A 57,671-nucleotide genomic window follows, 5' to 3' on the forward strand; every position below is an offset into this window, starting at 1 on the left:
TGAGTTCTCAAGAACCGGACGCACCCGCACCACCACCCCACCAGGAGCAGCAGCAACAGGGACAACCTTCCCACCGTAACCCGCGACCACACCACACGACAACCAAACACCGCGTGACCTGAACCACAGACCCGGACCACCAGAACCAGCACCCAGAAGAAGCCCTCAGACCCTCCCGCTGCCCCGTCCCGGCGACATCGAGAACATTACGCGGGCCCCGACGGCCGAGGCAAATCCGTCGGCCGTCGGGCTCGCATCCGCTACTGCCGCAACGGATCAGACCTCGAGCAGCACAGCCCCGAGGGACTTCTTGCCGCGCCGCAGGACCGCGTAGCGGCCGTGCAGCAGGGTCACGTCGGCCAGCGTCGCGTCGGGGTCGGTCACCTTGTCGTTGTTGACGTAGGCCCCGCCCTCCCCCACCGTCCGACGGGCCGCGCTCAGCGACGGAGCCAAGCCCGTGTCCACGAGCAGCTGGGTCACGCGCACCCCGGTGCCGTCCGGACGCGCCGTCGGGAGCTCGGCCACCGCCCCCCGGAGGATGGCTTCGTCGATGCCGGCCAGGTCGGACCCGCCGAAGAGCGCGGAGGAGGCGTCCTGCACGGCCCGGGTGGCCGCGGCCCCGTGCACCAGGGTCGTCACGTCCTCGGCCAGCGCCCGCTGCGCCGCCCGCGCCCGGGGATCCTCCTCGACGGCGCGTCCGAGCTCGGCGATCTCCGCCGGGCTGCGGAAGGAGAACGCCTTGAGGTAGTCCTCGACCTTGGCGTCCTCGGCGTTGAGCCAGAACTGGTAGAAGGCGTACGGCGAGGTGAGCTCCGGGTCCAGCCAGACGGCACCGGACTCGGTCTTGCCGAACTTCGTCCCGTCGGCCTTCGTCAGCAACGGGGTGGCCAGGGCGTGGACGGAGCGGCCCTCCACCCGACGGACCAGTTCCGCGCCCGCGGTGATGTTGCCCCACTGGTCGGACCCGCCCAGCTGCAGCGCGCAGCCGTGCCGACGGTGCAGCTGCAGGTAGTCGTTGCTCTGCAGCAGGACGTAGCTGAACTCGGTGTAGCTGATCCCGGTCGACTCCAAGCGTCGCTTCACCGCGTCGCGGTCGAGCATCCGGTTGACCGGGAAGTGCTTCCCGACGTCGCGGAGGAACTCGATGGCCGACATGCCGGCGGTCCAGTCCAGGTTGTCGACCATCCGGGCCGGGGCCGGACCGGAGAACTCGAGGAACGGCTCGATCTGCCGCTGGAGTTTCCCGACCCATCCGGCGACCGTCTCCGGGGAGTTCATGGTCCGCTCGCTGGTCGGGCGCGGGTCGCCGATCAGGCCCGTCGCCCCCCCGACGAGGATCAGCGGCAGGTGCCCGGCCTGCTGCAGGCGGCGGACGGTCAGGATCTGGACCAGGTGGCCGACGTGCAGGCTCGGGGCGGTCGGGTCGAAGCCCACGTAGTAGGTGAGCGGCCCCGAACTGAGTGCCTCCCGCAACGCGGCCTCGTCGGTGGAGTGCGCCACCAGGCCCCGCCACTTCAGTTCGTCCCAGACGTCGCTCACGTCGGTTGTGCTCCCTCAGGTCGTCGGACCGGGCGACCGTCGCCCGCCGCCACGGTACGCGGACACCGTCGGCGAGTTCAGCTCGTAGACGCGCCAGGGGATGTCGGCGCCGGCGCTCAACCCCACCCGCGGTCCCCACACCCTCGCCGCCGCCGTGACCGGTGCACCCGCGTGCAGGCCCAGCGGGCCCCCGGCGCAGAGGTCGCGGCCGTTCTCGGCGCGGCCGATCCCGAGGGCTCGGGTCAACCGGGCCGGCCCCCTGGCCAGCTCGGCGTCGCGGCGGGCGGCCGGGCGCCGGGACCGGGCGAGCTCCAGACCGGCGACCACCTCCCCGGCCCGCAGCAGGACCGCCGCGGCCGTCCCCTCGGTCCCGCAGACGACGTTGGCGCACCAGTGCATGCCGTAGCTGAAGTACACGTAGGCGAAGCCTGCGGGCCCGAACATCACCGTGGTGCGCGGCGTCGGCCCCCGGTAGGCGTGGGAACCGGGGTCGTCCGCCCCCCGGTAGGCCTCGACCTCGGTCAGCCGCACCGCCACCTCCCCCTCGGCGGTGCGGTGGCGCACGACGCGTCCCACGAGGTCGCCCGCCACCGTCACCGCGTCGCGGGCGTAGAACGACCGGGGCAGCGGTTCCTCGGGGCTCAGCCGCGCACCCAGGCGCGGTGCCCGGCCGCGACGGCCCGGGCGGCCTCGAGCTGCTCGGCGACCCGGACCGGCGCGGTCCCGCCCGCCCCGTCCCGCGACGCGAGCGAGCCCTCCAGGCTGAGCACCGCGCGCACGGCCGGGGTCAGGTGCTCGGAGACGCCCGCGAGGTCGGCGTCGGTGAGGTCCCACAGCTCGACCGAACGGTCCTCGGCCGCGCTGCGCTCCTCGCACCGACGGACGCAGGCGCCGGCGACCTGGTGGGCCACCCGGAACGGCACCCCCTCGCGCACGAGCCATTCGGCGACGTCCGTGGCCAGGGCGAAACCCTGCGGGGCCAGCGAGGCCATGCGATCGGTGTGGAACCGCAGGGTCCCCACCATCCCGGCGACCGCGGGCAGCAGGATCTCCAGGGTGTCGACGGCGTCGAAGACCGGCTCCTTGTCCTCCTGCAGGTCCCGGTTGTAGGCCAGGGGCAGGCCCTTGAGCGTCGCGAGCAACCCGGTCAGGTCACCGATGAGGCGACCCGCCTTGCCACGGGCGAGCTCGGCCACGTCGGGGTTCTTCTTCTGCGGCATGATGCTCGACCCGGTCGACCAGGCGTCGTCGAGGGTGACGAAGGAGAACTCCTTGGTGGCCCAGGCGATGACCTCCTCGGAGATGCGTGAGAGGTTCACCCCGATCATGGCCGCCACGAAGGCGAACTCGGCGGCGACGTCGCGCGAGGCGGTGCCGTCGATGGAGTTCTCGACGCTGCGCCGGAACCCGAGCTCGGTCGCCACGGCGGCCGGGTCGAGCCCCAGGGAGGACCCGGCCAGCGCTCCGGACCCGTAGGGGGACACCGCGGCCCGGGCGTCCCAGTCGCGCAGGCGTTCCACGTCGCGCAGCAGCGGCCAGGCATGGGCGAGCAGGTGGTGGGCGAGCAGGACCGGTTGCGCGTGCTGCAGGTGGGTCCGCCCCGGCATCGCCGCCCCGGGGTGCGCCGCCGCCTGCGCGAACAACGCCTCGACCACGTCGAGCACGAGGTCGGCGACGACGCGGGCGTGCTCGCGCAGGAACATCCGCAGCAGCGTCGCGATCTGGTCGTTGCGGGAACGCCCGGCCCGCAGCCGGCCGCCGACCTCGGGCCCGACCCGGTCCACCAGGGCCCGTTCCAGGGCCGAGTGGACGTCCTCGTCCTCCTCCGCGGGGACGAAGGCCCCGGACACCACGTCGGCCTCCAAGCCGTCGATACCGGCCAGCAGGGCGGCCAGGGTCGCCTCGTCGAGCAGTCCGGCCGTGTGCAGCACCCGGGCGTGGGCTCGCGACCCCGCGAGGTCGTGCCGGGCCAACCGGAAGTCGAAGTGCGTCGACTTCGACAGCGCGGCCATCGCCGCGGCCGGTCCCGAGGCGAACCTCGCGCCCCAGAGACCCTTCTCGCCCTGCGTCTGCGCCATGTGCTCCCGAACTCCTCGTGTCTCGACGGGTGGGTGCCCACCCTCCCCCGACGGACCGGTTCCCGGCCCGCTCACTCCTGCACCGAACCTGGTCACGGTTCCGCCGGCGGTTCCGACGGCGGGGGGACCGGGGTCTCCGGGTCAGGGCCCGCCTCGGTCTCCGGTTCGCGGCGGGCCAGGCCCAAGAACCGGTCGGCGACCGCGGCCCCCCCGTCGGGCTCGCGGCAGATCACCAGCACGGTGTCGTCCCCGGCGATCGTGCCGAGCACCGAGGGCATGATCGAGTGGTCCACCGCCGAGGCCAGGAACTGCGCGGCCCCCGGCGGGGTGCGCAGCACGACCAGGTTGGCCGAACTCTCCGCGGAGACCAGCAGCTCCTCGCACCAGCGCGCGAGCCGGGCGTCCAGGACCTCGCGGTTCAGGCCCACCCGCGGGGTGCGGTCGCCGCCCTCGGCGGGCAGCGCGTACACCAGGCCGCCGGCGTGGTCGCGCACCTTGACCGCCCCGAGCTCGACCAGGTCGCGCGAGAGCGTCGCCTGCGTGACCACGAGACCCTCGGCGGCCAGGTGCATGGCGAGCTCGGTCTGCGAACGCACCGGCTCGGAGACGAGGACGGCGCCGATCCGCGCGTGCCGGTGCGCCTTGGTCCCGGCCCCGGGCCCCGAGGACCCCGGCGTCGCGCCCGACGCCGGCACGGTCACGAGTTCTCCAGCAACCAGATCAGCAGGGCCTTCTGCGCGTGCAGCCGGTTCTCGGCCTCGTCCCACACCACCGACTGCGGACCGTCGATCACCTCGGCGGCGATCTCCTTGCCGCGGTAGGCGGGCAGGCAGTGCAGCACGATCGCGTCCGGACGGGCCCGGGCCAGCAGCCCGGCGGTCAGCGCGAATCGTTCCATCCGGTCGCCCTTGGCCGACTCCCCCATGGAGACCCAGGTGTCGGTCGCGACGACGTCGGCGTCGGCGACGGCCTCGACCGGGTCGTGGGTGACCGTCACCGAGCCGCCGGTACCCGCCGCGACCGCCTGCGCCCGGGCGATCACCGCCGGGTCGGGCAGGTCGGAGGCCGGGGTGCCGATGCGCACGTGCAACCCGGCCGTGGCCCCGCCCAGGGCGTAGGAGTGGGCCATGTTGTTGGCCCCGTCGCCGACGTAGGCCAGGGTCAGCCCCGGCAGGGCGCCCTTGTGCTCGGCCACCGTCTGCAGGTCGGCGAGGATCTGGCAGGGGTGGAAGGCGTCGGTGAGGGAGTTCACCACCGGGACCCCGGCGTGGGCGGCCATCTCCTCGATGTCGGACTGCGCGAAGGTGCGCCAGACGACGGCCGCGGTCTGGCGTCCGAGGACGCGAGCGGTGTCGGCGACCGGTTCGCCGCGACCCAGCTGCGACCCCGCGGCGTCGATGACCAGGGGCGAGCCGCCGAGCTCGGCCACGCCGACCGAGAACGAGACGCGTGTGCGGGTGGAGGGCTTGTCGAACAGCAGCGCGACGGTCCGCGGTCCGGCCAACGGCCGGTGCGCGAAGCGGTCGGCCTTGACGCGGGCGGCGAGGTCGAGGACCTCGGCCTGCTCGGCCGGGGAGAGGTCGTCGTCGGCCAGGAAGTGGCGGACCATCAGGAACCCTTCGTGTGCGTCGCGGCGGCGTCGTCGAGGATGGCGGGCAGGGCGGCGACGAAGAGGTCGGCCTGCTCCTCGGTGAGGATCAGCGGGGGGGCCAGGCGCAGGGCGTCGGGGGCGACCGCGTTGGTGATGAACCCGCGCTGCAGCCCGGCGGCGACGGCGGCCGGGGCCATCGGTCGGACCAGCCCGATCGCGAGCAGCAGCCCGACCCCGCGCACCTCGGCGACCTCCGGGTGCCGCAGCGCGCGGATGCCCTCGACCAGCCGCGTCGAGACCCGCTCCACGTGGGCCAGCAGGCCGTCGCGCTCGATCGCGTGCAGGGTCGCGAGGCCGGCCGCCGAGGCGATCGGGTTGCCCCCGAACGTCGTGCCGTGCTGACCGGCCCCCAGCAGGGCGGCCGAGTGCTCCCCGAGAGCGATCGCCGCCCCCACCGGGATGCCCCCGCCCAGTCCCTTGGCCAGGGTGATGACGTCGGGCCGGACCGCCCGGCCGTCGGCGTCGGCGTGCTCGGGGCGCTGGTGGGCGAACCAGGCCCCGCAGCGGCCGATTCCTGTCTGGACCTCGTCGAGGACCAGCAGGGCCCCGTGCCGGCGCGTGATCTCCCGGGCGGCCTGGAGGTAGCCCGGCGGGGCCGGGCGGACGCCGCCCTCGCCCTGGACGGGTTCGAGCACGACGGCTGCGGTGGCTCCCTCGACGGCCCGGCCGAGCGCCCCCGCGTCGCCGAAGGGGACGTGCTCGACGCCGCCCGGCAGCGGTTCGAACGGGAGCCGGTACTGGGGTTTGTGGGTCAGCGCGAGCGCCCCCATCGTCCGGCCGTGGAAACCGTGCACGGCGGCGACGACCTTGGTCCGACCCGTGCGCCGCGCCATCTTGAACGCGGCCTCGTTGGCCTCGGCTCCGGAGTTGCAGAAGAACACCCGCGACCCCTGCGGGGCGTCGGAGATCTGCAGGAGTTTCTCGGCAAGGGCGATGTTCGGCGCGGTCGCGAAGAAGTTCGAGACGTGCCCGAGCGTGGCCAGCTGGGACGTGACGGCGGCGGTCAGCAACGGGTGGGCGTGACCGAGCACGTTGACCGCGATGCCCGCCAGCAGGTCGAGGTAACGGACGCCGTCGGCGTCCCACACCCAGGGCCCCTCGCCGCGCACCAGGACCCGTTGCGGCACACCGTAGTTGCCCATGACCGCGGCCCCGTGGCGATCCAACCAGTGCTGGGCCCCGCCCTCGGTGACCGGCAGGGCGTCGGTCTTCTCGACCAGTTCCACGTCGTCGCGTCCCTCTCGTCCCGCTCCTGCTCCTGCTCCGTCCTCGGTCCCGGCGGTGCTCACGGCACCACCATGGTGCCGACGCCGGAGGTGGTGAAGACCTCCAGCAGCACCGAGTGCCCCACCCGCCCGTCGATGACGGTGGCCCGGGGCACACCGCCCCGCACCGCTCGCAGGCAGGCCTCCATCTTCGGGACCATCCCCGACTGCAGGCTGGGCAGCAGCGCCTCCAGCTCCCCGGCCCCGATCTCGGAGACCAGAGAGTCCCGGTTCGGCCAGTCGGCGTAGAGCCCGGCGACGTCGGTCATCACCACGAACTTCTGGGCCCCGAGCGCCACCGCGATGGCCGAGGCGGCGGTGTCGGCGTTGACGTTGAGGACGGACCCCTCGATCCGGCGACCCTCGGCGTCGACCTCGGGGGCCACGGTCGAGATGACGGGGATGCGACCGGCGTCGAGCAGATCGTTGACCGCGGCGGGGTCCACCCCGACGACGTCGCCGACGAGGCCGACGTCGACCGGTTCCCCCTCGACGAGCGCCGGACGGCGGACCGCGCGGAGCAGACCCGCGTCCTCGCCGGACAACCCGACCGCGAGCGGACCGTGCGCGTTGAGGAGGCCGACCAGTTCCCGGCTGACCTGCCCCGTGAGCACCATGCGGACCACGTCCATGGCCTCCGGCGTGGTCACCCTCAGCCCCCCGCGGAACTCGCTGGCGATGCCGAGCCGCCCCAGCATGGCGCTGATCTGGGGCCCGCCGCCGTGCACGACGACGGGGCGCAGCCCGGCCGTGCGCAGGAACACCACGTCCTCGGCGAAGGCCCGTTTGAGGTCGTCGTCGACCATGGCGTTGCCGCCGTACTTGATGACGACGAGCGCGCCGTGCCAGCGCTGCAGCCAGGGCAGCGCCTCGACCAGCACCGCGGCCTTGTCGGCGGCGACCTCGGCCGGCACGTCGGCGACGTCGTCGTCCGGGCGGGGGTTCTCGGGCAGGCTCATGAGGAGTAGGCGCTGTTCTCGTGGACGTAGGCGTGGGTGAGGTCGTTGGTCCAGACGGTCGCCGTGTGCGGACCGGCCTTGAGGTCGACGAGGACCCGGACCTCGCGCGGCGCGAGGTCGACGAGGGACGCGTCGTCGCCGGGGGCGCCCGAGCGGCAGACCATGACGCCGTTGAGCGACACGTCCAACCGGTCGGGGTCGAAGCTTGCCGCGGTCGTCCCGACCGCGGCCAGCACCCGACCCCAGTTCGGGTCCTTGCCGAACACCGCCGCCTTGAACAGGTTGTTGCGGGCCACCGAGCGACCCACCGCGACGGCGTCGTCCTCTGAGGCCGCCCCCACGACCTCGACGGCGATGTCGTGGTCGGCCCCCTCGGCGTCGCCGACCAGCATGCGCGCCAGCTCGGCGCACACGGCGGTCAGGGTCTCGGCCAGGGCGCCCGGGGCCGGGCGCACCCCCGAGGCGCCGGAGGCCATGAGGATCACCGTGTCGTTGGTCGACATGCACCCGTCGGAGTCGAGCCGGTCGAAGGTGACGCGGGTCGCGGCCCGCAGCGCGGTGTCGAGCTCGTCGGCCTCGACCACCGCGTCCGTGGTCAGGACCACGAGCATGGTCGCCAGGCCCGGCGCCAGCATGCCCGCCCCCTTGGCCATGCCGGCCAGGGTGAAGCGACCGCCGTCGACCCCCTCGCCGCCGGCCAGCGCCTGCTTGGACACCGTGTCGGTCGTCATGATCGCGGTGGCCGCCGCGGCACCCCCCTCGACGGCCAGCGCGGCGGCGGCGTCCCGCACCCCGGCGCCGATCTTCTCGCGGTCCAGGGGCAGACCGATGAGCCCCGTGGAGCACACCAGGACGTCGGCCGCGCCGCAGCCGAGGAGCTCCCCGACCAGCTCGGCGCTGGCGTGCGTGGTCTGGAACCCCTCGGGCCCGGTGAAGCAGTTCGCGCCGCCGGAGTTGAGCAGCACGGCGCGGGCGTGCCCGTCGGCCGACGCCCGCTCGCTCCACAGCACCGGGTGGGCCTTGCAGCGGTTGGACGTGTAGACGGCGGCGACCGCGTCGAGCGGGCCGTCGTTGACCACGAGGGCGACGTCGGGACGACCGCTGGCCTTGAGGCCGGCGGTCACCCCCGCGGCCCGGAAACCCTGCGGGGCGGTGACGGTCATGGCGACACTCCTGTGACGGTGAGTCCGGTGGTCTCGGGCAGCCCGAGGGCGATGTTGACGCTCTGCACGGCACCACCCGCGGTGCCCTTCACGAGGTTGTCCTCGGCGGCGACGACCACGACCCGACCGGCGTGCTCGTCGACCGCCAGCTGCAGGGCGACGGTGTTCGAGCCGAGCACCGAGGCCGTGCTGGGCCAGCGGCCCTCCGGCAGCACCCGGACGAACGGCTCGTCGGCGTAGGCCCCCTCCCAGGCGGCGCGGACCGTCGCCGGGTCCACACCGGGGACCAACCGCGCGGTGGCCGTGGCCAGGATGCCGCGGGCCATGGGCGCCAGGGTCGGCGTGAACGACACGTGGGGTGCGTGCGCTCCGGCCAGGGCCAGGTTCTGCTCGATCTCCGGGGTGTGCCGGTGCCCGCCGCCGACGCCGTAGGGGCTCATCGACCCCATGACCTCCGAGCCGAGCAGGTGGGGCTTGAGGCTCTTGCCGGCCCCCGAGGTCCCGGAGGCGGCGACCACCACCACGTCGGTCGGCTCGAGCAGCCCGGCCACGAAGCCCGGGGCGAGCGCGAGGCTCACGGCGGTCGGGTAGCAGCCGGGGACGGCGATGCGCCGCACCCCGCGCAACCGGTCGCGCTGGCGTCCGCCGTCGGCCAGGGGCAGCTCCGGCAGGCCGTAGGGCCAGGTCCCGGCGTGCGGGTTGCCGTAGAACCGTTCCCACACCGCGGGGTCGACCAGCCGGTGGTCGGCCCCGCAGTCGACGACGAGCACGTCGGGTCCCAGCGCGGCGGCCACCTCGCCGGAGGCGCCGTGCGGCAGGGCCAGGAAGACGACGTCGTGGCCCGCGAGCTCCTCGGGCGTGGTCGGGGCGAGCACCCGCTCGGCCAGCGGGAAGAGGTGGGGTTGCAGCTCCCCCAGCGCGGTCCCGGCGTTGGACGCGCCGGTGAGGGCACCGATCTCGACGTCGGGATGCTGCAGCAGGATCCGCAGCAGCTCACCTCCGGCGTACCCGCTGGCGCCGGCGACGGCGACACGCACCTGTGACATGCGCATGACCATACACCCGAACGATTGACCATGCAGAGGTCGGGGTGACCGGTCCCGCCGGGAGGTGGGCGTCGGTCAGGCCATCGGGTCGTCGGGTCCCCACGGCAGGACGTCCAGCGTCCGGGCCCGTCCGCGCACGGGTGCGGCCGCGAGGGAGGCCGGCGTGTCCTGCCCCACCCGCAGGTAACGGCCGGAGAACGCGTCGAGCTCCCCGCGCCCGATCGCCACCACCATCGCGACCACGTCGGCGGGGTCGGTCCACGCGGTGCGTTCGGCGTGCTGGGCCATCGCGGTGGACATCGGGGTGCGGACCACCCCGGGGGACATCTCGAAGACCCGGATCCCGACCTCGGCGCCCGCCGCGGCCACCGCCCCGCCGAGGCGGAACAGCGCGGCCTTGGAGGCGGCGTAGGCGGCGTAGGTGGGTCCGTCCTTGTGCGCCGACCCCGAGGACAGGTCGACCAACCGACCCCCGCCGCGGACGACCATCCCGGGCACCACGGCGCGCACGAGGTGCAACTGACCGAGGACGTTCACCCGCAGCACCGCGGCGAACTCCTCGGGGTCGGCCAACCACGGCACGACCTCCTCGCCTTCCAACCGCCCGGCGCAGTTGACCAGCAGGTCGGTGGGTCCGAGCTCGTCCTCCAGCGCGGCGACGGCCCGCAGCACGGCTGCGGCGTCGGTGACGTCCGCGGCCGTCCCGACGGCGCGACCACCGGCGTCGCGGACGTCCTCGACCACGTCGTCGACCGCGGCCGCATCCCGGCCCAGCACGCCGACCGCCCAGCCCGCGGCGGCCAGGCCCAGGGCCAGATGGCGTCCGACACCCCCGGTGGCCCCGGCGACGAGGGCCACCGGGAGCACCTCGACGGCGAGCCCGGCCGGGGCGAGCGGATCAGGCACGCTGGACCGCCCCCGTCCGGCGGGCGGCCTCGGCGACGGCGGTGTCGCGCGCCGCGCTCGCCTCCTCCGCGGTCAGCGTCCGGTCCGGGGCCCGGAAGCGCAGGGCGAAGGCGAGGGAGCTGCGGCCCTCGCCGACCTGGCTGCCGCGGTAGAGGTCGAAGAGGCGGACGTCCTCGAGCAGCGACCCGGCCCCGGCCCGCAGCGCGGCCTCGACCTCGGCGGCGGCCACGGTGTCCGGGACCACCAGGGCCACGTCCTGCGTCGCGGCCGGGTAGGTGGACAGCGGGGCGACGCGCACGGGCGGACCGAGCTCGGCCAGCAGGACGTCGAGGTCCAGCTCGAAGGCGGCCGTGCGGGCCGGCAGACCCAGGGTCGCGAGCACCGAGGGGTGCAGCTCCCCCGCGTGGCCGACCAGCGTCCCGCCCGCGGTGCGGACCTCGGCGCACCGGCCCGGGTGCCAGGGCGCCCGGTCGCCCGCGCGCACCTCGATGCCCACCCCGACGGAGCGGGCGACGGTCCGCGCCGCCTCGACGGCGTCGACCCAGAGCACGGCCTCGGACGTGGCCGCGAAGCCGTCGGACGTCACCCCCGGCCCCCGCCGCCGACCGGCGAGGATCCCGGCGACGTGCAGCGGCTGCTCGGGCAACCCCGCCGCCACGGCCGCGAGCTCGGCCTCGCCCGGTCGGTCCTGCACGCCGAGGACGGGGACCGGCGCCCCGCCCACCGAACGCGTCACGCTGCCGAACTCGACGAGGGCGACGTCACGAGAACCGCGGGACACGTTGCGGCGCAACGTCTCCACCAACGAGTCGAGGATCGAGGTCCGCATCAGGGGGGCCTCGGCCGACAGCGGGTTGACGAGCCGCACGGTGCGCCGGCGCGGGTCGTCGGCGGGCAGGCGGAACGCGTCGTGCACGCTCGCGGCGACGAACGGGTAGGACAGGACCTCGACGAACCCGTCCTCGACGAGCCCACGGGCCGCGGACCGGCGGGCCCGCTGGCCGGCGGTCAGACCCCGGCCGGCCGGGGCCGGTGGCAGGACCGAGGGGACCCGGTCGTACCCGTTCAGGCGGGCGACCTCCTCGACCAGGTCGACCTTCTGCCGAAGGTCGGGCCGCCAGCTCGGGACGGTCACCGTCAGGGCGGCGCCGTCGGCCCCCTCGACCGCGCACCCGATCTCGGTCAGGGCCTCGCGGATCTCGGCCGCGGAGTAGGCCACCCCGACGACCCGTTCGCAGAACCCGGCGGGCAGCTCGATCACGGTGGCGGGGGCGAGGGCGGACTCGTCGGTCCACGCCGCGTCCGCCCGCCCGCCGCCGAGCTCGACCAGCAACCGGGTCGCGAGCTCCGCCGCCCGCGGGCACAGCTGCGGGTCGGTGCCGCGCTCGAACCGCTTGGCCGCCTCGGAGGGCAACCGGTGCCGGCGCGCGGTGCGGGCGACCGAGACCGGCGAGAAGTGCGCCGCCTCCAGCAGCACGTCGGTGGTGCCGGCCGACACCTCGGTGTCGGCCCCACCCATCACCCCGGCGAGGCCGAGGACGCGGGTCGACCCGGCGCGGCCCCCCTCGTCGGTGACCAGCAGGTCCTCGGCGTGCAGGTCGCGCACGACGCCGTCGAGGGTCGTGAGCTTCTCCCCCGCCCGGGCCCGGCGGACCACGAGCGCCTCACCGAGCAGACCCAGGTCGTAGGCGTGCATCGGCTGACCGGTGGCCAGCATCACGTAGTTGGTGACGTCGACGACCAACGACACCGGTCGCATCCCGACCTGGCGCAGCCGTTCGGTCATCCAGGCCGGGGAGGCCGCCGCCGGGTCGACCCCGCGGACCGCCCGGGCGACGAACCGGTCGCACCCGACCTGCCCCCGCAGCGGCGGGTCGGCCTCGAGCCGGACCGCCGGCCCCGGCCCGACCGGGGCGGCCACCTCGGCGGGGGCCGGGTCGCGGAACACCTCGGCGACCGGTCGGCGGACGCCGTGGGCGTACTCGCGGGCCAGGCCACGGACGCTGAAGCAGTAGCCCCGGTCCGGGGTGACGTTGACCTCGACGGTCTCCTCGTCCAGACCGAGCAGGGCCAGTGCGTCCTGACCGGGGACGGTCGCCACGCCGGGCCGGGCCTGGGCCAGCACGAGGATGCCGTCGTGGTCGTCGCCCAGTCCCAGCTCCCGGCTGGAGCAGATCATGCCGTCGGAGACGTGGCCGTAGGTCTTGCGGGCGGCGATGGCGAACCCCCCGGGGAGCACCGCCCCGGGGAGGGCCACGACGACGTGGTCGCCGACGACGAAGTTGTGCGCACCGCAGACGATCCCGCGCGAGCCCTGCGCGTGGTCGAGATCGGCCTCGTTGTGCTCCGGGCCGACGTCGACCCGGCACCAGTTGATGGTCTTGCCGTTCTTCTGGGGTTCCTTCACCAGCTCGAGGACCTCGCCCACCACCAGCGGGCCGGTCACGTCCCCGGTGTGGATCCCCTCCTCCTCCAGACCGACCCGGACCAGGGCGGCGGCCACCTCGGCCCCGCGGGAGCCCGGTTCCAGGTCGACGTGCTCGGCGAGCCAGCGCAACGGGACGCGCATCAGATCTTCTCCTCGTTCACGGCGACGTCGGCGGCGGCGGCAGCGGCGGCGGCCAGGACCGACGCCACCCCGGAGGACGACAGGTCCTCGACACCGAAGGCCCGGCTGAACCGGACGTCGCCCTCCACCATGTCGCGCATGTCGGTGACCCCGCTGCGGAACATCAGGGTCCGTTCGATCCCCATCCCGAACGCGAAACCCTGGTACCGCTCGGGGTCGATCCCGCACGCCCGCAGCACGTTCGGGTTCACCATGCCGCAGCCACCCCACTCGATCCAGCCGCGTCCGGGACCCTTCGCGGAGTTCTGCGCGTCGAGCGAGAACCGCAGGTCCAGCTCGGCGCTGGGTTCGGTGAACGGGAAGTACGAGGGCCGCCACCGGGTCTGCACGCTCTCGCCGAACATGGCCCGGGCGAAGTGGTCGAGGGTGCCCTTGAGGTGGGCCATCGTGAGGCCCTCGTCGATGGCGATGCCCTCGAGCTGGTGGAACACCGGGGTGTGCGTGGCGTCCAGCTCGTCGGTGCGGAACACCTTGCCCGGGCAGACCACGTACAGCGGGACCCCGCGCCCCAGCAGCGAGCGCGCCTGCACCGGGGAGGTGTGGGTGCGCAGGACGAGACCGGAGCCCTCGGGCGACCCGTCGGCGCCGGCGACGTAGAACGTGTCCTGCATCTGCCGGGCCGGGTGGTCCTCGTCGAAGTTCAGCGCGTCGAAGTTGAACCACTCGGCCTCGACCTCGGGGCCCTCGGCGATCTCCCAGCCCATGGCGGTGAAGACGTCGGACACGCGCTCCACGAGCAGCGGCAGCGGATGCCGCGCCCCGGGCTCGGTACGGCGGGCGGGGAGCGTGACGTCCACGGACTCGGTGGTGAGGACCCGTTCCTCGTGCTCGGCCTGCAGCACCTCGGTCCGGGCGGCCAGCGCCTGGGCGAAGCGGCCGCGCGCCGCCCCCACGCGCTTGCCGGCCGCGGCCTTCTGCGGGCCGGGCAGCGCCCCGATCGCGCGGTTGGCCAGGGCCAACCGGCTGCGGTCGCCGCCGTGGGCGAGCCGGACCGCCTTGAGCTCCTCGAGGTCGGCCGCGGCCTGCACCGCGGCGAGGGCCTCGGTGAGGGCGGCCGCCACGGCCGCCTCCTCCACGAGAGCGGCGTCGGGCGAGTCGGGAGCGTCGGACGCGTCGCTGGGCACGGATGATCCTCACGGTGATGACGGTGGGGCGATGTCGCTGGGGCGATCCTCCCAGACGGGCCCCACCGGTCTCGACGGAGTTCCCCGTCGCCGCCCGCGCCGCCCCGTCGGTGCCCGCGCCGCCCGGTCGGTGACGGACGTCAGCCCCGGACCGCCGCGGCCGGTTCCCCCACGGGCAGCCGGACCTCGAACCGGGCACCCCCGGCGGGGGAACGGCCCACCTCGATCGAGCCGTCGTGGGCCTCGAGCAGGCCACGCACGACGTAGAGGCCCAACCCGGTGCCGCTGCGGGCCCCGCCGTGCCAGAACTTGCTGAACACGTAGGGCCGGTTCTCCTCCTCGATGCCCTCGCCCTCGTCGTCGACGGTGAGGACGAGGTCGTGGGCCGCGCGGTCGTGGGCGATGTCGATCGTGACGGTGCCGGCCCCGTGCCGGACCGCGTTCTCCACCAGGTTCGTGACCACCTGCGCCATCCGGTCGGGGTCGGCCCACACCTCGGGCAGGTCGGGCCCCAGCCGCAGCTGGAAACGGTCGTCGTCGTAGCCGGCCAGCACGAGCCGTTCGACGTGGGAGCGGACCAGCTCGGGCAGGTCGAAGGGACGCCGGTGCACGCGCAGCCGACCGTTGTCGACCCCGGAGACGTCGAGCAGGTCACCCACGAGACGGGTGACGCGGTCGGCGTCGGCCTCGACCGTGGAGAGCATCAACCGCTTCTGGTCGTCGCTGAACCGGTCCCAGCGGCGCAGGAGCGTCGCGGTGAACTGCTTGACCGAGGTCAGCGGCGAGCGCAGCTCGTGCGCGACGGTGGCGATCAGGCCCGCCGCGTCGGTCTCGGCGCGCTGGCGCTCCTCGGTCCCGCGCAGGCAGACCAGGACGGTGCCGGTCGGTCCGCCCGGGCCGCTGCGGCCGCGACCCACCGTGACCAGGACCTCGGTCCCCCCCGGCAGGAGCAGCAGGCGTTCCCGCCTCGTCGCCTCGACCGACGGCTCCGTGGTCCGCCCGTCGGGGGGCAGCAGGTCCCACCAGCGTCGACCGGAGGTGTCCTGGAACGGCAGGGCCCGCCGCACCGGGGCCCCGACCAGGGCCGCCCGGTCCCGCCCGAGCAGGGTGACCGCGGCCTGGTTCACGGCGAGCACGCGACCGTCGCCGCCCACCACCACGACACCGTCGGGCAGGTCCTCGAGACCGACCCGGTCCCACCCGTCCCGCGCACGGCTTCCCGGGTCGGGCGCACTGCCGGGGGCCTCGGGCACGGGGTGAACCTAGGGCATCGCGGCCACACCGCCCCCCGACGCGAGGGCGCGGAACGGGAATGACCCCCTAAGGGGGGTCAGGATCGGCCCCGGGGGGGTCGCGTCGGGGCCTTGCGTCGGAGGGCTCGCGTCACCCGCGCCGCTGGGCGCGGGCCGAGGCGTAGAGGCAGACGACGGCGGCGGTGGCCAGGTTCAGGCTCTCGGCCCGCCCGTGCAGCGGGACCCGGACCACCGCGTCGGCCGCGGCGCGACCGGCGTCGTCGAGACCGGCCGCCTCGTTGCCGAACACCCACGCCGTCGGCGTGCGCAGGTCCGGCGTCGATCGTGCGGAGCCCGCCCCGCCGGAGGCCACCGGGCGGGCCAGGGCGCGCGCGGCGTCGTCGGCGAGGTCGTCGAGGTCGTGCTCCCCGGTGCCGTCGGCGGCCAGCACGGCCAGGCCGCCCCGCCGCAGCCCCGCGACGACCTCGCCCAGCGACGGGCCGGTCACGACCGGGAGGTGGAACAGGCTGCCCGCGGTGGAGCGCACGCACTTGGGGTTGAGCGGGTCGACGCTGTCGCGGGTGAGCACGACCGCATCGGCGCCGGCGGCGTCGGCGGCCCGCAGCACCGTGCCGGCGTTGCCCGGGTCGCGGACCCGGTCGAGGACGGCGACCAACCGGGGGCGGGCGGCGACGACGTCGTCGAGGGAGACCCCGACGGCGGTGGTCGGGCAGACGGCCAGCAGGCCCTGCGGGGTGACGGTGCCGGTCATGGCAGCGAGGACGTCCTCGGTGACCGGGACCGGGTCGAGCCCCCCTCCCCGGGCCTGCTCCAGGATCTCCGGATGGCGCTGGGCCGCGTTCTCTGTGACGTAGAGGTCCAGCACGACGGGTCCTGCCCCCCGGGCCACGGCGGCGGCGTGGGCGGCGACCGCCTCGCGCACCGACTGCGGGCCCTCGGCGACGAACCGGCCACGGCGGGAACGCACGGAGCGCCCGGCCAGCGCCCGCACCCCACGGACCCGCTCCGACCGGGGGTTGGTCAGTTCGGGGGTGGGCACGGGGCTGATCGGGCGCTCGGGTCGTGCGGGGGCGGGACTCAGGCCGCGGAGCCCTGGGCGGCCGGCGCGCTGGTGTCGGCCGGCAGGGCCGCCTTGGCGGTGGCCACGAGGGCCGAGAACGCGGCGGCGTCGGAGACGGCGAGCTCGGCGAGCATGCGACGGTCGACCTCGACGCCGGCGGCCTTGAGGCCCTGCACGAAGCGGTTGTAGGTCAGACCCTCGGCGCGGGCCGCAGCGTTGATGCGCTGGATCCAGAGACGCCGGAAGTCGCCCTTGCGCGCCTTGCGGTCGCGGTAGGCGTAGACGAGGGAGTGGGTGACCTGCTCCTTCGCCTTGCGGTACAGCCGCGAGCGCTGGCCGCGGTAGCCGCTGGCCTGCTCGAGGACGGTACGACGCTTCTTCTGGGCGTTGACTGCGCGCTTGACGCGTGCCACGGGGAACTCCTAGGTGATCGGGCGCGAGCGGGGACCTCGTCCGGTGGACCGGCGGGCCCGCTCAGCGGGGTGTGGTCGGGAAGCGGCGGCTCAGCGGCCGAGCAGCTTCTTGAGCTTCTTGACGTCGGCCGGGGCGACGACGGCGTCCTGGGACAGCCGACGGGTCCGCTTGCTGGACTTGACCTCGAGCAGGTGGCGCTTGTTGGTGCGCTCGCGCATGAGCTTGCCGGAGCCGGTCACGCGGATGCGCTTCTTGGTCCCGGAGTGGGTCTTGTTCTTGGGCACGTCGTTCTCCTGGTCTGTGGTTCGATCCGGGCCGACCCGCCGTGACGGGTCGGACCAGGGGTGCGGTTCAGGGGGCCGGGGTGGCCGTCTGCTCCGGGGCGGGGCTCGCGTCCGTGGCGGCCGGAACCTCGGCGGTGCTCGCCTGCGCCTGGCTCTGGGCCTGGGCGTCGGCGTCCTTGCGGCGGCGTTCCTCGGCCTTGGCCTCGGCCTTCTTCTTGTGCGGCCCGATGACCATGACCATGTTGCGGCCGTCCTGGCGCGGGGAGCTCTCCACGCTGCCGAGGTCGGCCACGTCCTCCGCGAGGCGCTGCAGGAGACGGAAACCCATCTCCGGACGCGACTGCTCGCGACCACGGAACATGATCATCACCTTGACCTTGTCCCCCGCCGAGAGGAACCGGACGACGTGGCCCTTCTTGGTGGCGTAGTCGTGCGGGTCGATCTTCAGACGGAAGCGGATCTCCTTGAGGATCGTGTTCGTCTGGTTCTTGCGGGCTTCGCGGGCCTTCATGTCGGCTTCGTACTTGTACTTGCCGAAGTCCATGAGCTTGCAGACCGGGGGCCGCGCCTGCGGGGCCACCTCGACCAGGTCGAGACCGGCCTCGTCGGCGAGCCGCAGCGCGTCCTCGACGCGCACGATCCCGACCTGTTCCCCGTTGGGGCCCACGAGCCGCACCTCGGGAACACGGATGCGGTCGTTGATGCGGGGCTCGCTGATGTGGTGCTCCTTCGTCGTCGGGTCTTCCGCCGGACATGGAGAAGGCCCCCACGCACGGACGTGCACGGAGGCCAGCCTGATCCGGCGGGACCACGACCGACGAGGCGTCGGACGACGGCACCGCTGACCCGCCCGCGGGGCGGGCGAGGGACCGGGGACCCGACGATGCTCAGGGCACCGCGGGTGGGAGGAGGCCTCCGCTTCACGTTCCGACCCTCGACGGCGGTCCCGGTCACCGACCACGGCCCTGGCCTCGGTCCTGGTGAACAGGCACGATGCTCGGGCGGGGCGTGCGACGGGCCGACGAGAAGAGCCGGTCGGTCGGATGCCAGGGTAGCAGCATGACGTCCGAGAGCTCGTCCGAGCGCGACACGCCCCTTCCCCCGCCCGCCGCCGACCCCGCTGCCGCGGCCACCCGCGACATCGCCGAGGTGCCGGCGGTCGAGCTGGTCACGACCGCCGCCGTGCACCTGATGAGCGCGGCCGCCGTCAAGTGCGGGCTGGCCGAGGACGCCGAGGCCGAGGGGCACCTCGACCTGGCCGAGGCGCGCATCCTCATCACCGCGCTGGCGGGATTGATCACGGCGTCGGCCCCGGACGTCGGCGGTCAGCACGCCCGCTCGCTGCGCGACGGTCTGCGCTCGTTGCAGCTCGCGTTCCGGGAGGCGTCGCCGGTACCCGACGCCCCGGGGCAGGGACCCGGGGAGCGCCTGACGGGCTCGGTGGTCTGACCCGACGCCGGGACGGCCCGGTCGCGGGATCCTCTCCCTCGACGGGTCGCCCGGACCGGATCGGCCGGGCCGCACCCGGGACGCCGCGGGTGCCGGGCCGGCCGCGGGTGCCGGGTCGGGCCGTCGCGCGGGCGGGCAGCGCCAGCAGCGCGGCCAGCAGACCGAAGACCACGAACGCGGCCTCCGTCCCGACGAGGTCGCCCACGAGACCGGCGGCGGGAGAACCGAGGGCGGCCCCCGTCGTCATCGCGGCCGCGTGGTAGCCCATGGCGCGCCCGCGGTCGCCCTCGGGCACGCTCGCCGCCACCTGTTCGACCGTGGCGCTGATCGCGGGGGCGCACCACAACCCCGCCACGAACGCGCCCACGGCCAGCAACGGCGGACCGTGGACGAGGGCCAGCGGCATCGTGCTCAGCCCGAGCGCCAGGAGCAGGGCCCAGGCGGGCCAGGGACGGGCCACCGCGCCGTGGGCCAGGCCGCCGACCACCGAGCCGAGGGCCCACACGGCGAGGACCGCGCCGATCCAGCGGGCCGCCCCGGACTCGCGCAGCTCGGCCACGAGGGCGAGGTCGGTCGCGGACAGGACCAGGTCGGCCGCGAAGGCGCACAGCAGCGCCGAGAGCAGCAGGCGACTCCAGATCGGGCCGCGGTCGGCCGGGCCGGGGCGCGCCGTCGGGGGCCCGATCGTCGGGGTGAGGGTCGGGGTCGCGGAACGGACGGGCGGGTCGAGGACGAAGAAGGCGACCGCGGCCAGGACCTGCGACCACCCGACGACCAGCAGCGCCGCCCGGGTGGAGACCTCGAGGGCGACCAGCGCCCCCAGGGCGGGCCCGACCATGAACGCCAGCTCGACCAGCACGGAGTCCAGCGCGAACGCGGTGCGTCGACGCTCCTCGGGGACGAGCACGGCGAGGCTCTGGCGCACCACGGTGAACAGTGGCGCGCCGACCAGACCGGCGGCGAAGGCGAGGGCGACCAGGGGCGCGTACCCCACGAAGGGCGCGACGCTCCAGAGGACGCCCTGCACGAGGATCGTCGGCAGCAACGCCCGACGCAGTCCCCACCGGTCCACCGCCCGTCCCCGCCACGGGGCGCTGATCGCGGTGCCGATGGTCGCCGCCGCCCCCACCACGCCCGCGGCGCCGTAGCCGAGGCCGAGGGTCTGCACCACGTGCAGCACGCAGACGATCCCGGCGGCCAGCATCGGCACCCGACCGAGGCAGCCGAGCACCTCCAGGGGGGCCACACCGGGGATCCGCAGGACCTCCAGGTATCCCGCCGCGGCCCGTCCGAGACGGGTGGACGCGGCGGGCGGGACGGGAGGACTCACGCCACGATGGTGTCACCGGGCCGCCGGGGGTTCGCCACCCGATTTGTGGGTGACGGCGCGGACCCTCATGATGATGATGTTTGAAGCTTGGACTATCGCCGCGGCGCGTCCGCGGCGACCGCAACCCCAGGAGGAACCTTCGTGACCGTCCACGGCCGTGATCTCGGACTGCTCGCCCTGCGTCTCGGTGTCGGGGGGACCCTCGTCGCCCACGGCGCCCAGAAGCTCTTCGGGGTCTTCGGAGGCGGAGGCCTGGAAGGGACCGCAGGGGCCATGCACGCCATGGGGTTCCGTCCCGGCAAGCAGAACGCCGTGCTGGCCGGCCTCAGCGAGACCGGCGGCGGGGTGCTGCTCGCGCTCGGTCTCGCCACGCCCGTCGGCGGCGCCGCCTCGGCCGCGGCGATGTCGGCCGCGGCCACCGTGCACGCGCCGAACGGTTTCTTCGCCACCTCCGGCGGGTACGAGTACCCGGCGGTGCTGGGGCTGGCCTCGACCGCGCTGGCCGTCTCGGGCCCGGGTCGCTACTCCCTCGACGCCGCCCTGGGCGGACGCCTGACCCGGCCGTGGCTCGCCGCCGTGGCGCTCAGCGCCGCCGCCGCGGGTGCGGCCTGGACCATCCGGCAGCGCCAGCAGGCGGTCGCCGCCGAGCGCAACGTCGACGAGGTCGCCGAGCAGGTCCAGGCCTGATCCCGCGCAGCCCCGCGCGCACCGACGCGGCCCTGCGCGACGAGTCCTGCGCGGCGAGCCCTGCGCGGCGAGCGGTGACCTCGTGCTCCTCGCCCCTCAGGGGGCGGGGAGCACGCGCAGTTCCAGCGACTCCACGTGGTCGGCGACCGTCTCGTCGGCGGCCAGCCGTTCCCCCACCGACTGCGAGAGCTCGGTGACCCCACGCGCGTCGAGCCCGGGGACGACACCCAGCACGACCCGCAGCTCGGCGTCCTCGCCGGGTTCGCAGCGGATCCCGCGGAGCTCGCTCAGACCGGCAAGGGCTGCGCGCACGGCGGCGTCGACGGACTCGTCCAGGGGCGAGGGCACCCACGGCGCGGACCGGGCGAGCGACCAGAACGCCGCCCGCCGCACCACGAAGGCCACCGGGCCCGCCGGGTCCAGCACGAGGACGTCGCACTCCTCCTGCGCTCCGGCCAGGGCCGCGGTGGCCACCGGGACCGGCACGGGCCGGGCCCGCGGGTCCCACGCGGTGAGGGCGTCGAGCCCGGTGAACAGTGGCAGCGCGCGCGAGCCGTCCGGCCGGGTCAGCAGGGCCAGGGCCATGTCGGCGCTCTTGTCGGCCGTCCCGTGGGCGGTCTCCTCGGTCTCCCCCGGCGCCGCCACCACGGGAGCGAAGACGCGGGTCCCGACGAGCGCCGCCACCACGTCGCGCTCGGCGCGCACCCGGGTCCAGCGGTGCTCGGCGGACCGACGGCCGCGCGCCGGGCGTCCCGTCGTTCCCGAGTCCTCGGGCGCATCCGCTGCGCCCGGCCCGGTGCTCACGACCTCGGCCCACCGACCCAGGGCCGCCCGCACGTCGGCCGCGGCCCCACCGTCGTCGTCGGAGAACCCGTGCGACTGCAGGGTGCGCCCCGCCCAGGGGACGCCCGCGGAATCGGTGCCCCGGGGGGAGTCCGCTCCCGGGGCCGACGTGCTCAGGGTCGTCCGGCGACGTCGAGAGCCTCGGGGAGGGTGAAGGCGCCGGCGTAGAGGGCCTTGCCGACGATCGCCCCCTCGACCCCCGCGTCGACGAGGGTCCGCAGCTCGCGCAGGTCGTCCAGGCTGGAGATGCCACCCGAGGCGACGACCGGGGCCCGGGTCGCGGCGCAGACCTCGCGCAGCAGGTTCACGTTCGGACCCCTCAGGGTGCCGTCCTTGGTCACGTCGGTCACGACGTAGCGGGCGCAACCGTCGGCGTCCAGGCGGGCCAGGACCTCCCAGAGGTCACCGCCCTCGCGGGTCCACCCGCGCGCCGCGAGGGTCGTCCCCCGCACGTCCAGCCCCACGGCGATGCGGTCGCCATGGCGGGCGATGGCGTCCCGGGTCCAGTCGGGGTTCTCGAGCGCGGCGGTCCCCAGGTTCACCCGTCGGCACCCCGTCGCCAGGGCGGCCTCGAGGGAGGCGTCGTCCCGGATCCCCCCGGACAGCTCGACGGCGACGTCGAGACGACCCACGACCTCGGCCAGCAGTTCCCGGTTGGACCCGCGCCCGAACGCGGCGTCGAGGTCGACCAGGTGGACCCACTCGGCGCCCGCCTCCTGCCAGGCCAGGGCCGCCTCCAGCGGGGCGCCGTAGAACGTCTCGCTACCGGCCTCACCCTGGACGAGACGGACGGCCTGCCCGTCGGCGACGTCGACGGCGGGGAGGAGTTCGAGGCGGGGAGCGCTGGTCACGGGAGCAGAGTTTAGCCAGCCGGACGGTCGCACCCGACCGCGCGGGGATGCCGAGGGGCGACAGTGATCGTGGCGGGGGTTCGCCCCCGCCGGTCGGGCCCCCGGGAGCGGACGACGAGTCATCCGCGAGACGTCGGCGAGAGGTCACGACCCGGCCGGGCACCGCGCCTCGACGCCCGCCCCGGCCTCGGTGCGGCCGTCAGTGGGTGAACAGGGCGCTGACCGACTCGCCCTCGTGGATCCGTCCGATCGCCTCGGCGATGGCCGGGGCGACGGAGATGACCGAGAGACCCTCCGGTTTCTCGACACCCTCGGGGATCTGCCGTGTCAGGGGCACGGTGTCGGTGCAGACGACCTCGTCGATGTCGGGGTGCGCCAGAAGTTTGTCGAGGGCGTCGCCGGCGAAGATGGGGTGGGTGCACACCACGCGGACAGTGCGCGCCCCGCGCTCGCGCAACCGGTCCAGGAGCTCGAAGACGGTGCTGCCCTTGGCGATCTCGTCGTCCAGGACGATGACGTCCTTGCCCTCGATCTCCCCGATCACGTCGGCGATCATCACGCGGTCGTCGGCGAAACGCTGCTTGGCGCCGGCGGCGACCCCGGTGCCGAGCAACCGGGCGAACTGCGCGGCGGGTTTCGCGTTACCGAGGTCGGGTGACACGACGACGGAGTTCGAGAGGTCCTCCCCCTGGAAGTGCGTCGCCAGTTCCCGCAGTGCGTGCAGGTGGTCGACCGGCACCGAGAAGAACCCGTGGACCTGCGGCGAGTGCAGCGTCATCGCGAGCACCCGGTTGGCCCCGGCGGCGACCATGAGGTCGGCGACCATGCGTCCGCCGATGGAGATGCGCGGCGCGTCCTTCTTGTCCGAACGCGCGTAGGCGTAGTGCGGCATGACCACCGTCACCCGTCCGGCGGAGGCCCCCCGGGCCGCGTCGATCATCAGGAGCAGTTCGACCAGCGCCTCCTGCACGGGGGGCACCAGCGGCTGGATGATGAAGACGTCCCGCTCGCGACAGTTCGCCTCCAGCTGCACCTCGAGGCAGTCGTTGGAGAACCGGCTGGTCCGGCTGGGGGCCAGCGAGATGCCGAGTTCTGCCGCGATGTCGGCGGCCAGACCCGGGTGGGCGGAACCGCTGAACAGGACGATCTTGTCGAAGTTGCCCGAGGAACCGGTCCGGATGCGCACGGGTGCATGCTAATGGCCGGGCGCGGTGCCGCGGACCGCGCCGACCGCCGCCCGCTCCCCCGGCGCCGGGAGGTGCAGAACGGGGTGGACCCGGCGTCAGGTGAGGGAGGACACCCAGTTCCGCAGCAGCTGGGCGCCCGCGTCCCCGGACTTCTCCGGGTGGAACTGGGTGGCCGACAGCGGGCCGTTCTCGACCGCGGCGACGAAACGGGCCCCGTGCTCGGCCCACGTCACCTGCGGCGGTCGCACCACCCCACCCGTGGTGTCGAGGAGCGTCCAGGACTGCACCGCGTAGGAGTGCACGAAGTAGAAGCGCTCCCCGGCGATCTGGTCGAACAGCTGCGAGCCCGAGGGCGGTTCGACCGTGCTCCACCCCATGTGCGGGACCACTGCGGCCGGAAGCCGTTCGACCGTGCCCGGCCACTGCCCCAGACCGGGGACGTCGTCCCCGCCACGTTCGGTCGACCCGTCGAACATGACCTGCAGTCCCACGCAGATTCCCAGGACGGGACGTCCCCCCGCCAGCCGGCGGTCGACGATCTGCCCTCCGTCGACCGAGGCGAGCGCGCGGCTGACCGCGGCGAAGGCACCGACGCCCGGGACGAGCAAGCCGTCGGCCTCGACCGCCGCCCGCTTGTCGGCCGTCAGCTCGACCTCGGCGCCGACGCGTTCCAGGGCCCGCACCACGGAACGGACGTTGCCCGAGCCGTAGTCGAGCACGACGACCTTCGTCACAGGGCGCCCTTGGTCGAGGGGATCCCCTGCACCCGGGGATCGGCCTCGACGGCGTAGCGCAGGGCGCGGGCCAGCGCCTTGAACTGCGCCTCCACGACGTGGTGCGGGTCGCGCCCGGCGAGCACGCGCATGTGCAGGGCGATCTGGGCGTGGAAGGCGAAGCTCTCGAGCACGTGGCGGGTCAACGACCCGGTGAAGTGACCACCGATGAGGTGGTACTCCTGGCCCGCGGGCTCGCCGGTGTGCACGCAGAACGGGCGGCCCGAGACGTCGACGACGGCGTGGGCGAGCGCCTCGTCCAACGGGACGGTCGCGTCCGCGAACCGACGGATGCCCGCCTTGTCCCCCAGCGCCTGCCGGAACGCCTGCCCCAGCACGATCGCGGTGTCCTCGACCGTGTGGTGCACGTCGATGTGGGTGTCCCCGGTCGCCCGGACGGTCAGGTCCATCAACGAGTGCTTGCCCAGGGCGGTGAGCATGTGGTCGTAGAACGGGACGCTCGTGTCGATCTGGGTCCGACCCGTGCCGTCGAGGTCCAGCTCGACGAGGACGGTCGACTCCGAGGTCGCGCGTTCGATCCGGGCGGTCCTGCTCACTGCTCGTTCACCACTTCCATCAGGGCGGTACGGAAACTCTGCATCTCCTCGGCGGTGCCGATGCTCACCCGCAACCATCCGGCGGGGCCCGTCTCGCGGATGAGGACGCCACGGTCCAGCAACCCCTGCCAGACGGCGTGCCGGTCGTCGAACTCCCCGAACAGCACGAAGTTCGCGTCGGACTCGGCCACGGTGAAACCGTTGTGGCGCAGCCACTGCACGGTCTCGTCGCGGCGGACCCGGAGCTCGTCCACCCGGGCGAGGAGGGTCTCGGAGTGCCGGAGCGCCGTCCGGGCGACGGCCTGGGTGACCGCCGAGAGGTGGTAGGGCAACCGGACGATGCGCAGGGCGTCGACGAACTCCCGGGACGCGGCGAGGTAGCCGAGCCGGGCCCCCGCCAGGGAGAAGGCCTTGCTCATGGTGCGGCTCACGGCCAGTCGCGGGTGCTGCGGAAGCAGCTGCAGGGCGCTGGGGACCCCCTCGCGCCGGAACTCCCCGTAGGCCTCGTCGACGACGACCACCCCTCCCGCGGGCAGGGCCGCGACCTCGGCCAGGACAGCTTCGACCGTGCTGAGGGGCAGTGCGGTCCCGGTGGGGTTGTTGGGGCTGGCCAGCAGGACGACCGAGGGTCGGTGGTGGCGGATCTGGCTGCAGGCGTGCTCGGGATCGACGCCGAAGGGATCCTCGGAACCGGCCGGTCGCCGCTCACCGGTGACCCAGTCCGTCAGGGTGTCCCGGGCGTACTCGGGGTACATCGAGTACGTGGGGGCGAAACTCAGGGCGGTGCGTCCCGGACCGCCGAACGCCTGGAGCACGTGGAGCATGACCTCGTTGGAACCGTTTGCGGCCCAGAGCTGCTCCGGGAGGAGCTCGGCACCGGACTCCCGCAGCAGGAACGCCGCCAGGTCGGCGCGCAGGTCGAGGAACTCACGGTCGGGGTAGCGGTTCAGTCCCACCGCCGCCGCCGCGACCGCGTCGGCCATGTCGGCGACGATCTCGGGGGCGACGGGGTAGGGGTTCTCGTTCACGTTGAGGACCACCGGGACGCTGAGCTGGGGCGCCCCGTAGGGCTGCTCGCCCCGGAGGTCCTCCCGCAACGGCAGGGCCGGGGCGGCGGGCGTCGGACTCGAGACCATCACGGGGACCATCCTTCCAGAACTGACCCGGCCCCGGTCGCGTAACCATCGCCCTCAGCTGCGCTCCCCCGGGGGCACGTCGGCGTCGGGCTCGCCCCCACGCCTGGTGAAGAGCTTCCAGAACGAGCCGATGCGCGACCCCTCGCCACCGAGGGCGGCGCCGGCCGCCTCGGCCGCGTCCAGCTTCCCCAGGACGAGCTGCTGCATGACGTCCGGCCACAACGAGAGCAGCAGGCCCGGGCGCGGGTCCTCACCGCGCTGACCGTCGCGCCACGTCTGGCCCTCGATCGCCTCCTCGCGCACGACGAGCAGCACGATCTCCGCGCCGCGCAGCACGGCCGAGAGCTTCTCGACGTCCGCCTCACCGCTGGCCGGGTCCACCGTCACCAGGGCGCAGCCCAGCCCCTTGACCGGGACGACGTGGGCGTGGACGGAGGCCAACGTGCAGACCTCGGCCAGCTTCCGGGCGTCGGCGACCGGCGCCACGATGACCGACCGCACGGGCGGCTGCGGTCCGAACGCCTTCGCGAACTCCGCGTCGAAGTCGAAGGTCGCGTCGAGGTCGCTCGGCAGCGCGTCGTCGCCGCGCTCGGGGCGGTCACCGGGCCCCTCCGCCGGGGGCCGGTCCCCGCTCACGCGTCGGCCCCGGGGAAGCGCGCCACGACGGCCTGACCGTGGGCCGGCAGGTCCTCGGACTCGGCGAGCGCGACGACGTGGTCGGCCACCTCCCGCAGCGCCGTCTCGTCGTAGTCGATGACCTGGATCCCCCGCAGGAAGGCGTGCACTCCCAACCCGCCGGAGTGCGCGGCGGTACCGCCCGTCGGCAGGACGTGGTTGGACCCGGCGCAGTAGTCGCCGAGGGAGACCGGGGAGTGCGCCCCGACGAAGACGGCTCCCGCGTTGCGGATGCGGGCGGCGACGGCGGCCGCGTCCCGGGTCTGGATCTCCAGGTGCTCCGCCGCGTACGCGTCGACGACCTGGACACCGGCCTCCACGTCGTCGACGAGCACCACGGCCGACTGACGACCGCGCAGGGCCTCGGCGATCCGGTCGGCGTGCTTGGCGGCCGGGACCCGCACCTCCAGGCGTGCGTCGACGGCGTCGGCCAGGGCCGACGAGTCGGTGACCAGCACCGCTGCGGCCAACGGGTCGTGCTCGGCCTGGCTGATCAGGTCGGCGGCGACGTGGTCGGGATCGGCGCCGTCGTCGGCCAGGACGGCGATCTCCGTGGGACCCGCCTCGGAGTCGATCCCCACCGTCCCCTGGACGTAGCGCTTGGCCGCGGCGACGAAGACGTTGCCGGGGCCGGTGATCACGTCCACCGGGTCGACGACCGTCTCCTCCGCGCCGTCGGCGTCGCGTCCGAGGACCCCGTAGGCGAACATGGCGACCGCCTGGGCACCGCCCACGGCCAGGACCTCCTCCACGCCCAGCAGCTCGCAGGCCGCCAGGATGGTCGGGTGCGGAAGGCCACCGAAGTCCTTCTGCGCGGGGCTGGTGACGGCGATCGAGGCGACCCCGGCGATCTGCGCGGGTACCACGTTCATGATCACGCTCGAGGGGTAGACGGCCCGTCCGCCGGGGACGTACAGACCGACGCGGCCCACGGGGACCCAGCGCTGGCCCACGCGGCCCCCGGCGGCCGCCTCGGTCTGCAGCTCGGTGGGCAGCTGCGCCGTGTGGACCCGGCGGGCCCGCGCGATGCTCTCCTCCAGCGCGGCCCGAACCTGCTGGTCGAGATCGGCCAGGGCCCGGCGACGGGCCTCACGCGGCACGCGGACGTCGTCGAGGTCGACCCCGTCGAAGCGCGCGGTGTACTCCCGCAGGGCGTCCACCCCACGGGCGCGGACGTCCTCGCAGATCGGGGCGACCGTGGTCAGGGTGGCGCTCACGTCGACGTCCGCCCGGGGCAGCACCCCCCGCAGGACGCGGGCGTCGAGGCGGCGACCACGGAGGTCGATGCGGCGCGGGGCGAAGGTCGTCACGGGCGCCGATTCTAGGGCGTGCTGCGCCTCCCGGGACGGGGTGGGGCCGGGCCGCTGTGGAGGGACCCCCGGGCATCGGGCGCCCTGTGGAGAAGGTGACGGGCGGACCCGCGGGCGCACGACGGACCCCGACCGGGCCGAGGACACTAGGGTGCTGGACGTGCCCCGCCGCCTGCCGCTGTTTCCCCTGAACAGCGTCCTGTTCCCGGGTCTGGTCCTGCCGTTGACCGTCTTCGAGCCGCGGTACCGGACCCTGGTCGCCGACCTCATGGCGCGGGAGGACACCGAGGCCCGCGGATTCGGCGTGGTCGCGATCCGCAGCGGCCACGAGGTGGGGCCCGGCAACACCCGGATGCTGCACGAGGTGGGATGCCTGGCCCTGCTGCGCGAGGTCTCGGAGTCCCCCGACGGCACCATCGAGATCGTCACCGTGGGGGCCAGCCGGTTCCGACTGCTCGGCATCGACACGGAGGCGGGGACCCCCTACCTGACCGGCCTGGTCGAGGCCTACGGCAGGGACGACGCCACGGACGACGCCACGGACGGTGCCGACGCCCCACCGCTGGGGTCCTCCGGCGCCGGGAACGACGCCCTGCCCTCCGCGGAGGCTGCGGACCTCGCGGTGCTGGCGGCGGGCGTGGCCGGACGTTTCGAGAACTACCGCGAGCGGCTCGGGATCGGGGGGACCAGCGCCCCGGACGATCCCGAGGTTCTCTCGTTCCTGGTGGCCGCGGCGATGGTGCTCCCGCTGGGCGAACGCCAGCGCCTCCTGGAAGCCCTTGACACGAGGGACCGGTTGGTCGCCGAGGAGACGCTGCTGCGCAACGAGACCGCGCTGATCGACACCTTCGGGACGCTGCCGACCACCCAGCCGGTCGATCCCGGAAACCCCAACTGACCCGTGGCCCGCCCCTCCCCCGCCGGAACCCCGGCCCTGCGGGTGCTCGCCTCGGCGGGGATCGCGCACGAGGTACGCCCCTACGAGCACGTCGCGGGCGAACGGTCCTACGGGGACGAAGCGGTGGCGGCCCTGCGCCAGGGTGGCCTGGACATCGCCGCCGAACAGGTCTTCAAGACGCTGCTCGCCGACGTCGACGGCGACCTCGTGGTCGCGGTGGTCCCGGTGCCGTCCCGGCTCGACCTCAAGGCGCTGGCCGCGGCGGTCGGCGGACGACGGGCCCAGCTGGCGGAACCGGCCCGGGTGGAACGCAGCACAGGTTACGTCCTCGGCGGCGTGTCCCCCCTGGGGCAGAAGACCCTCGCCCGACCGTCGTCGACGAGTCCGCGGTGCTGTTCGCGACCGTCCTGGTGAGTGCCGGTCGACGGGGGTTGCAGGTCGAGCTCGATCCGGCGGTGCTGGTGACGCTCACCCGTGCTGTCGTCGACGATATCGCCCGCTGACGGGGTGGGAGCGCTCACCGCGGTAGAGGGCGGGGCCGGGGTGAGGAACTCCGGGCGCGGGTGACGACGACGTGGTTCGGAGCAGTGGGGTCGGCCGTGATCGACCGCGACGAGATCCTCCGACGGGTTCTGCGGCGCAGCGGCGCGGACGCCGCTCGCCGGAGTTCCTGGGGAGGTCGAACGAGGCAGAACCGTTCCGGGAGATGCCTCCTCCCGGCAGGACGACCGCCTCCCGTCCACAGGGGGGTCCTCGCACCCGGCACCGTCCACAATCGTCGCTCCCTGTCGCGGACACGTGCGACACTGGCGGGTTCCGGTTGAGTAGATCCGTTGTCCTGCAACGCAAACACTACTCTGCGGTGCTTCCCTGAGAGCGCAGTCGTCACTACGGTCGTCCGCCATGACCACCGACGTCGCGCCTCCACCCTCGTCACCGGACGCCGCACTGCGAACGCTCCGGGCTGCCGTCGACACCCTTTCCGGCGTCGAACCCGGTGAGCTGGAGGACAGGGAGAAACTCGAGCACTACAAGCAGCTCCGTTCCGCCCTGGCCCGCCTCGAGCACCACGCCAACCGCGTCCTGGCCGACATCGAGGGCACCGGTGCCGCCCGCAACCTCGGCGCCCGCAGCACCCGCACCTGGTTGGGCACCCTCGGGCTCGGCCCCGCCGAGGCGAAGGCGGCCACGGAGATCGCCACCGCCACCACCCGGGGGGAGCTCGCCGTCCTGCGTTCCGCCTGGGCCGCCGGCCAGGTCCACGCCGGCCACGTCCGGGTGCTGCACCGGACCCTGGACGACCTGCGCGACTGCGGCGTCACCGGCCCGACCCTCGCCGACGCGGAGTCCCGACTCACGGCCGAGGCCCACCACCTGGATCCGCACGGCCTGCGTCGGTGCGGTACCCGCCTGCGTCTCGCCCTCGTCCCCGATCAGACCGGGCGCGCCGAGGATCCCGAGATCCGCACCCTCACGGTGACGGAGAACAGCAGCGGCACCACCGCGGTCAGCGGCGAACTCGACGCCGAGGGTCAGGCGATCCTCCTCACCGCCCTCAACGCGTTCATCCCGCGGGTCGAGGAGGACCACCCGCGGACCGCTTCCCAACGACGCGGTCAGGCCCTTGTCCGGATGGCGCAGGTCGCCATGGGTGCCACCACCACCCAGGGGTCGCCCACGACCCTGGTCGTCACCGTCGGTTGGGAGGACCTGAGGACGAGCACCGGTGGCGGGACACGGAGTGGTCGCAGGACCTGCCCGCGTCGACGGTGCGGCGTCTCGCCTGCGATGCGGGGATCCTGCCCGCGTTGCTGGGCAGCAGGTCCGAACCCCTCGATCTCGGACGGAGCAGTCGGCCCGCCAGCCCGGCGCAACGACGCCTGCTCCGGTTGCGGGACATGGGGTGCGTCTTCCCCGGGTGCGATCGTCCACCGGCGCACACCGAGGCCCACCACATCCAGCACTGGGCCGACGGCGGGAAGACCGATCTGGACAACCTCGTCCTGCTCTGCTCGGTGCACCATCACGACGTCCACGACCGGGGGTGGCAGGTACGCCTCGACCACGACCAGGTCGCCTACGTCGTCGCGCCGGAACGGCTGGACGCCGAGCAGCGGCCGCGCTACCACCGTCGCTTCGAACCCCGCTGGAGGGAACGCGCCGCCTGATGGGCACCGGGCGCGCGGACGGTGCCTCGGCTCTCGGGTGGCAGGCCCGACACCGCCGGCTGACCGCGTCGTTCCTCCGGTGGCCCGAACGGTGGTGCCGCAGGGGGCCTCCGGGGCCGGGAGGCGGGCGCCGCCCGCATCCCGAACCAGGGGCGATCAGGTCGTCTCGTCGGCCGCCTCCCGCGCACCGTGCTCGTGCCGGAGGGCGGAACCGTCGCGGACCCAGTCGCGCAACGCCCCGGCGGCGGTGATGGCGAACATCGTGGCGCAGGCTGCCAACGGCCAGACGAGCAGCACCCCTACCGCGGTCACCCCGACCGCGGCGAAGGGCGAGGTCGACGTGGTGGGCAACGCTGCGCCGGTCGCCGCGGCCAGCAGCGAGCCGGCGGTCGCACCGCAGACGAGGGCCAGCAGCACGGCCGAGGGGCGCGGGTGGGGGCGTCCCGTGGCGTGGGGCTCGTCGGTCTCCGGAGCGTACGGGGCCTGCGGGCCGAGCCGGTTCGTGGTCGCCGGGCGGTCGACGCCGGTGGTCGGCTCGGGCGACGTGGCAGCGGCGCTGGTCCCGTGCTGCGCAGCGGTCGCGTCGGCCCTCCGCCGCACCGACGTCACCCGCGGAACGCCCAGTGCCTGTCGCGTCGCGAGGGCACCGAAGACGATGCCGGCGAGCGCCGTCAGGCCGGTGAGGACCCCGTCACGGGCCATCGGGAGCGCGCTGGGCGAGACCCGGACCGGCTCACCGAGGAGGACGTCAGCCGCATCGCGGGTCAACCACCACCACACGACGCCGAGGACGAGTCCGGTCAGCGCCTGCCCGAGGAGCAGGGCCAGGGGGGAGCGGGCTGGCACCCCCCCACCGTACGGTCGCTCAGCCCGGCGTCCGGTCACCGGTGGCTGTGCCGGTCGGCCGGGCGTACTCGGTCTCGACCCGCCCCCAGGCCCCGCCGAGAAGCCCGCGACCCCGTTCCAGGGTGCGCGCCCCGCGCGCCTGCCAGTCCAAGCGCTGCGTGACGCGTCCCGCGCCGAGGCGGAGCGCTCCCCCACCGAGGCGGACGGCTCCCTGGGCGGAGAGGCGAACGCGGGCGAGGACGCGCGGGAGCGACCCCTGGGTGAGAGTCAGAGTCGTCCGGCTCCAGCCGTTGCCGCTGCGGCGGGCCCGACGGAGGACCCATTCCGGGCGGCAGCGCTCCGGCGGGACGACGTCGACGACGACGGCCTCGTCGCACCACACCATCTCGACGCCCGCCATGGCGAGGCGCCGGGTGAACAGGGTGTCGGAGCCGCCTGTGAGGCCGTACCGTTCGTCGAAGCGGATGGCGGTGCGCCGCAACATGAACAGGTCCAGCAAGAGGTTGTTGGTCGCGGCGACCGTCACCGGGGTGCCGGTGGGCAGGCGGCGACGGTCGAAGAACCGCCCGGCCCGCATCCACGGGTCGAGGTCGACGGCGAACTCCGAGACGACGGGACCGACGACGGCACCGGCGCCGGTCCGGGCGTAGGTGTCCAGGAGGTGGGCCAACCAGTCGGGGCCGGGGCGTTCGTCGTCGTCGAGGAAGACGAGCACGTCGGCACCGCGGGCGAGAGCCTCGTCCAGGGCTCGGTTGCGGCCGGCGGCGATGCCCGGGTTGGGCTCGTGGACGTAGGCGGCGCCCGCGGCCTCCACCAGCCGGCGGACGGACGGCTGGGCGACCGGATCGTTGTCGACGATCAGGACCTCGACCTCGGCCCGCGTGGCGGGGTGGACGCGGCCGTCACCCACGGCGAGGGCGCGGTGCCCGCTCTGGCGCCCGAGCTCGGGCAGCAGGGCGGCGAGGTCGTCGGGTCGGCGGTAGGTGAGGACCGCGACGATGACGTGCAGCTCCTCGCGACCGGGGGTCGGGGGCGGCGCGACCGCGGGGTCTTCGCTGTTGCGGGTGTCGTCACTCACAGAGAGCATCTTGGCACTGCGAGCCACCCGATCAGCCCTGACGGCGCGGATCTGCTTGGTCCGGCGTGACGGACCTGTCACGCTGGCAGGACGATGAAAGAACAGGTGACCTACGCCGACTCCCTGGCCAGACTCGCTGCCGCGCAGAAGTCCGCCCAGGGCGCGCCCGCCTACTCCCGGTTCGTCAACCGCCCGCTCGGACGGCGACTGGCCGCCCTGGCGCACGTCGCCGGGCTCACGCCCAACCAGGTCACGGCCCTCTCCGGGGTCAGCACCGGGCTGGGGATCGCGGCCACGGCGTTGCTCGCTCCCGCCTGGTGGGTGGGCGTGCTGGTCGGGGCCCTGCTGGCGCTCGGTTACGCCTTGGACGCCGCGGACGGGCAGCTGGCCCGCCTGCGCGGCGGGGGGTCCAAGAGCGGGGAATGGTTGGACCACGTCCTGGACGCGGGCAAGACCGCGAGCCTGCACCTGGCGGTGCTGATCGCGGCCTACCGGTTCTGGGACCTGCCCGCCTTCGGGTTGCCGACGGCCTGGTTGCTGCTGCCACTGCTGTTCAGCGCGGTGGCCAGCACGTGGTTCTTCACCATCATCCTCAACGACCATCTGCGCCGGCTCGCCGGCGTGCGCGACGTCCAGGCGACGGTCGCGGCCGGGGAGGCGCGGCGGCACTCGTCGCTGCGCTCGCTGGCCTCGATCCCGGTCGACTACGGCGTGCAGTGCATCGTGATGGTCCTGGTCGGGTTCCCGGCGGTGTTCTCCTGGGTGTACGGCGCCCTGGCCATCGGGTTCACGATCGTGGCGGCGGCGTCCTTCGTCGCCTGGTACGGACAGGCCGCGGGTCTGGACGAGCGCAAGACGACAACGAGGGGGGTCTCGTGACCATTCGCGGTTACGTTCCGGGGGTGTACGACCTGTTCCACGTCGGCCACCTCAACATCCTGCGCCGGGCCCGGGCCCAGTGCGACCACCTGATCGTGGGGGCGGTCACCGACGACGTCGTCGAGCGGACCAAGGGCCGTCGACCGGTCATCGCCCTCGAGGAGCGCCTCGACATCCTGGGCTCGTTGGCCATCGTCGACGAGGTCGTGGTCGACGACTGCACCTCGGACAAGATGCCCATGTGGGAGCGGCTGCACTTCGACGTCCTCTTCAAGGGCGACGACTGGCAGGGCACCCCGAAGGGTGACGTCCTCGAGGCCAGCATGGCCGGGGTCGGGGCACGCGTCGTGTACTTCCCGTACACCCACGGCACCACCAGCACGCTGCTGCGGCAGTTCATCACCGCCAACAGCTGAGCCGGTCGATGACCGGCCCCGCCGCGGAGCGCCCCCTCCGGGTGCTCCAGTCGTTCCGCACGCCGCGGGCGACGACCAACCCCTACATCAGCTCGCTGCTGACCGCGTTGCGGGCCCGGCCGGAACTGGTCGTGGACACGTTCTCCTGGCGGCGCGCGCTGACCGGGCGCTACGACGTGGTCCACGTGCACTGGCCGGAGGTGTGGTCACGGGGGTCCTCACGCCTGCGCACGCGGTGGCGGCAGGCCCTGGTCGCCGCCCTGCTGCTGCGGTTGCGGACGCGACGCACCGCACTGGTGCGGACCGTGCACAACCCCGTCCCGCACGAGGCGGGGGGCCGGCTCGAACGGGCCCTGCTGCGCCGGGTCGACGCCCTCACCACGACCACGGTGCACCTCACCGCGGCGACCCGGGGGACCGTCGCGCCCGCGCGGCCGGCCGTCGTGGTCCCGCACGGCCACTACCGCGAGCACGTCCGCCCGTTCCTCGGGCCGACCCCGGCCGAGGGTGCGGCGGGCACGCTCGTCCAGTTCGGGCTGCTGCGCCGCTACAAGAACGCGGAGGGGTTGCTGCGCGCGTTCGCGGCGACCGCGCCCACCCTCGTCGCGAGCGGGTCGGGCCCGACCCGGGGCGAAGGGGTCGAGGCCGGGTCGTCGCTGCGGCTGTGCGTCGCGGGCGCCTGCCCCGACGCCGGGCTCGCCGCGGACCTCCGCGGGGCCGCCGCGGCCGACCCGCGCGTCGACCTCCGGCTGCACCACCTCGACGACGCCGAGCTCGCCGACGTCGTGCGGGCCGCCGAACTGGTCGTGCTCCCCTACCGGCCCACCAGCGGGGAGGTCGCGAACTCCGGGGCGGCGTTGCTGGCCCTGTCCCTCGACCGACCCGTCCTGCTCCCCCGCAGCCCCGCGACCACCGAGCTCGCCCGGGAGGCGGGACCGGGATGGGTGCACCTCTACGACGGGAACCTCGGTCCGGAGACGCTGCTCGGGGCCCTCGCCGCGCTCCGGTCGACCCCGCGCGGCGCCCGGCCGGACCTCTCCGCGCGGGACTGGCCGGAGGCCGCCGAAGCGCACGTGCAGGCCTACCGGACGGCGGTGGCGCAGCGGTGAGACCCCTGCTGGAGGTCAACTACCCGGCCGAGCGCGACGCCGCCGCCTGGGAGCGCCGGCACGCCGCCGGGGAGGTGCCCGGTCGCTGGCCCTACGGCCTCGACGAGATCGTGGCGGCCACCGACCCGGCAGCGGGGTCGGACGCGCCCTTCGACGTCGTGCGCCGCAGCGTGGCCCGGCCCTCCCGCTGGCTGCGGGCGGTCCGCCGGGTGCCGCTGCCCGCGCTCGGGCGTCCGCGGATCGGGCTCGGCTGGGACGAGAACATGGCCCTGCGGATGGAGGGCCCGTCGCGCTACCGGGCCCGCGTGGCCGGCGCGATCTGGGTCAGCGACGCCGTCGCGGCCGGGCGCACCGACCGCACCACCCAGGCCCGCCTGGCCCGGTTGCGCGAGCTCGACGCCGTCTGGTGCCTCAGCGAGCCGCAGGTCGACGCCCTGCGCGAGCAGCTCGGTCCCGGTGCCCCGCCGGTCCGGTTCGTGGGCTTCGGCGTCGATCCGACGTTCTACGCCGCCCGGCCCTACCCCGACCGGGCCCCGACGGTCGTCAGCATCGGCGGTGACCGGGACCGCGACGCGGCCACGCTGTTCGCGGCGCTGGAGGAGGTGGGGCGCGCCCGCCCCGGGACGGGGATGATCGTGCAGACGACCTCGGAGCTGCCCCCTCCGCCCGGGGTGCGGACCGAGCGGTACTTCACCCACCGGCAGCTGCGCGAGCTCTACGCGCAGGCCTCGGTGGTCGCGATCGCGACCCGCCCGAACCTGCACGTGTCGGGCATGACGGTCGCCCTGGAGGCGATGTCGACGGGTCGACCCGTCGTCCTGACCCGGACCCCGGGGATGGAGCACTACGTGCGCGAGGGACGGACCGGCTTCCTCACGACCACCGGTGACGCACCCGCGATGGCCGAACGGATCCTGCACCTGCTCGACCACCCCGACCAGGCCGCCGACCTGGGCGCCGGGGGCCGTCGGCACGTCGAGGAGCACGCCTCCTCGGCGCGTCTGGCCGCCCAGCTGCGGGCCATCGTCACCGACGTGCTGCCGTGAGCGACCCCGCCGACAACACCCCCGACGACGCCTCCGACGACCCCACCGGCGGGACCGGCGCGGGTGCCGGGCCGCTGCGTCGCCACGTCCAGGTGTACCGGACCGCGCGCAGCGCCCACCTGGAGCGGGCGCGGGCCATCGGCGACGTGACCCTGCTCTACCGCACGCGGCGCGGCGACTTCGACCTCGGGCTGCTGGCCGGTCTCGACGTCCGGCAGGTGGGGCCGTGGGAGGTTGCCCGGTTGCTCCTCACGTCGCGGCCGGACACCGTCGAGGTGAACGAACCGCTCATGCTGCCGGCCGCGCCCACGGCGTGGGTGGCCATGACCGCCGCCCGCCTCGGGGCCCGTCTGCGCCGACGGAGGGTCCGTGTCGTCAGCTACGCCATCGAGAACCGCGATCCCCGCCGTCCCGTCCCGACCGGTCCGGGGGCCCGCCTGCGGCACGGTCTGCAGGTGCTCGCCGCCCGGAGCACGGCCCGCGGGCTGGACCGGCTGGCCTTCGGGACCCCGGGCGCGGAGGCCCTGTACCGCGAGGTCGTCGACCGGCCCGCCGTCCGGGGGGCGACGGCCGCGATCCCGGCCCTGCCCGCGCCCTGCGACTGCCCGGTGCTCGGGCAGGACCCGAACTCGGTCCTCTTCCTCGGGTCGCTGGAACCGCGCAAGGGGTTCGACCTCCTGGCCGCGGCCTGGCCCGCGGTCGCGGCCGCGACGGGCGCGAGCCTCACGGTCGTCGGGTCCGGCCCGCTGGCCCCGGCGGCCGCCGAGCTCGCCGGACGTGTGCCGGGCGTGCGCGTGGTCGCCGACGCCTCGCGGGCCCGGGTGCACGAGGAGCTGCGCCGGGCCGAGGTGCTCGTGCTGCCGTCGCAGCCGGCCCGTCGCTGGCGCGAGCAGGTCGGTCTGCCGCTGGTCGAGGGATGGGCCCACGGGTGCCGGCTCGTCGCGACCGAGGAGACCGGGATCGCCGCGGAGCTGCGGGCGGGCGGGCACGTGGTCGTCCCCGCCGACGGCGACCCGGCCACGGTCTCGGACGCGGTCCTGCAGGCGCTGGGCCAGGACCGCGACGCCGCCGACGTGCTGGCCGCCCTGCCCGCCGAAGACGGTCGGGCCGCGGCCGACCGTTGGCTGACCGCGCCCTGATCCCGGCGACCCGATCCGGGCGCCCTGGACGCATCGTCCGAGCGGCCAGGGCCAGGGCCGCCGGACCGGAGGCGGAGGTCCGGAGCCGGGGGCGTCAGCCGGGAGGCGTCAGCCGCGAGACGTCAGCCGCGAGACGTCAGCCGCGAGACGTCAGCCGCGCTGGCCGGCGGGGGTCGCGACGCCCGCCGCGCGGCGGCGGGCCAGGTCGCGGCGCACGTAGAGCGCGTTCGGCACGACCTGGCACACCAGGACGGCCAGGGTGGAGCCGATCACGGGCCCCGCGGCGCCGAGCGGCGCGACCAGCGCCCAGGAGACGCCGAGGTTGAGCGGGACCATCACGACGATGGGCAGGACCTGGAAGCGCAGGCCCTTGGCGTCGGTGAGGTACATCCCCACCGGGTACTTGGCGGCCTGCACGGCCACGAAGGCCACGAAGGCCCAGACCAGCCAGGCGTCGAGCCGGATCTGCCCGTCGGAGAGGAAGGGGGCGATCCAGGGCATCAGCAGGGCCAGTGGCAGGGCGACGAGCAGGCCGGCGCCGCAGAAGGCGAAGCTCATGGGGATCGGCGAGCGGACCTCGGCGGTGCTGCGCGCCCGGGCGAAGACCGGCCAGAGCGCGATACCGGCCGCGCTGATGGTCTGCAGCACGATCCCGAACAGGGAGGAGGCGAGGTTGTACCGGGCCAGCACCGTCTCGTCGGTCAGGTGCGAGAGCAGCAGCCGGTCGGTCTGCATGGCGATGGGCAGGGCGATCATCTGCACGACCATCGGCCAGGCGGTGGCGAAGACCGGGATGCCGGGGACGGCCTTCACGCGCGGCACGTCGCGCAGGACGCTGCCGAGGACCCCCGGCATCCGGCGCGCGGCGAGGGTGGCCCCGATGCCGGCCACCACCAGCGCGCCGCCGTAGGAGCAGACGGCGAGGAAACCGCCCCCCGCTCCTCCGGTCACCACGAGCAGCACCACGCTGGTCGCGAACAGCGGCGAGGCCAGACCCTGCAGCAGGATCTGCACGTGGTTGAGGCCGAGGCCGGTGAGGACGCGCTGGCCCACCGCCAGCGGCAGCGTCGCGGCGAACACGACGAGGCAGGCGAGAGCGGCGACCGGGCCCGAGCCGGGCAGCAGCCCCTCCCCCAGCAGCGTCGGCCACAGCTGCAGGGCCGTGATGAGCGCCCCGACGCCGACGATGACCAGCGCGGAGACGGCGATGACGCGCAGCGCGCTGACGATCGTGCGGCGGACGTGCTCGTCGCGGCCGGGGTCGTCGGAACCGGCCACGGCGTTGATGACGGCCGCGGCCATGCCGAGGTCGGCGAAGGGCAGCAGGGCGGCGACCGAGGTCAGCAGGCCGTACTGGGCGTAGGCCGCGACCCCGAAGTGCTCCAGGATCAGTCGGACGGAGACGACGGAGATGGCACCGGAGACGGCCATGACCGCGAACTTGGCCGCCGCGCTGGTCCCCACGACCCGCCACGCACCGGAACTCGACACGCTCTGCCCACTTCCCCTCGTTCAACGACCACTCCTGTGGTCATCGGCACCTATCGTTGAGAACTGGTGTCCCTACGTGTTCAGACGTGGTCGGTCCGCGCCGACCATTCCTGGAGGACCGTCGGCGCGGGGCACTGGCACCGCACGGGTGATCCGGGCACCATCGGACTCACCAGACGCACCAGCACCAGACGCACCACCAGACACGCACAGCGCAAGCATCGGGGGCCCGGCCGTGGAACTGACGTACTACCTGGCGCTGCTCCGTCGTCGGCTCGTGCTGCTCCTGCTGTGCGCCCTGGTCGGTGGAGCCGCCGGGTACGCCGCGATCGCCACCCGCGCGCCGGAGTACCGGGCCACGACCACGATCTACGTCACCATGGCCCGCAGCGAGTCGGTGAGCGCCCTCGTCCAGGGGTCCACCTACACCCGCAACCTGGTCCAGTCCTACGTGCGCCTGGCGACCACCCCGACGGTACTCGACCCGGTCATCGCCCAGCTCGGCCTCGACACCAGCGCGGGCGCGCTCGCCGGCTCGATCGACGCCGAGGCCGGGCTGGACACCGCCATGCTCGACATCACCGCCTCGGCCGGCAGCGCCGACCAGGCCGCCCAGATCGCCAACGCCGTCGGGGCGCAGGTGCGCGAGGAGGCCCTGCGGCTCGCGCCGGGCACCGGCAGCAGCGACCCCTCCCTCATCTCGGTGAGCACCGTGGCCGAGGCCACCCCGCCCGGCGGACCGAGCGGGTTGAGCGCCAAGCTCGTCGCGATCGCCGGGATGCTCGCCGGGCTCGCGGCCGCCATCGGCGTCGTCGTCGGGGCCGACCTGCTCAGCACCCGCGTGCGCAGCGGCGTGGACGTCGCCGAGATCACCGACGCCCCCGTCCTGGCCGGCATCCCGGTGCAGCGGCCCGGCGGTGGGCGCCGGCAGAGCCGGGGCACCAAGGCGGAGGGCCTGCGGACCCTGCGCACGCACCTGCGGTTGATGACCGGCCCCGGTTCGCACCCCCTGATCACCCTCGCCCTGGCGGGCCCGCCCCGACGGCTGCGCGGTGCCCGCCGCGACGGGACCAGCGCGCTGGCCCTGGGGCTGGCCCGGGCCCTGGCCGACGCCGAGACGACGGTGCTGCTCGTCGAGGCCGACCTGCGCCGCCCCACGCTCGCCCGCACCCTCGGGCTGCCGGCCACGCCCGGTCTGGCCGACGTGCTGGCCGGGCGCGCCGGGCTGGAGTTCGCGGTGCGCAGCTCGGGGCAGGCCGACGTCGACGTCCTGGTGGCCGGGCAGTGCCCCGACGACCCGGTGGAGCTGCTGGGCACGGCCGCCGCCCGTCGTCTGTTCGACGGCCTTCGCCAGCGCTACGACGTGGTGCTGCTGACCGCCCCGCCGCTCGGGCCGGTCGCCGACGCGGCCGTGCTGGCCGCCGCCGGGGACGGGGCCGTCGTCCTGACCGATGCCCGCAGCACCACCCGCGACGCGCTCGCCGGGGCCCTGTCCAGCCTGCACCTGGCCCGGGCCCGGGTCATCGGGGTGGTCCTGACCGGGCTGGCGCCCGGCGTGGGCGCGACCACGACGTGGACCCCGGCCCTCGACCACCTCGAGGCCGTGCCGGACCTGCTCCGGCCGGCCGGTCCCGTGCCGACCCCCGGACCCGCCGGCCCGCCGGACCCCTCGGGCAACGGCGCCGCCCCCGGCCGCGGGACCCGCCCCACCGGGGTCGACGGGGACCCGGGGCTGCGTGCCGGTGAGGTGAGCCGGGTCCGGTGACGCTCCCGTCGCCGTCGCGGCCCTCCCCGATCCCCGCCGCCGCCGCGCCCGCCGCGGCGGGCCTCCCCCCTCGACCGGGTGGCCCCGCCGGCCGTCGGGTCGGCCCCATCGTCGCGCCCGCGGTCGCCCGCGCGCGCGGCCGGCAGGGCCGGTTCCTGACGGGAGCGGCCTCGGTCGGCGGTGCCGTCCTCATCGGCATGGACCGGACCGTCATCCTGTCGATGACCGGGGGTGCCCTGGTCGCGATCGCCCTGCTCCCGGTGTGGTGGCCCACCCTGCGCCGGTTCCGCGGTGCGCGCCTCATGCTGGCCCTGACGCTCGCGACCCTGCTGTCGGGGATCGCCCTGGCCTACTTCTCCACCACCCCCGCCGGGGGCCTGCACGACGTCGACGTCCGCATCGGCCTCGGCGCGGCGTTGCGCGTCCTCGGGGTCGCCCTCGGGGTCGGGCTGCTGCTGTGGGGTCGGCGACTGCTGACCCTGCGCTGGCTGGTCGGGGCGTGGGCGGCCGGTTCCCTGGTGGCGAACGTGCTCGACCTGCCCGGGTCGGTCAACCCGTGGAAGTACCAGCTGGGGCTGCCGGTGACCCTGCTGCTGCTGGTCGCCCTCGCGGGGCGCGGGGCGGTGTCGCGCTACCGGCGCAGCGACCGCCACGGTCGGCGGCTGCGCTCGCGGCGCATCGGGGCCACCGGCACGACCGCTCTGGCCCTGCTGCTGATGGCCGCGGTCTGCGCGGTCAACGACTACCGCAGCTTCGGGGCCATGAACGCCATCACCGCCGTCCTGGTCCTCTACCGCGCCCGGCGCGGGGACCGGGCCGCGCGGCGCTCCACGGCGGCGGCGCGCGGCCGGACCGGCGCGCGCGGTCCGGGCGGGCGGGCCCGCCTCGTCGTCGCCGCCGTCCTGCTGGCCGCGATCGGGGTCGGCATCTACCGCGGGGTGCCGCCGCTGCTGCTGTCCGGGGCGCTGGGTGCGCAGCTGCAGGCGCAGGCGGCCGAGCAGATCGGGCTCGGCGGCGGCTCCCTGCTGGCCGGGGGCCGGCCCGAGTCGCAGGCCACGCTGGCCCTGATGCAGGTCCGCCCCGAGGGGTTCGGACTGGGGGTCGTCCCGACGACCCAGGACCTCCTGGTGGCCCGGGCCGCCCTGCAGACCGTCGGGCTGCAACCGGGCAACGGCTACGTCGACCGGTACATGTTCGGCGGGCAGATCCGCCTGCACTCCATCGTCGCCGACCTGTGGAGCCTCGGCGGGCTGGTGGGCCTGCTGCTGGCCGCGTTCCTGGTCTGGACGCTGGCCCGGGCCGTGCTGGTCCAGGTGGCCGGCGCCCCGGCCCCCGGCGGGGCCGAGGACACCACCGCCCAGGGACCGGCCCTGACCGCGGTCGTCGTGCTCATGGCGCTGCTGGGGCTCTGGGACCTCGGGTTCGGCCCGATCTTCTCCGACTACTCCGAGGTGATGGCGGCGTTCGCCTTCGCCCTCGCCGCGCGCGGGACCCCGACGCCGCGGCGCGGGGCCCGCAGGCCGGCCCAGGTCCCCGCCGCGACCGCCCGGAGGGGGCCGGGGTCGCGCAGCAGCGAGCGCGCCCCGTCGCGCAGCACGACCTCCCCCGCGTAGGCGGGGGCGATCAGCAACCAGCGCAGCCGGTGCCCCGGGCCGAGGTTGCGCCGCGCGAAGAGCATCCGGTTGCGGCAGTTGTAGAACTGGTAGGTCCGCGAGCGCCGGGGCCCGCGGCCGCCGGCCGCCTGCCCGGTGCCGGTCTGGGTGCCGCCGACCTCGTGCTCGACCCGCAGGTCCGCCCGCATCAGCAACCGCCCCCCGGCCTGCAGCGTGCGGTAGGAGACGTCGACGTCCTCCCAGTAGAGGAAGAAGTCCTCGTCGAACCCGTCGAGGGTCTGCCACCAGCGGGCCGAGACGGCCAGGCAGGCCCCGGAGAGCCAGGGGCGCCGGTCGCGGCTGCGCAGCTTGCCGGTGCGTCGGGTCCAGCCCGTGGTCAGGCTCAGCTCGGCCCCGACGAACCAGTCGCGCCCGTCGGGACGGACGACGTGCGGGCTGACCATGGTCGAGGGTTCCGCCTCGACCTGGGCCAGGAGGGCGGCCGCGGTCGCGACGTCGAGCGCGGCGTCGGGGTTGAGGAAGACCAGACCCGTGCAGCCGAGCCGGACCGCCTCGTGCGCCCCGGCGTTGGCGCCCGCGCCGAACCCGCGGTTGTCGGGCATGGGCAGGAAGTGCCAGCCGAGCTCGGCGCAGAGCTCGGCGCTGCGGGCCCGGGCCTCCTCGCCGGAGTAGTTGTCGACCAGCACGACCCGGACCCCGGCACCACCGAGGTCGTGCCGGGCCACGTTGCGGCGCAGCACGTCCGGCGGGCCGTAACCGACGACGACCACGCCGAGGCGGGACAGGTCGGGGAGGGTCGAGGAATCGGTCACGGGGTGGTCCTCCGGGTCAGGGCCAGCACGGCGTCGGCGACGCGGCGGCGGTAGGTCTCGGGGTCGTGCCGCGCGGCCGCGACCCGGGCGTCGGCCGCGGCGGTCTCCGGCTCGGTGGCCGCCGCCGTCAGCGCCGCGTCGGCGAGGGCCTCGGCGTCACCGGGGGGCACCAGCCGGGCGGCGGCGTAGCCGGCCAGGGCCTCGGGCAGGCCGCCGAGGTCGGAGCCGACCACCGGACGGGCGGCGAGGATGCCCTCGACCGCGGTGTTGCCGAACGACTCGGGCAGGACGGACGGCACGAGCAGGACGTCGCAGGCCGCGAGGTGCGGCCACACGTCGGCGTCGAAACCGTGCCGGCGGACGTGCGCGGCGAGGTCGTCGCCGATGGTCGCGTCGAGCTTGTCGGCCATGTCGACGTGCTCCGCGAAGACGTCGCCGACGAGGTCCAGGTGCGCGTCGACCCCGCGCCGGCGCAGCACCCGCAGGGCCTCCAGGGCCACGAGGACCCCCTTGCGTTCGGAGAGCCGGCCGAGGAAGAGCAGCCGCAGGGGCAGTCCGGGACTCCAGGCCCGCTCCCGGGGGTGGGCGTGGCGGGTACCGAGGACGCCGTTGAGGACCAGCTGCGAGCGCCCGCGCAGCCGTGGGAGCACCTGTTCCATGGTCTGCCGGCAGAACTGGCTGTTGAACAGCAGCACGTCGGCCGCGAGCAACGGCGCGGCGAGCACCCGCAGGACCACGACGGCCGCGGTGCCCTCGGCCTCGTGCACGTGGCAGACGACCGGGATGCGCAGCGCCCGGGCCACGAGCAGCCACCCGGGCGTCGTGAGCGTCGAGACGTAGACGACGTCGGGCCGCGCCGCTCGCAGCAACCGGGCCGCGCGCCCTGAACCGACGAGGAACCTCAGCGTGAAGGGCAGCAGGCCGCGCGGCGTGAACGCGGACTTGCGCAGCATCGAGGTGGGGACGACCCGGGTGCGGGCCCCGAGCACGCTGGCCGCGTCGAGCAGCGGACCGTCCTCCCCGGTGAGCAGGAGGACGTCCGCACCCGCGTCGAGCAGCCCCCGGACGGTCTCCAGGGCCATCCGGTCGGACCCGTAGAGCGTCGCCGCGGGGTGGGTCACGACGACGCGGGCCCGCTCGCGCCGCGGGCCCGGTGCCGTGCCACGGGCGGGCGCGGTCACGGGACCTGGGCCGTGAGGTCGTCGTAGCCCGCGGTGATCGGGCTGTTGGTGATGGTGCCCGCGACGTAGGTGGACAGCCCCTGGCCGCCGGACTGCTGCAGTCCGGCGGAGGAGTCCTGGACGGAGAGCTGCCAGTCCGCGGGTTCGGCGGTCCCGACCGGCCAGGCCTTGGCCCGCAGGCTGGTGGGGTTGGTGTCGACCGCCTGCACGCGCAGGTTCCAGCGGGCCCCGGCCGCCATGGGCGAGGGCAGGACGACGCCCTGCAGGACCGTGTCGCCGCCGGCGGCGACCCGCCCGACGCCGAGCTCGACGGCCCCGTCGCCGGTGACCTTGAGCCGGCCGTAGTACTCCGCGGTCGCACTGATCTTGCGGACCTGGGCGCGCAGGGTCACCGCCCCGGCCACCGGGAGCTTGTCCACGCCGGTGACGACGCGCAGGTCGGTGGAGGAGCTGGGCGCCGAGGTGAGGACCGCGGTGTTCGTCCGGCTCTTGGCCGTGGTCATCCGCCCGAGGCTGCCGTCGACGGAGAAACCGGTGCCGCTCGTCGTCCAGGTGCCCCCGGCCTCGGCGAGGCCCCAGCCGCCGGAGACCGTGCGGGAGAACGCGTCACGGGCCAGGGAGGCCGAGGTCCCGGTGACCGTGACGGTACGGGTCGTGCTCCCGGTCGCGCCCTTGTCGTCGGTGACCGTGAGGCGCACCTGGTAGGTGCCGGCCGTGGCGTAGGTGCGGGCGGCGACCGCCCCCGTCCCGGTGGTGCCGTCGCCGAAGTCCCACGCCCAGCCGACGATCTGGCCGTCGGCGTCGGTGGAGCCGGCGGCGTCGAAGCTCACGTCGCGCCCGGTGGGGGTCGCGGTGAACGCGGCGGCCGGGGCGGCGTTGCCCGTGCGGGGCGGCGTGGTGATGGCCGCCGCGGTGGAGTTGGTCCGGTTGCCGTCGGCGTCGTAGGCGTAGATCCGGTAGCTGTAGGTGGTGCCGGGGGCGACGGTGGTGTCCACGAAGCGGACGTCGGGGCGCGACCACCACGTCGAGTTCTGCACGACCTGCCCGACGGGCGAGGACAGCACGCCGTTGCGGACGATCCGGTAGGTGAGGGCGCGCGTCTCGTAGTCCCACACCGAGCGGAAGTCCACCAGCACCGAGCCCGCGTCGTCGACGGAGAGCGTGGGGGCGAAGTCGGCCTGGTAGCGCGGGCCGGTCGTCGCGGGGGCCACCGGGCGGCGGGCCATCCGGACCAGACCCTGCTGAGGGACGTTGTTCACCGAGGGGAACTCGCCGGCCAACGTGATGTAGTCACCGCTGCCGGCCACCGACCAGGCGGCCTGGGACTGCCCCGTGGCCGACCCCACCTGCAGCTCGGGCCACCAGTCCAGGAGGTCCGGGGCGGGGCGCCCCTTGAACCACTGCGCGGTGTTGGTGCGCCGGGCGTCGGTCGTCGTGGCGGTCGCGCGCTGGAAGGTCCAAGGCTGCTCCTGCGGCCAGCCGCCGATGCCGGAGCAGTTGTGCTGGTGCCCCACGGAGTACACGACGGGGCCGACGGAGGCGACGCTGTAGACGTCGCCGCGGCACCCGGTCACCCAGGTCAGGTTCCCGGTCGCCGCGTCGGCGGCGAAGGTGCCCTCGAAGTTCCCGGTGGCCTGGTAGTTGTACCCCGAACCGTAGACCTGGGTCCCGTCGGTGCTCAGGGAGTAGATCGCCGAACCGGACCCGGAGTTCTTGATCACCTGGTTGACCGGCCACGGCTGCAGCTGCCCGTCGGTGCCGTCGAGCGCGGTCATCCCCGGCGCGGTCTGACCGTTCATCGTGGCGAACTTCCCGCCCGCGACGATCTTCGCGCCGTCCGGCGACACCAGGGAGAACACCTCGGCCGAGGCGGCCGGGGCCCACGGCAGCAGGGCGCCGTCGGAGGCACGGAAGGCCGCCAGGCGGCTGCGGGCCGCGGAGTTGGCGCTGGAGAACGCCCCGCCGACGTAGACGGTGTCCCCGATCGCGAGCACGGCCCGGGCGCGGTAGTCGAACCCGGCCTTGAACGAGGTCTGCACCGCTCCGGTGACGGCGTCGACGGCCGCGAGGCGGTAGCGGTTGACCGACCCGACCCGGGTGAAGTTCCCCACCAGGTAGATGCGCGTGCCGTCCGGGGAGGCGGTGATGCCCTGCCCGTCGGCGTTCAGCTGCGGGTCCCAGGGCAGCAGCTCGCCGGTCCGCAGGTCGTAGGCGAGGGCGTTCGCGCGGGGCACCTCGTTCTGGCCGGGGGCCGAACCTGCGGGACGCGCGGAGGTGAACTTGCCGGTCACGTAGACGGTGTTCCCCACGATGACCTGGGCCCAGGCCACGCCGTCGATCTGGACGGTGGGCAGGACGTCGGCCGTCACCGTCGCGGGGGTGGACGGCGCGTCCGAGGCCACGGCCGCACCGCCGGTCGTGGAGGTGGTCGTGGTCTTGGCGGAGGTGGTGGTGGTCGTGGTGGTCCCGGCCGCGACCGCGCTGCTCGCGAGCGGCACCCCCGGCAGGACCAGTGCCAGGGCCAGCGTGAGGCACGCGGCGGAGCGGGCGGCGGGCGACGTCCTGTCTCGCACGACGGTGGGACCTTTCCTCGGGCGGACGTTCGGGTGGATCGGGCCGGCGGTGCTGCGGAGCCGGTCCTCGAGGTGGGACTCACGGTGCTGGTGCTGCGTGCGGTGCGTGCGGTGCTGATGGTGCTGATGGTGCTGCGGTCCACCGATGGTGCGGGGGTCGCAGGCCGCGGTCGGTCGTGCGGGTCCGACGCCGTCGCGCCGGGCCCGGGTCAGCTGCGGACCTGCAGCACCTGCGCCGAGCTCACGGTGGTGATCTGGACCAGCAGGTCGCTGCCGGCGGGCGCCCCGGTGGGCAGCGAGAAGGCGTACCTGCCCGAGGCCGACCCGCCGGGCTGCAGCAACCCGGTGGCGGGCGCCGACGGGGACGCGTCGGTCGCGGGGGCCGGCGTGCCGTCGGCCAGGGTGGCGGTCACCCGCACCCCGTCGAGCCCGACCGGGAAGTCGGCCCCGTTGGTGAAGGAGATGTCGAGCAGGACGCCGGGACCGGCGACCTCGCCCGGCCCCGACGCGGTCAGTTCGACGGGCGCCGAGGACGTCAGCGAGGCGGAGAACCCCTCCTCGGTCCGGGCCGGGGTCCCGGCCGGGACCGGCGCCAGGGTCTCGGTGCCCACCTGGGGGGCGACCCGGCCCAGCTGGGGGTCCTGCGGCGTCGCCGCCGGGCCCGGGGCCGCGGTCGCCGAGGCGTCCGGGGTCGACGGGGACTCCGGGGACCCCGGGGACCCCGAGGACGTGGCCCCCGCCGAGGGGGTCACCGCGGGGGTGCTCGCCGAGGTCGGGGCCGAAGCGTCGGCACCGGGGTCGTCGGAGGAGCAGCCGGCGAGCAGCACGGCACCGACGGTGCTGAGCGCGAGCAGCGTCGCGGGGACGCCGACGCGGCGACGGCGGAGCGACATGTGGCGATTCCACCACGGATGGTGACCGCCACGCGGGAGAACGCTCACCTCGACTCGTCGGCGGCGACGCGACCGGCGACCGGGACCCCGGGAAGCTCCTCCGGGATGCCGTTGTCCAGCACCTCGTGGGTCAGCACCTCGGGCGCGAGGTCGTCGGCGCGCACGGACGCGGTGCCACCGAGGATCTCGGTGCTGAACAGGTCGTGGCGCGCGGAGGTCGGGCGCGGGGTGAGCGCGCCCATGCGGTCCAGGGTGGCGCGCGACCCGGTCGGCAGGCCCGCGGCGAGGTCGCGGCACAGCTGCTCGTAGCCGGTCGCCACCTCGTCCCAGTCGTAGAGCGAGGCGCGGGCCCGGCAGGCGCGGGCGCGGTCGGCGGTCGCGCGCGGGTCGGCCTCGGCGGACTCCACGAGGGCGGCCACGTCGGCCGGGGTGGCGAAGTAGCGCGAGGCCCCGCCGAGCACCTCGCGGTTGAACCGCACGTCGAAGGCGTCCACCGAGGCGGTGGCCCCGATGGCGCGCAGCAACGAGGGGTTGGTGCCCCCGACCGAGTGCCCGTGCAGGTAGGTGAAGGAGCCGGCGTAGAGCTGGTCGAGCAGCTCCTGGTCCCAGACCCCGCCGAGGAGGCGGACCCGGTCGTCGGCCATTGCTCGCACCCGGGCGGTGTAGGCGTCGGAGTAGGGCGCCGAACCGACGACCACGAGCGGGAGCCGGGCGCCGCTGCGGACGTAGCCCTCCACGATCAGGTCGACGTGGTTCTCGGGTTCGAAGCGCGCGACGACCAGGTGGTACCCGCGCGGCCGCAGCCCCACCTCGGCCAGTTTCTCGGGGCAACCTCCGCCGTCGACGACCGGCGCGCCGTAGGTCAGCAGCGTCGTGTCCACGTCGAACCGGTCGCGGTAGTAGTCCTGGATACCGACGGCGTCGGCGATCAGCGCGTCCGACCAGCGGACGGCGAGCGCCTCCCCGGCCCGGTAGTAGCGCCGGCCCGCGGGGCCCCACTTGGCCCGCTGCCACTCCAGACCGTCGACGTGGGTCGCGACGGGGATCCCGCGGGCCCGCAGGACGGGCAGCAGGGGCGCGTTGGCGGAGTTGAAGACCAGGGCCACGTCGGACCGGTGGGCGACCTGGTGGGCGACGGAGAGGGCGGTGTGGCTCAACGTCTCCAGCGAGCGGCGGCGCAGCGCGGGCAGGTGGACCAGGTTCATCCCGCGGTAGCGCTGCGGGCGCTCGGGCCGGCCGTCGGCGCCGGGGGCACCCTTGGCGGCGTTGCTGGTGCGGCAGTAGACGACGACCTCGTGGCCCCGGTCGGCGAGGCGGGCCCCGACCTCTTCCACGCACGTCTCGAAACCGCCGTATCGGGCCGGCACACCGCGCGTCCCGATCATCGCGATGCTCAGGTGTCGTGCCACGGGACTCCCCCTCGTCGACGCCCGTCCCCCCGGACGGCCGTACAGTGCTTTCACCCTAGGCCACAGCTCGACTACAGCCTGGTTCTTCATCCGACGTTAACTCGACGGAAGGTCCACTTCCGTTACAGCCGTCACCGACCCGGGCTAACGGGCCGACGATCGGGCCGAGACCCGTTCGGGCACAAGGGCCGACCGGGTGATCACGATGTCCTCCGTAGGTCGCGGCGAGCGCCCTGCGGTCGCTCGCGTCCGACCTCGATCCGGGCCTCGGAACGCAGCGGAGACATCGTTCCCGACACCCCGGCCGGGCCGGATCGATATCGAAACGAGACCCCCGACCTTCTCGTTTCGGCAAGGGCGACGAGAACCTGAACGTTCAGCCACCGCCGTCACCCGCTCGGAGTTGCAGAAGTACGGATGGGGTGGATGATACGCCTGCGACGGACGGGAACCGGTGGGCGCGGACACCGGTCCGGCGGGCGAGCGCCGCCCCGACATCCGGCCCCCCACGATCGACCCGCCCATGCCCGGCTCTCCCCGCGACCTGCTCCCCCGCGACCGACCCCCGCGCCCGACCCCCGACGGCCGGGCGTCGGGCGGGCCGGACCCCGGTCGCGATCCGCAGGACTCGTCGGGCGGCCGCACCGCATCCCGGTCGAGGACAGCGGCGCCCGGCCCCTGCCCGGAGCCGTCCGGTCGTGGGACGGCGCCCCGGGGCGCACCCGGGAACGCACCCGGGAACGCACCCGGGAATGCGGACGGGAATGCGGACGGGAATGCGGACGAGGAAGGCCCGGACGGGTCCGACCGGCTGCTGCCGGTGGACCCGTCCGGGCCGTGCGCATCGCTGCGGTTCGAGCGGATCGTGCGGTTCGAGCGGATCAGGCGGTTCCGTGGGTCAGGGTCTCCCAGTTCATGTGCAGACCGCTGCCGGCGCCGTTGATCGTGCTGAGCAGCTTGCGGGTCTCGGGCATCGAGATGCCGAGGCGGCCGGCGAAGTGGTGGTACCCGATCGCCCAGGTGTAGGTGTAGCCGTTGCCGCCGAGGGACATCGGCTTGTTGCAGACCCACCCGGAGGCGGAGGGGTTGTTGATGAACTTGGCGTTGTACTCCATGCCGGTCACCAGGCGGGTGCGCTCGGCCCCGAAGAGGTCGATCCCCTGGATGCGCGCGGTCTCGCCACCGGCCAGAGCGGCACCGAAGAACATCGCGGTGTGGCTGGCGTCACGGCAGGTCTCCTGCTCCAGGCCCGGGACGAACCGCTGCGGGTCCTTCCAGTAGGTCCCGAGGTAGGAGGGCGTCACCGTGGTGTTGTTCGGGACCAGCGGGCGGGCGCCGTCGGAGGCGAGGTAGATGTGGCTCTTGACCTGGTCGCGCCAGTCGCCGACGCCGTTCTCGAACACCGCGCGGTTGTTGGTGAAGACCCCGATGTTCATCGTGGCCTCGGCCATGGACAGCTGCCAGTTCGAACCGCCGGCCTTCCAGCCGTCCTGGACCCGCGGCAGGAACGCCGAGGTCAGCATGTTCTCGAACCGGGTCGCGTCGGCCGCGCTCCACCCGGCACCGGAGTAGCGGACGAGTTCCGCCGCCTTGGTGAAGGTCTCCGCACCCCAGGCCGCCTGCAGCAGACCGTTGCTGTAGGTACGGGTGTCGAACTTGTGCTCCTTGAGCGTGCCCGACCAGGCGTTGAGGATCTCGATGGCCTTGGCCGCGTGACGACGGTCACCGGTGTAGTACCAGAGCAGCGCCTGGCTGTAGGCGGCCTGCGCGTCGTCGGTCTCGGCGTTGCAGCCGACGTTGGCGCCGGAACCGCACTCCACCGAGGCCACCGGCTTCGGGGTCCAGGTCAGCTTGGCGAAACGGGAACCCTTGAGGTCGGCGAGCGCCCCGGCCCACGGCTGCTTGCCGGCGAGCGCGTTGCTGCGGGCCTCGTCGAGGGAGGACACGCTGTTCACGATGCCCGGGTGACGGAACCCGTTGGTGGTGACCGAGGTGAACTGCGGCAGACCGGAGTTGTTGCCGGTGTTGCCGGTGTTGCCGGTGTTCCCGGTGCTGGGGCTCGGGCTGCTGGTGGGCTTCGGGGTGCTGGTCGCGCTCGGCGTGGGCGAGTTCGTCGGCCGCGGCGAGGTCGACGCGCTCGGGCTCGGCGAGGTCGTCGGGGCGGGCGAGTTCACCGGGGTCGGCTGGTTGTTGCTGCTGCCCGCGTTGGCGGTGAGCGAGGACGCCTGGAAGTAGGCGACCTTGACCAGGGCGGAGCGGCCCGAGGAGGCGAAGTACTGCTCGAGACCGACCGAGCCGGCGCCGGTGATGCTGGTGTCGGTGGTCTTGACCTGGAAGGCCGGGACGCTGGACCCGGTGCGCCACACCCGGGCCTGCAGGGTGGAACCGACCGCCTGGGCCTCGACCTCGAGGCGGACACCGGGGGCGGCGGTCACCGAGGGGGCGACGCGGGCCAGGGTGGTGGTCGCGTTGCCGCTGACCTTGTTGATCCGCAGGCTCAGCTTGCCGTCGGTGTCGACGATGACGGTCGCCTCGTAGCGGGCGTCGTTGCTCTGCCGGCGCAGCACGGTGGTCTGGTACAGACCGACCTTGCCGGCGGTGGAGTCGAGGCTGAAGGCGTGGCGGACGGAGACGTCCTTGGCCGAGACCGAGTTCAGCAGCTGCGAGGCGCCCTGCCCGGCGGGGACGTCGGCGATCCGGAGCTGGCCGTTGCCGGCGAGGAGGGAGGACCCGTTGGGGGCCCAGGTGGTCCAGCTGCCACCCTGCGCGGCCTTGGCCAGGGGGCGGGTCGACCCGGCGAAGTCGTCGCGGGCGAGCAGCGAGCTGGTGGAGTTGGTGGCGGCGGCAGCGGCCGCCGGGAGGCCACTCGGGACCGCGGCCTGCGCGGCGGCGGCGGTGGCGACGAGGCACGTGGCAGCGGTGGCCGCCGCGAGCAGAGTCGCGACCGGCCGGAGGCGGGGGGTCTCAAAGATGGGCACGAACAAGACTTCGGTGCCCGGGCGACGTCACTACAGCCCGCCGATCGGGTGCTCTCCCCCGGGAAGGGGCGCTACCAACAGTCACATCGCGTGACGATCTCCGGGTGTTACACGTCCGCTGACCTGCATCGACGGTGATCCTTCGTCGCGCCCTCCCCCGGACGGGTCAGGGGGCGACACGCCGAGACGCGGTCTGCTCCGACACGCCGTCACGGAGGGTCGTGCGGACACGCCCGTTCGGCCCAACGCCCTCGGACGGAGCAGCACCGGCCACTCGACGCCCGAGGGCGAAGGGTTCCTAGACCAGGCAGCTGGGGCCGAGGAGCGCCTTGAGGTCGCCGAAGAGGGCCGAGGTCGGGGTGACCCGGAGCGAGTCGTCGAGGCGCATGAGCGTCCCGCTGCCGTTGCCCTTGGTCAGTCGCAACCGCACCTCGGTCATCCCCGGGTGGGTCGTGAGCACGTCGCGCAGCCGTTCGACGACCGGCTGGGTGCACCGGGTGGCCGGAAGCGTGACGGTGACCGGCAACCCGTCGGTGGCCGAGACGTCGGGGACGGTCAGCTTGGAGGCGTAGATGGTCGGCACGTCGTCGCGGCGGTTCAACCGCCCCGAGACGGTGACCACGAGGTCCTCGGCGAGCAGCTGGGCGACCTCCATGTAGGCCGCGGGGAAGAAGAGGCACTCGATCGCCCCCTCGAGGTCCTCGACGGTCACGATCGCCCAGGGGTCGCCCTTCTTGGTCAGCTTCCGCTGCAGACCGGTGATCATCCCCGCGATGGTCACCGTGGAGCCGTCGGGGCGGCCCTCGTCGGCGGTGAGGGAGGCGATCGCGCAGTCGGAGGCGTTGGCCAGCAGGTGCTCCAGGCCGAACAACGGGTGGTCGGAGACGTAGAGGCCGAGCATCTGCCGCTCGTGGGCCAGCAGCTCGGACTTGTCCCACTCCGGGATGTCGGGGATCTCCACGGTGAACCCGCCCGCGTCGGCGTCGGAGTCCCCGCCCAGGCCGGCGAACAGGTCGAACTGCCCGATGGCCTCGTTGCGCTTGACGTCGACCACCGCGTCGACCGCGTCCTCGTGGCGGGCCACCAGGGCCCGGCGACGGTGCCCGAGGGAGTCGAAGGAGCCGGCCTTGATGAGCGACTCGATGGTCCGCTTGTTGCAGACCACCGCGGGGACCTTGGTGAGGAAGTCGGTGAACGACTCGTAGCGGCCGGCGGACTCCCGGGCGGCGCAGATCGCCTCGACGACGTTGGCCCCGACGTTGCGGATGGCGGTGAGGCCGAAGCGGATGTCGGTGCCGACCGCGGTGAAGTTGGCGCTGGACTCGTTGACGTCCGGGGGCAGCACCCGGATCCCCATGCGGCGGCACTCGTTGAGGTAGAGCGCGGACTTGTCCTTGTCGTCGCGCACGCTGGTCAGCACCGCGGCCATGTACTCGGCCGGGAAGTTGGCCTTCAGGTAGGCCGTCCAGTACGACACCAGGCCGTAGGCCGCGGAGTGGGCCTTGTTGAAGGCGTAGTCGGAGAACGGGACGAGGATGTCCCAGAGCGCCTTGATGCAGGCCTTCGAGAACCCGTTCTCGAGCATCCCGGCCTCGAAACCGACGTACTCGGCGTCGAGGACCTCGCGCTTCTTCTTGCCCATGGCGCGGCGCAGCAGGTCGGCCTTGCCGAGCGTGTACCCGGCGACCTTCTGCGCGATCGACATGACCTGCTCCTGGTACACGATCAACCCGTAGGTCGTGCCGAGGATCTCCTTGAGCGGTTCCTCGAGCTCGGGGTGGATCGGGGTGATCGGCTCCTGACCGTTCTTGCGCCGCGCGTAGGCCGTGTGCGACCCGGCCCCCATCGGGCCGGGCCGGTACAGCGCACCGACGGCGGAGATGTCCTCGAAGTTGTCCGGCCGCATGAGCCGCAGCAGCGAGCGCATGGGCCCGCCGTCGAACTGGAACACCCCGAGGGTGTCGCCGCGCCCGAGGAGCTCGTAGGTGGCCGGGTCGTCCAGCTCGAGGGCCTCGAGGTCGACCGGCGGCTTGTCGTTGAGGACGACGTTCTTCAGCGCGTCGTCGAGGATCGTCAGGTTGCGCAGCCCGAGGAAGTCCATCTTGACGAGACCGAGCGTCTCGCAGGTGGGGTAGTCGAACTGGGTGATGATCGCCCCGTCGGCCTCCCGCTTCATGATCGGGATGACGTCGATCAGCGGCTCCGAGGACATGATGACGCCCGCGGCGTGCACGCCCCACTGCCGCTTCAACCCCTCCAGGCCCTTGGCCAGGTCGACGACCCGGACGACCTCGGCGTCGGCCTTGTAGAGGTCGCGGAACTCGCCGGCCTCGGAGTAGCGCTTGTGGTCGGGGTCGAAGATCCCCGACAGCGGGATGTCCTTGCCCATGACCGCGGGCGGCATGGTCTTGGTGATCCGCTCCCCCATGGAGAAGGGGAACCCGAGCACGCGCGAGGCGTCCTTGACCGCCTGCTTGGCCTTGATCGTGCCGTAGGTGGCGATCTGGGCCACGCGGTCGGTGCCGTACTTCTGCACGACGTAGGTGATGACCTCACCGCGCCGGCGCTCGTCGAAGTCGACGTCGAAGTCGGGCATGGACATGCGCTCGGGGTTGAGGAAGCGCTCGAAGAACAACCCGTGCCGCAGCGGGTCCAGGTCGGTGATCTTCATGGCGTAGGCGGCCATGCTCCCGGCGCCGGAGCCGCGGCCCGGACCGACCCGGATCCCGTTCTCCTTGGACCAGGTGATGAAGTCGGCGACGACCAGGAAGTAGCCCGCGTAGCCCTTGGAGACGATGACCTCGATCTCGTAGTCGGCCTGCTTGCGCACGTCGTCGGGGATGCCCTCGGGGTAGCGCGCGGCCAGCCCGCTCCAGACCTCCTTGACGAACCAGCTCTCCTCGTTCTCCCCGGGCGGGCAAGGGAAGCGGGGCATGTAGGCGCCGGTCGACTCGGTGAACTCGACGTTGCACCGCTCGGCGATGAGCAGCGTGTTGTCGCAGGCCTCGGGGTGGTCGCGCCAGAGGTGGCGCATCTCGGCGGGGCTCTTGAGGTAGAACTCGTCGGCGTCGAACTTGAACCGCTTCGGGTCGCTCATGGTCGAGCCGGACTGCACGCAGAGCAGCGCCGCGTGGGCCGCCGCGTCGGCCGCCTTGGTGTAGTGCAGGTCGTTGGTGGCCACCAGCGGCAGGTCGAGGTCCTTGGCGAGCTTCAGCAGGTCGTCCTGGACGCGCTTCTCGATGTCGAGCCCGTGGTCCATCAGCTCGCAGAAGAAGTTGTCCTTGCCGAAGATGTCGCGGTACTCCCCCGCCGCGCGGCGGGCCTCGTCGTACTGACCGAGCCGGAGCCGGGTCTGCACCTCGCCCGAGGGGCAGCCGGTGGTGGCGATCAACCCCTTCGCGTAGGTGTCCAGCAGCTCGCGGTCCATGCGGGGCTTGTAGAGGAAGCCCTCCAGCGAGGCCAGCGAGCTCATCTTGAACAGGTTGTGCATGCCCGTGGTGTTCTCGGCGAGCATGGTCATGTGGGTGTAGGAACCCGCCCCCGAGACGTCGTCCCCGCCGCGGGTGCTCTGGTCCCCCCACTTCACGCGCGTCTTGTCCTGGCGGGCCGTGCCCGGCGTGAGGTAGGCCTCGACCCCGATGATCGGGTTGACCCCGTGCTTGCGGGCCGTGCGCCAGAAGTCGTAGGCGCCGAAGACGAAGCCGTGGTCGGTCGTCGCCAGCGCCGGCATGCCCATCGCGGCCGTCTCGCGGAACAGGTCGTCCAGCTTGGCCGCGCCGTCGAGCATCGAGTACTCGGTGTGCACGTGCAGGTGGACGAACGAGTCCGCGGATGCCATTCGGAGCCACTCCAGGGGTCGCGGGCGGGTGGTGCGGGTGGTAACGGATGAATCCTAGGCTCCGCCACCGACACGACCGGTCCGACACCTCGGCCTCGGCGGTGCGCCCGGCGGCCGTGCGCTCAGCGACGGGCGAGGGCGGCCCGGATGTCGGCGAGGTCGGCCGCGGGCAGCTCCTCGACCTCGGCCAGGCGGGGCAGCAGCCCGGGCTCGGTGGTCAGGGCGGCGAAGGCGGTGGCGATGCTGACCCCGTGCGCCGGGGGCGGGCCGACCTCGATGTCGGCGCCCGCGCGCAGGGTCCCGCCGGACAGGACGCGCAGGTAGGCCCCGGGCGTGCGGGCGGCGCTGAACCGCGGCACCCAGCGCTTCTCGCCCAGGAAGACCGCGAAGGTGCCGCACGGGATGCGCGGGCAGCTGACCTGCAGGACCACCTCGTCGTCCACGCCCGTCGGACCGGGGCTGCGCAGCGTCCAGACCTCGCCCACCACCGCGCCGGAGACGTCGACGCCGAGGGTGGTCAGGTTCTCGCCGAAGTTGCCGTTCGTGAGCTCCCGACCGAGCTCGCGGGCCCAGCCGTCGAGGTCCTCGCGGGCGTAGGCGTAGACGGCCTGGTCGTCGCCACCGTGGTTGGCGGTGTCGGAGATGTGGTCGCCCACCAGCCCGCTGCCCCCGCGACCCTTGGGCCCCGGCGCCCGCACGCGGACCGCCTCGGCCGTGGGCCGCTTGTCGATGCCGGAGGTCCCCTGCTTGGCGGCGATCGGTCGTTCCACCGCGAGGTTCACCGAGAGCACGCTGGCCATGGGAGGAATCTAGGGCGTCCCACGTCGGACCCCACGTCGGACTCCACCCGGCCCCTCGCCGCCCCGACCCGTCCCGGGATTCCTTGATCACGGGAGGGTGGTGGGGCGGGTGGGGCGGTGGGGCGGGTGGGGCGAATGGGTCAGTCGGCCAGTCGTTGCAGGGCGGTGGCCAGGTCGGCGGGATAGGTGCTGGCGAACTCGACCGGGAGCCCCGTGGCCGGGTGCTCGAAGCCGAGCCGCACCGCGTGCAACCACTGCCGGGTCATCCCGAGGCGGGCCGCGAGCGTCGGGTCGGCCCCGTAGGTCAGGTCGCCGACGCACGGGTGGCGCAGGGCGGCGAAGTGGACCCGGATCTGGTGGGTGCGCCCGGTCTCGAGGTGGATCTCGGCCAGGGCCGCGGCCCGGAAGGCCTCCAGCACCTCGTAGTGGGTGACGCTGGGCTTGCCGTCGGCGGTCACCGCGAACTTGTAGGCGCCCGAGGGGTGCCGGCCGATGGGGGCGTCGATCGTGCCGCGCAACGGGTCCGGGTGGCCCTGCACGAGCGCGTGGTAGACCTTCTCGACCGTGCGC

At 74.2% G+C, this 57,671-nt stretch carries 48 protein-coding genes and 2 pseudogenes (1 of these 50 running past the window's edge); 12 read left to right on the plus strand and 38 right to left on the minus strand.

Translation table 11 applies throughout. From position 1 onward, the window contains the following. Positions 1 to 276: 276 nt before the first annotated feature. The 17 genes from tyrS to infC form a co-directional block, all read right to left on the minus strand. Positions 277 to 1,539 (minus strand): tyrosine--tRNA ligase, encoded by a 1,263-nt coding sequence (tyrS, locus tag ACFFKU_RS05985; protein ID WP_380136478.1) that lies wholly within the window; start codon positions 1,537 to 1,539, stop codon positions 277 to 279. 15 nt (positions 1,540 to 1,554) lie between these two features. Then, positions 1,555 to 2,196 (minus strand): DNA-3-methyladenine glycosylase, encoded by a 642-nt coding sequence (locus ACFFKU_RS05990; protein ID WP_380136571.1) that lies wholly within the window; start codon positions 2,194 to 2,196, stop codon positions 1,555 to 1,557. Continuing rightward, positions 2,181 to 3,617 carry an argininosuccinate lyase gene (argH, locus tag ACFFKU_RS05995; protein ID WP_380136479.1) on the minus strand — a complete coding sequence of 479 codons (1,437 nt, stop codon included), beginning with the start codon at positions 3,615 to 3,617 and terminating at the stop codon, positions 2,181 to 2,183. The genes ACFFKU_RS05990 and argH overlap by 16 nt, the downstream gene beginning before the upstream one ends. A gap of 92 nt (positions 3,618 to 3,709) precedes the next feature. Then, positions 3,710 to 4,318, minus strand: a complete 609-nt coding sequence (locus ACFFKU_RS06000) for an arginine repressor (protein WP_380136481.1) — start codon at positions 4,316 to 4,318, stop codon at positions 3,710 to 3,712. Further along, a complete protein-coding gene (gene argF, locus ACFFKU_RS06005) occupies positions 4,315 to 5,226 on the minus strand; it encodes an ornithine carbamoyltransferase (RefSeq protein WP_380136483.1) in 912 nt (303 codons plus the stop codon). The genes ACFFKU_RS06000 and argF overlap by 4 nt, the downstream gene beginning before the upstream one ends. Beyond that, positions 5,226 to 6,494 carry an acetylornithine transaminase gene (locus ACFFKU_RS06010; protein ID WP_380136572.1) on the minus strand — a complete coding sequence of 423 codons (1,269 nt, stop codon included), beginning with the start codon at positions 6,492 to 6,494 and terminating at the stop codon, positions 5,226 to 5,228. Before ACFFKU_RS06010 ends, argF begins: the two co-directional genes overlap by 1 nt. 59 nt (positions 6,495 to 6,553) lie before the next feature. Then, positions 6,554 to 7,492 carry an acetylglutamate kinase gene (argB, locus tag ACFFKU_RS06015; protein ID WP_380136484.1) on the minus strand — a complete coding sequence of 313 codons (939 nt, stop codon included), beginning with the start codon at positions 7,490 to 7,492 and terminating at the stop codon, positions 6,554 to 6,556. Then, positions 7,489 to 8,655, minus strand: a complete 1,167-nt coding sequence (gene argJ, locus ACFFKU_RS06020) for a bifunctional glutamate N-acetyltransferase/amino-acid acetyltransferase ArgJ (RefSeq protein WP_380136485.1) — start codon at positions 8,653 to 8,655, stop codon at positions 7,489 to 7,491. Before argJ ends, argB begins: the two co-directional genes overlap by 4 nt. Next, positions 8,652 to 9,701 carry an N-acetyl-gamma-glutamyl-phosphate reductase gene (gene argC, locus ACFFKU_RS06025; RefSeq protein WP_380136487.1) on the minus strand — a complete coding sequence of 350 codons (1,050 nt, stop codon included), beginning with the start codon at positions 9,699 to 9,701 and terminating at the stop codon, positions 8,652 to 8,654. Before argC ends, argJ begins: the two co-directional genes overlap by 4 nt. Positions 9,702 to 9,776: 75 nt before the next feature. Beyond that, positions 9,777 to 10,607 carry an SDR family NAD(P)-dependent oxidoreductase gene (locus tag ACFFKU_RS06030; RefSeq protein ID WP_380136489.1) on the minus strand — a complete coding sequence of 277 codons (831 nt, stop codon included), beginning with the start codon at positions 10,605 to 10,607 and terminating at the stop codon, positions 9,777 to 9,779. Beyond that, positions 10,600 to 13,176, minus strand: a complete 2,577-nt coding sequence (gene pheT, locus ACFFKU_RS06035) for a phenylalanine--tRNA ligase subunit beta (protein ID WP_380136490.1) — start codon at positions 13,174 to 13,176, stop codon at positions 10,600 to 10,602. The genes ACFFKU_RS06030 and pheT overlap by 8 nt, the downstream gene beginning before the upstream one ends. Next, on the minus strand, positions 13,176 to 14,360 hold the full coding sequence (gene pheS, locus ACFFKU_RS06040) for a phenylalanine--tRNA ligase subunit alpha (RefSeq protein ID WP_380136491.1): 1,185 nt from the start codon (positions 14,358 to 14,360) through the stop codon (positions 13,176 to 13,178). The genes pheT and pheS overlap by 1 nt, the downstream gene beginning before the upstream one ends. Before the next feature lie 140 nt (positions 14,361 to 14,500). Then, a complete protein-coding gene (locus ACFFKU_RS06045) occupies positions 14,501 to 15,613 on the minus strand; it encodes a sensor histidine kinase (RefSeq protein WP_380136493.1) in 1,113 nt (370 codons plus the stop codon). Between the two features lie 130 nt (positions 15,614 to 15,743). Then, complete coding sequence (locus tag ACFFKU_RS06050; RefSeq protein ID WP_380136495.1) at positions 15,744 to 16,652, minus strand: TrmH family RNA methyltransferase; 909 nt, start codon at positions 16,650 to 16,652, stop codon at positions 15,744 to 15,746. Between the two features lie 38 nt (positions 16,653 to 16,690). Then, complete coding sequence (rplT, locus tag ACFFKU_RS06055) at positions 16,691 to 17,086, minus strand: 50S ribosomal protein L20 (protein WP_380136496.1); 396 nt, start codon at positions 17,084 to 17,086, stop codon at positions 16,691 to 16,693. Positions 17,087 to 17,176: 90 nt separating this feature from the next. Then, on the minus strand, positions 17,177 to 17,371 hold the full coding sequence (rpmI, locus tag ACFFKU_RS06060; RefSeq protein ID WP_380136497.1) for a 50S ribosomal protein L35: 195 nt from the start codon (positions 17,369 to 17,371) through the stop codon (positions 17,177 to 17,179). Positions 17,372 to 17,438: 67 nt separating this feature from the next. Further along, a complete protein-coding gene (gene infC, locus ACFFKU_RS06065) occupies positions 17,439 to 18,089 on the minus strand; it encodes a translation initiation factor IF-3 (protein WP_380136574.1) in 651 nt (216 codons plus the stop codon). Between the two features lie 341 nt (positions 18,090 to 18,430). On the opposite strand from infC, the gene ACFFKU_RS06070 reads away from it, so the two are divergent. Continuing rightward, complete coding sequence (locus tag ACFFKU_RS06070) at positions 18,431 to 18,820, plus strand: DUF1844 domain-containing protein (RefSeq protein WP_380136498.1); 390 nt, start codon at positions 18,431 to 18,433, stop codon at positions 18,818 to 18,820. 94 nt (positions 18,821 to 18,914) lie between these two features. On the opposite strand, the pseudogene ACFFKU_RS06075 reads toward ACFFKU_RS06070, so the two are convergent. Further along, positions 18,915 to 20,024 (minus strand): annotated as a pseudogene (locus tag ACFFKU_RS06075) (MFS transporter); the annotation flags it as partial. 267 nt (positions 20,025 to 20,291) lie between these two features. Between ACFFKU_RS06075 and ACFFKU_RS06080 the strand changes: the two are divergent. Next, positions 20,292 to 20,837, plus strand: coding sequence for a DoxX family protein (locus tag ACFFKU_RS06080; RefSeq protein ID WP_380136500.1), 546 nt, complete (start codon positions 20,292 to 20,294; stop codon positions 20,835 to 20,837). Between the two features lie 96 nt (positions 20,838 to 20,933). Here ACFFKU_RS06080 and ACFFKU_RS06085 read toward each other — a convergent pair whose 3' ends face one another. From ACFFKU_RS06085 to hisD, 8 genes are all read right to left on the minus strand, one after another. After that, a complete protein-coding gene (locus ACFFKU_RS06085) occupies positions 20,934 to 21,641 on the minus strand; it encodes an SseB family protein (RefSeq protein WP_380136502.1) in 708 nt (235 codons plus the stop codon). A gap of 152 nt (positions 21,642 to 21,793) precedes the next feature. After that, complete coding sequence (priA, locus tag ACFFKU_RS06090; RefSeq protein WP_380136504.1) at positions 21,794 to 22,531, minus strand: bifunctional 1-(5-phosphoribosyl)-5-((5-phosphoribosylamino)methylideneamino)imidazole-4-carboxamide isomerase/phosphoribosylanthranilate isomerase PriA; 738 nt, start codon at positions 22,529 to 22,531, stop codon at positions 21,794 to 21,796. 199 nt (positions 22,532 to 22,730) lie between these two features. Continuing rightward, complete coding sequence (locus tag ACFFKU_RS06095) at positions 22,731 to 23,717, minus strand: ribose-phosphate diphosphokinase (protein ID WP_380136506.1); 987 nt, start codon at positions 23,715 to 23,717, stop codon at positions 22,731 to 22,733. A gap of 96 nt (positions 23,718 to 23,813) precedes the next feature. Further along, positions 23,814 to 24,452, minus strand: coding sequence for an imidazole glycerol phosphate synthase subunit HisH (gene hisH, locus ACFFKU_RS06100; RefSeq protein ID WP_380136508.1), 639 nt, complete (start codon positions 24,450 to 24,452; stop codon positions 23,814 to 23,816). After that, positions 24,449 to 25,048: an imidazoleglycerol-phosphate dehydratase HisB gene (gene hisB / locus ACFFKU_RS06105; protein WP_380136510.1), complete on the minus strand. Its 600-nt coding sequence runs from the start codon at positions 25,046 to 25,048 to the stop codon at positions 24,449 to 24,451. The genes hisH and hisB overlap by 4 nt, the downstream gene beginning before the upstream one ends. After that, the gene (locus ACFFKU_RS06110; protein WP_380136576.1) at positions 25,045 to 26,184 is read right to left on the minus strand and encodes a histidinol-phosphate transaminase; all 1,140 of its coding nucleotides are present in this window, start codon (positions 26,182 to 26,184) and stop codon (positions 25,045 to 25,047) included. The genes hisB and ACFFKU_RS06110 overlap by 4 nt, the downstream gene beginning before the upstream one ends. A gap of 54 nt (positions 26,185 to 26,238) precedes the next feature. Further along, the gene (locus ACFFKU_RS06115) at positions 26,239 to 26,820 is read right to left on the minus strand and encodes a hypothetical protein (protein ID WP_380136511.1); all 582 of its coding nucleotides are present in this window, start codon (positions 26,818 to 26,820) and stop codon (positions 26,239 to 26,241) included. Beyond that, positions 26,817 to 28,169 (minus strand): histidinol dehydrogenase, encoded by a 1,353-nt coding sequence (gene hisD / locus ACFFKU_RS06120; protein WP_380136512.1) that lies wholly within the window; start codon positions 28,167 to 28,169, stop codon positions 26,817 to 26,819. The genes ACFFKU_RS06115 and hisD overlap by 4 nt, the downstream gene beginning before the upstream one ends. Positions 28,170 to 28,329: 160 nt before the next feature. Between hisD and ACFFKU_RS06125 the strand changes: the two genes are divergently transcribed. Together ACFFKU_RS06125 and ACFFKU_RS06130 are read left to right on the plus strand one after the other, a co-directional pair. Then, positions 28,330 to 29,067, plus strand: a complete 738-nt coding sequence (locus ACFFKU_RS06125; protein WP_380136513.1) for an LON peptidase substrate-binding domain-containing protein — start codon at positions 28,330 to 28,332, stop codon at positions 29,065 to 29,067. Between the two features lie 3 nt (positions 29,068 to 29,070). Beyond that, positions 29,071 to 29,570, plus strand: a pseudogene (locus ACFFKU_RS06130) (aminoacyl-tRNA deacylase). A 430-nt stretch (positions 29,571 to 30,000) separates the two neighbouring features. On the opposite strand, the gene ACFFKU_RS06135 reads toward ACFFKU_RS06130, so the two are convergent. After that, positions 30,001 to 30,657 carry a hypothetical protein gene (locus ACFFKU_RS06135; RefSeq protein WP_380136515.1) on the minus strand — a complete coding sequence of 219 codons (657 nt, stop codon included), beginning with the start codon at positions 30,655 to 30,657 and terminating at the stop codon, positions 30,001 to 30,003. Positions 30,658 to 30,767: 110 nt separating this feature from the next. On the opposite strand from ACFFKU_RS06135, the gene ACFFKU_RS06140 reads away from it, so the two are divergent. Continuing rightward, a complete protein-coding gene (locus ACFFKU_RS06140; RefSeq protein ID WP_380136516.1) occupies positions 30,768 to 31,235 on the plus strand; it encodes an HNH endonuclease signature motif containing protein in 468 nt (155 codons plus the stop codon). A gap of 156 nt (positions 31,236 to 31,391) precedes the next feature. Here ACFFKU_RS06140 and ACFFKU_RS06145 read toward each other — a convergent pair whose 3' ends face one another. Next, positions 31,392 to 32,081: a hypothetical protein gene (locus tag ACFFKU_RS06145; RefSeq protein WP_380136517.1), complete on the minus strand. Its 690-nt coding sequence runs from the start codon at positions 32,079 to 32,081 to the stop codon at positions 31,392 to 31,394. A gap of 19 nt (positions 32,082 to 32,100) precedes the next feature. Then, positions 32,101 to 33,168: a glycosyltransferase family 2 protein gene (locus tag ACFFKU_RS06150; RefSeq protein ID WP_380136519.1), complete on the minus strand. Its 1,068-nt coding sequence runs from the start codon at positions 33,166 to 33,168 to the stop codon at positions 32,101 to 32,103. 84 nt (positions 33,169 to 33,252) lie between these two features. Between ACFFKU_RS06150 and ACFFKU_RS06155 the strand changes: the two genes are divergently transcribed. The 5 genes from ACFFKU_RS06155 to ACFFKU_RS06175 are packed head-to-tail and all read left to right on the plus strand — an operon-like array spanning position 33,253 to position 37,748. Further along, positions 33,253 to 34,038, plus strand: coding sequence for a CDP-alcohol phosphatidyltransferase family protein (locus tag ACFFKU_RS06155; RefSeq protein WP_380136520.1), 786 nt, complete (start codon positions 33,253 to 33,255; stop codon positions 34,036 to 34,038). Between the two features lie 23 nt (positions 34,039 to 34,061). Further along, on the plus strand, positions 34,062 to 34,454 hold the full coding sequence (locus tag ACFFKU_RS06160) for an FAD synthase family protein (protein WP_380136522.1): 393 nt from the start codon (positions 34,062 to 34,064) through the stop codon (positions 34,452 to 34,454). A gap of 8 nt (positions 34,455 to 34,462) precedes the next feature. Beyond that, on the plus strand, positions 34,463 to 35,563 hold the full coding sequence (locus ACFFKU_RS06165) for a glycosyltransferase family protein (RefSeq protein ID WP_380136524.1): 1,101 nt from the start codon (positions 34,463 to 34,465) through the stop codon (positions 35,561 to 35,563). After that, entirely contained in the window at positions 35,560 to 36,609 is a 1,050-nt protein-coding gene (locus tag ACFFKU_RS06170) for a glycosyltransferase family 4 protein (protein ID WP_380136525.1), read from the plus strand. The genes ACFFKU_RS06165 and ACFFKU_RS06170 overlap by 4 nt, the downstream gene beginning before the upstream one ends. After that, a complete protein-coding gene (locus ACFFKU_RS06175) occupies positions 36,606 to 37,748 on the plus strand; it encodes a glycosyltransferase (RefSeq protein ID WP_380136526.1) in 1,143 nt (380 codons plus the stop codon). The genes ACFFKU_RS06170 and ACFFKU_RS06175 overlap by 4 nt, the downstream gene beginning before the upstream one ends. A 150-nt stretch (positions 37,749 to 37,898) precedes the next feature. On the opposite strand, the gene ACFFKU_RS06180 is transcribed toward ACFFKU_RS06175, so the two are convergent. After that, positions 37,899 to 39,239, minus strand: coding sequence for a lipopolysaccharide biosynthesis protein (locus tag ACFFKU_RS06180; RefSeq protein ID WP_380136528.1), 1,341 nt, complete (start codon positions 39,237 to 39,239; stop codon positions 37,899 to 37,901). A 235-nt stretch (positions 39,240 to 39,474) separates the two neighbouring features. On the opposite strand from ACFFKU_RS06180, the gene ACFFKU_RS06185 reads away from it, so the two are divergent. Further along, positions 39,475 to 41,004, plus strand: a complete 1,530-nt coding sequence (locus ACFFKU_RS06185) for a tyrosine-protein kinase domain-containing protein (protein WP_380136530.1) — start codon at positions 39,475 to 39,477, stop codon at positions 41,002 to 41,004. Beyond that, on the plus strand, positions 41,001 to 42,617 hold the full coding sequence (locus tag ACFFKU_RS06190) for a hypothetical protein (RefSeq protein WP_380136531.1): 1,617 nt from the start codon (positions 41,001 to 41,003) through the stop codon (positions 42,615 to 42,617). The genes ACFFKU_RS06185 and ACFFKU_RS06190 overlap by 4 nt, the downstream gene beginning before the upstream one ends. An 808-nt stretch (positions 42,618 to 43,425) precedes the next feature. On the opposite strand, the gene ACFFKU_RS06195 is transcribed toward ACFFKU_RS06190, so the two are convergent. The 8 genes from ACFFKU_RS06195 to ACFFKU_RS06230 all read right to left on the minus strand — a co-directional run. Beyond that, positions 43,426 to 44,610: a glycosyltransferase family 4 protein gene (locus ACFFKU_RS06195; RefSeq protein ID WP_380136532.1), complete on the minus strand. Its 1,185-nt coding sequence runs from the start codon at positions 44,608 to 44,610 to the stop codon at positions 43,426 to 43,428. Next, positions 44,607 to 47,183, minus strand: a complete 2,577-nt coding sequence (locus ACFFKU_RS06200; protein WP_380136534.1) for a PKD domain-containing protein — start codon at positions 47,181 to 47,183, stop codon at positions 44,607 to 44,609. Before ACFFKU_RS06200 ends, ACFFKU_RS06195 begins: the two co-directional genes overlap by 4 nt. A gap of 209 nt (positions 47,184 to 47,392) precedes the next feature. Beyond that, complete coding sequence (locus tag ACFFKU_RS06205) at positions 47,393 to 48,076, minus strand: hypothetical protein (protein ID WP_380136536.1); 684 nt, start codon at positions 48,074 to 48,076, stop codon at positions 47,393 to 47,395. A 44-nt stretch (positions 48,077 to 48,120) separates the two neighbouring features. Next, the gene (locus tag ACFFKU_RS06210; protein WP_380136578.1) at positions 48,121 to 49,461 is read right to left on the minus strand and encodes a DUF1972 domain-containing protein; all 1,341 of its coding nucleotides are present in this window, start codon (positions 49,459 to 49,461) and stop codon (positions 48,121 to 48,123) included. A gap of 905 nt (positions 49,462 to 50,366) precedes the next feature. After that, complete coding sequence (locus ACFFKU_RS06215) at positions 50,367 to 52,463, minus strand: alginate lyase family protein (RefSeq protein ID WP_380136538.1); 2,097 nt, start codon at positions 52,461 to 52,463, stop codon at positions 50,367 to 50,369. A 298-nt stretch (positions 52,464 to 52,761) separates the two neighbouring features. Then, a complete protein-coding gene (gene dnaE / locus ACFFKU_RS06220; protein WP_380136539.1) occupies positions 52,762 to 56,301 on the minus strand; it encodes a DNA polymerase III subunit alpha in 3,540 nt (1,179 codons plus the stop codon). A 122-nt stretch (positions 56,302 to 56,423) separates the two neighbouring features. Beyond that, on the minus strand, positions 56,424 to 57,101 hold the full coding sequence (locus ACFFKU_RS06225; protein ID WP_380136541.1) for an MOSC domain-containing protein: 678 nt from the start codon (positions 57,099 to 57,101) through the stop codon (positions 56,424 to 56,426). 140 nt (positions 57,102 to 57,241) lie between these two features. Next, positions 57,242 to 57,671, minus strand: the final stretch of a protein-coding gene (locus tag ACFFKU_RS06230; protein ID WP_380136543.1) for an RluA family pseudouridine synthase. 494 nt of this gene lie beyond the right edge of the window; the window shows 430 of its 924 coding nt (coding positions 495-924); its start codon lies beyond the right edge, outside the window — the gene reads right to left on this strand; its stop codon occupies positions 57,242 to 57,244.

It is taken from the genome of Kineococcus gynurae, from assembly GCF_042433995.1.
GTDB classification, from domain to species: domain Bacteria; phylum Actinomycetota; class Actinomycetes; order Actinomycetales; family Kineococcaceae; genus Kineococcus; species Kineococcus gynurae.

Coding starts and splice junctions, on each gene's coding strand:
- ACFFKU_RS06110 (WP_380136576.1), bottom strand. CDS start 26,184: ATGGTCTCGAGTCCGACGCCCGCCGCCCCGGCCCTGCCGTTGCGGGAG.
- ACFFKU_RS06210 (WP_380136578.1), bottom strand. CDS start 49,461: ATGATCGGGACGCGCGGTGTGCCGGCCCGATACGGCGGTTTCGAGACG.
- argB (WP_380136484.1), bottom strand. CDS start 7,492: ATGAGCCTGCCCGAGAACCCCCGCCCGGACGACGACGTCGCCGACGTG.
- pheT (WP_380136490.1), bottom strand. CDS start 13,176: ATGCGCGTCCCGTTGCGCTGGCTCGCCGAGCACGTCGACCTGGAACCG.
- ACFFKU_RS06150 (WP_380136519.1), bottom strand. CDS start 33,168: ATGCTCTCTGTGAGTGACGACACCCGCAACAGCGAAGACCCCGCGGTC.
- ACFFKU_RS06070 (WP_380136498.1), top strand. CDS start 18,431: ATGACGTCCGAGAGCTCGTCCGAGCGCGACACGCCCCTTCCCCCGCCC.
- argC (WP_380136487.1), bottom strand. CDS start 9,701: ATGTCACAGGTGCGTGTCGCCGTCGCCGGCGCCAGCGGGTACGCCGGA.
- ACFFKU_RS06155 (WP_380136520.1), top strand. CDS start 33,253: ATGAAAGAACAGGTGACCTACGCCGACTCCCTGGCCAGACTCGCTGCC.
- argJ (WP_380136485.1), bottom strand. CDS start 8,655: ATGACCGTCACCGCCCCGCAGGGTTTCCGGGCCGCGGGGGTGACCGCC.
- argH (WP_380136479.1), bottom strand. CDS start 3,617: ATGGCGCAGACGCAGGGCGAGAAGGGTCTCTGGGGCGCGAGGTTCGCC.
- dnaE (WP_380136539.1), bottom strand. CDS start 56,301: ATGGCATCCGCGGACTCGTTCGTCCACCTGCACGTGCACACCGAGTAC.
- ACFFKU_RS06165 (WP_380136524.1), top strand. CDS start 34,463: ATGACCGGCCCCGCCGCGGAGCGCCCCCTCCGGGTGCTCCAGTCGTTC.
- ACFFKU_RS06225 (WP_380136541.1), bottom strand. CDS start 57,101: ATGGCCAGCGTGCTCTCGGTGAACCTCGCGGTGGAACGACCGATCGCC.
- argF (WP_380136483.1), bottom strand. CDS start 5,226: ATGGTCCGCCACTTCCTGGCCGACGACGACCTCTCCCCGGCCGAGCAG.
- ACFFKU_RS06205 (WP_380136536.1), bottom strand. CDS start 48,076: ATGTCGCTCCGCCGTCGCCGCGTCGGCGTCCCCGCGACGCTGCTCGCG.